Origin of the sequence: Burkholderia ubonensis subsp. mesacidophila, assembly GCF_002097715.1 — a bacterium.
Lineage (GTDB): Bacteria > Pseudomonadota > Gammaproteobacteria > Burkholderiales > Burkholderiaceae > Burkholderia > Burkholderia mesacidophila.
In genome coordinates this window covers 1,299,142-1,356,812 of the sequence record NZ_CP020737.1, presented here as the reverse complement: position 1 = coordinate 1,356,812, position 57,671 = coordinate 1,299,142, and the positions used below count along the sequence as shown (strand labels likewise).

Genomic DNA, 57,671 nt, shown 5'->3' with positions numbered 1-57,671 from the left:
GGCGTGCCGCGCGAAAACCTCGACGTAAAGGTGCATGACAACACGTTGTCGATCGACGCGCAGGTGCACATCGACCTGCCCGCCGAGCTGCGGGTCCGGCACGCCGAACTGCGTGCACCGCGTTTCGCGCGCGCGTTCACGCTGAGCCCGGATCTCGATACGTCGAACATCGTCGCGAACCTGCGCGACGGCGTGCTGACGCTGACGATCCCGCTGCGCGAAGCGGCGCAGCCGCGCCGCATCGAGGTCGCGGCCGGCAACGCGTGACGCCGTAGCGGCCCGCACGTGACATGCCCCGTCAGGCACACAGCCGGACGGGGCATTTTTCATTGTGCGGCTGGCACGCGCTCAATCGAAATCGAAGATGTCGAACACCGATTTCTTGCGGCGGTGCGGCTCGTGGCGGCGGTCGCGGCCCCACGCGTCGTCGTGGTCGCGATGCGCGTGTGCGTCGCGCCGGCCGGACGTGCCGTCGACGCCACGCGCGATCAGCTTGTCGAGCTCGCCGCGATCGAGCCACACGCCGCGGCATGCGGGGCAATAGTCGATCTCGATCGACTGACGTTCGGCAAGCAGCAGGTCGGGTGTCTTGCAGACCGGGCATTTCATCGTGAAGCTCCTTTTGGTGCGAATCGTGCAGGTGGGAAATCGCGGCGACATGCCGCGCGTTCAGCGGCCGGACGCGTGCGCCGCACGCTTCGCCTTCGCGCGCCGCGCCAGCATGTTCATGCCCTCGACGAACGCCGAGAACGCCATCGCAGCGTAGATGTAGCCCTTCGGCACGTGCGAACCGAAGCCTTCGGCGATCAGCGTCATGCCGATCACGACGAGGAACGACAGCGCGAGCATCACGACCGTCGGGTTGCGGTCGATGAAGCGTGCGAGCGGCTGCGCGGCGAACAGCATCACGGTCACGGCGGCGATCACCGCGACGAACATGATCGGGATGTGCTCGGTCATGCCGATCGCGGTCACGATGCTGTCGATCGAGAACACGATGTCGAGCATCAGGATCTGGCCGACCGCCGCCCACATCGTCAGGCCGACCGCGCCGTTCGATGCTTCGCCGCCGCTGCCGTCGTGCGACACGTGATGATGGATCTCGGTGGTCGCCTTCCAGACGAGGAACAGGCCGCCCGCGAGCAGGATCATGTCGCGCCACGAGAACGCATGGTCGAACAGCGAGAACACCGGCTCGGTGAGACGCGCGATCCACGCGACGGTGCCGAGCAGCGCGAGCCGCATCACCAGCGCAAGGCCGATGCCGAGCCGCTGCGCGCGGGCGCGCTGCGCCTCGGGCAGCTTGTTGCTGAGGATCGAGATGAAGATCAGGTTGTCGATGCCGAGCACGACTTCCATCACGACGAGCGTCAGGAGCGCGGCCCAGACGGCGGGATCGGCGGCAAGCGTCAGCAGAGTGTCCATGAGGTTCGGGGAACGAAGGTGGAAAACCCGATTATCGGCATCCGCAGGCTTCGAAAAAATCAGCGACAATCTGATCTTTGGTTCGGTTTTTCCGATATATCGATCCGATGCTGAATTTTCGACATCTGTACTACTTCTGGGTCGTCGTGAAGGAAGGCGGCTTCGCGCGCGCGGCCGAACGGCTCGACATGGCGGTGCAGACGATCAGCGCGCAGGTGCGCGAGCTGGAGAAGTCGCTCGGCCATCAGCTGCTCGGGCCGGCGGGACGCGGCGTCGCGATGACCGACGCCGGCCGCGCGGCGTTCGCGCGCGCGGAGGCGATCTTCGAGCTCGGACGGCGGATTCCCGACGAGGTGCGCGCCGCCGCGAGCCAGCCGACGGTGCGGCTCGCGGTCGGCCTGTCGGACGGCATCTCGAAGCTGGCCGCGCATGCGACACTCGCGCCGGTGCTCGGCACGCCCGCGCTGCGGCTGCTGTGCCATGAAGGCGAACACGACGCGCTGCTCGCGGAGCTCGCGCTGCACCATCTCGACCTGGTGCTCGCGGGCCAGGGCGCGCCGCCCAATGCGAACCTGCGGGTGACGAGCGAGCGGCTCGTCGCGTCGCCGGTCGACTGGTATGGCCCCGCCGCGCTCGTCACGCAGGCCGCGCGCCAGCGCTTTCCGCAGTGCCTCGCCGAGCTGCCGCTGCTGCTGCCGACCACGCATTCCGCGCTGCGCGAGCGGCTCGACCGCTGGCTGGAAGCGGAACGCATCGTGCCGCGCATCGCCGGCGAATTCGAGGACAGCGCGCTGATGGCGGTGTTCGCGGCGCGCGGCCTCGGCGTGTTTCCGTTGAGCGAACTGGGCGCGAACGATGCGTCGCTGCTGAGGGGATTGCGGCGGCTGGGGCGCGCCGGCGACGTGACCGAGGAAATCCACGCGATCCGCTCGCGGCGCGGCGAGCATCATCCGCTGACGTCGCAAGTGCTCGCCGTCGCGCGCGGTGCGCGAGGCCGCTGACGCGAGCATGACGTCAAACGAAACTATAATAGCGCCCCGGCCACACGAGATTGCCTCGCGCCCGTCGTGTACCTTCTTGCCGGCCGCGCGCTTGCGCGGCGGCATCCATCCGACCTTCGCGCAACATGCGCGCAGTCCCGGCGAGGCAACCGGCCGAGCCTTTTGAAAGACGCCATGCACAACCGAATTCGCCTGTTCTCCGTTTCGTGCGCGCTCGCGGCTGCGACCGTGCTGGCGGCGTGCTCGTCGCCGCCCAAGCCGATCTATCAGCAGGAGCAGTTCGACGTGACGAGCAGCCCGTACTCGCACACGTTTCACGCGAAATCCGACGCGACCTGCGAAGCCGCGCGCCGCGCGCTGCTGAGCCAGGGCTATGTCGCGTCGTCGTCCCGTTCCGACGCGATCGACGGCAGCAAGAATTTCCAGCCGAACAACGACATGCACGTCGTGATCGAATTTCACGTCGTGTGCGCGGACGCGAACGCGGACGGCACGTCGAGCATCGCGTACGTGAACGCGGTGCAGGACCGCTACACGCTCAAGAAGTCCAACACGTCGGCGAGCGTCGGCCTCAGCGTGTTCGGCTCGCTGTCGCTGCCGATCGGCTCGAGCGACGACGCGCTCGTGAAGACCGCGAGCGAGACGATTCCGGCCGGCGTGTTCTACGAGCGCTTCTTCAACCTCGTCGACCATTTCCTGAAAGTCGATCCGACCCGCCGCGACCGCGCGACCGTCAAGGCCGCGGAGAAGGAACACGTCGCGCCGCTGCCCGAGCCCGCACCGACGCCGCAGGGCGAACCGATCAAGATGACGACGCCGGCCGTGCCGACGCCGGCCGCGCCGCCGGTGCCGGCCTCCGCTGCCGCGCCGGCGGCCGGCGCGCCGGGTTCCGCGGTGGCGGTTCCGGCTGCGCGGGCTGCCGCTCCGGTGCAGGCATCCGGTGCGGCGGCCGCAGCAGCCTCGGCAGTCGCGCCGGCCGCTGCCGGCTTGCCCGCGTCGGCCCCGGTTTCCGCGTCGGCGGCAGTGCCTGCGTCGGCCCCCGCTCCCGCATCGGCGGCCGCGTCCAAGCCGGCTTCTGCATCGGCGGCCGCACCTGCGTCCGCTGCGGCTCCCGCATCCGCGCCTGCACCAGCGTCCACGCCGGCTCCCGCATCGGCTGCCGCCCCTGCTTCCGCTCCCGTTCATGCGCCCGCTCAGGCCCCGGTCTCGACCACGCCAGCCGACAAGACGCCCGCACCCTCGCCCGTCACGACCATCGAGGCCGCTGCGCCGATGTCGCCGGACGCGCGCCGCGCAGGCTGAGTCACGTCCGGTCGACGCCCGCGCCGCCGCTCGCGCGGCGCGGCGTCACGCAAACGCCCTTCACTTCCCCTTTTCCGTTTCACACGTTCGCGTCATCGCCCGCGGCTGTTCAACGCGTGCAGGTGCTCGACCGTCGCCGTCACTCCGCCGCAGACGATCACCGCGATGCGCGACGCGGTGGCCAGCGCGGGCGTTGCCGCGTCGAGCGCGGCCAGTGCGGCCCCGCACGCCGGCTCGACCACGATCCGGTGTTCGTCGAGAAACCGCAGCGACGCGGCAACCGCCGCCGCGTCGGACACGACGACGGTGTCGGTCGTGTGGCGCGTCGCCCACTCGAGCGCCGCGTCGCAGGGCCGCTTCGCGCCGAGCGACGTCGCGACGCTGGTGATTTCCGGCAATTCGACGGGCCGCCCCAGTGCGACCGAGCGCGCATAGCAGTCCGCGCCTTCGGTCTCCGCCGCGACGACCGGCACGTCGCGCCAGCCGTTGCGCGCGAGCCCCTCGAGCACGCCGCACAGTAGCCCGCCGCCGCCGACCGCCAGCACGACCACGTCGGGCTTCGGCCCGGCCGCCGCCATCTCGTCGATCATCGTCGCGTGGCCCTGCCACAGCACCGGATCGTCGAACGGGTGCACGAACGCGTCGTGCGGGCCGAGCACGGACTGCGCGAACGCATTCGCTTCCGCCCAGGACGCGCCGTGCACGACCAGCTCCGCGCCTTCGATGCGGATCAGCTCGCGTGCGCGCGCGGACGTACTTTCCGGCACCACCACGAGCACGGGCACGCCGAGTTCGCGACCCGCATACGCGACCGCGATGCCCGCGTTGCCGCCCGACGACGACACGAAACGGCGCGCGCCGGCGGCGCGCCGCGCTTCGCAAATCGCGCCGATGCCGCGCAGCTTGAACGAGCCGGACGGCTGCATGGCCTCGATCTTGAGCAGCACGTCCTTGCCGAGCCGGCGGGACGCGGCCTGCGAACGAACATAGGGGGTCTGGATATGGAGCGGCATGGGATTGAGGCGCGAACAGGTGAAATGACGCCGTCCATCCTACGTCGCGCGCACCATGCTTTCCAATACCATCGAATGCCGGCTGCTATGCTTGTCAGGCATATCTGATCGACGAACGGGAGCCGCATGCGACAGGTCGAATTACGCCATCTCCGCTACTTCGTCGCGGTCGCGGAGGCCGGCAGCGTGATGGCGGGCGCCCGCGCGGTCGGGATCGTGCAGCCCGCGCTGTCCCGGCAGATCCGCGAGCTCGAGGACGCGATCGGCACCCCGCTGCTGGTCCGCCGCGCGACCGGCGTCACGCTGACGGCGGCCGGCGCGAGCTTCCTGCGGGATGCGCAACGCCTGCTCGCCGACCTGCGCGAGAGCCGCGAGCGCGCGCTGCGCAGCGCGGCCGGCGAGCTCGGCGAGCTGCGGCTCGGCGTGCTGCCGAACTATTTCCCGCTGCCGGTGGTGTCGAACGTGCTCAAGGCGTTCCGGGACGCGTGCCCGCACGTGAAGCTGTCGATCGCGCCGATGCTGTCGGCCGACCAGGCGGCCGCGATCGCGCGCGGCGAGCTCGACGGCGGGATCATGGCGTGGCGCCGAGACGAGGCGCCGCACCTGGCGGGCGTGCGGCTGCTGAGCGACCGGTTCGTGCTCGCGATGCCGTCCACGCCGGGCCGCCGCGTGCGCGCGCCGAGCCGGCCGGCCGAACTCGCCGACGCGCCGTTCGTCTGGTTCGATCCGCAACGGTCCGCCGCGCATCACCGGTTCCTGATCGAGCAGTGCCGGCGGGCGGGCTTCACGCCGCGGATCGCGCAGGTCGGCAGCGACATCCCGACGCTGATCGGGCTCGTTGCGGCCGGGATGGGCTGCGCGTTCGTGCCGGAAAGCGCGGCGCCGTCGTGCCCGGACACCGTGCGGCTGGTCGCGCTCGACACGTTCGCCGACCGCTTCGACGTCGAATTCGTGTACGACGGCCACGCGGTCTCGCCGGTCGTGCGGCAGTTCCTCGCGGCGCTGCACGCGACGGCCGACGCGTGAACGCGACGGTGCCGATCCGTCGCCGGCCTTCGTCAGCTGAAGAACATCGCCACCAGATGCCGCAGGTAGTCCGGGATCTGCGTCACGACCTGCCGGATGTCGACGTCGGACAGGTAAAGCAGCACCGACAGCGGGCCGAGCCACAGCACTGCGACCACGAAATCCCTCATTGCCTTTCTCCCAGCGGCCGCACGTCGCGCTGCCCGACAGCACGTCGCCGCCGCACCCGCCCCGAGCGCTGGAAATGCGCGTTGATCGATCGCACGCCGCCGCACGACCTCGCCTCTCGCGGGCAGATGGCCATTCCGGCGGCTCCTCGTTGATGCTCGCGCCCGTCGTTCGCCTGCCTCCGCGTTCGCGTCGCCGGAAGCCTGTCATCGTCGGGATGTCGCTCCGTTGCGGTCCTCCGTCCAAACCTTCTCGTCACGTTCGGTAAGACAGCACGTTCCATGCCACCGGATCGGCAACCGCATCCCCATGTGCCGAAGACGCGCAACGGCGCCGCCGTGCGCAGGCGGGCCAATACGATCGGTTGCGGGGATGAAACAGGCAGCGCGGCGTGCGCCGCCGCACGCTCGAAAGTGGCGAGAATCAGCGCGCTGCCGTCAGCGTCGCGCGTTCGCCCATCCCGGCCGAACACCGCGCCAATCTGACAAAGCCGACATTTTTCTTACGATTCGGCGTGCTGCGGCCAGCCCGTCGCCGCGCCGCCGGAATGTTTCAAAAACGACACGCGCGGGAGCGACGGGCGCGTCGTGCGCAGTGTTGGCGGCATCCGGCCCGGTCATCCGGGAAGCGCCCGACGCGAATCGGTCCGGTCAGCCGGCGGCCGGCGCGATTTCGTTCGATTTGCAGTTTCACGACGCCGGCAACCCTGTTGTCAGACATTTGAAATATCCGTCGAAAATCGGTCATCGAGCACTATTTCCAATTGTTACAACTCGAAATATACTGCGCGCGCATCCAACCCTCGTGCCTATGAGAGGATGCCTTCACGCCTCGGTCACGGTCCGCCCGTGTCCGAGGCTTTTTTCTGGCGCGCGCCCGGCATCGCGGCAACCGCGCTCGCCCCGTCGCGGCGGGGTTCCCGAGCGCCAGGCATTCGCCGGCCCCGACCTTCATTGTTGATTCAAAATCAAAATAGTTTCGATCCAAGGCCGCTTTTTCCGCAAAAGTAAAGCGGGCACACTCCGTCCTGCCATCAACGGCCGGCCGAACCGGGCGATGCCCGCACCCCGCTGCCGCCCGCACCCAGGAGCCCTTACGTGAACCCCTCGACCTCCCCCACTTCGCGCCCTGCCGGCAGCGCCGCGCTGCCGCTCCTGGCACTCGCCGCCGGCGCGTTCGGCATCGGCACCACCGAGTTTTCGCCGATGGGCCTGCTGCCCGTGATCGCCGACGGCGTCCACGTGTCGATCCCGACCGCCGGCATGCTGATCAGCGCGTATGCGATCGGCGTGATGGCCGGCGCGCCGCTGATGACGCTGTTGCTCGCGCGCTGGCCGCGGCGCGCCGCGCTGATCGCGCTGATGACCATCTTCACGATCGGCAACCTGCTGTCGGCGATCGCGCCGAACTACACGACGCTGCTGCTCGCGCGGCTCGTCACGAGCCTGAATCACGGCGCGTTCTTCGGGCTCGGCTCGGTGGTCGCCGCGAGCCTCGTGCCGCGCGACAAGCAGGCGAGCGCGGTCGCGACGATGTTCATGGGCCTCACGATCGCGAACGTCGGCGGCGTGCCGGCCGCGACGTGGCTCGGCCAGGTGATCGGCTGGCGGATGTCGTTCGCGGCGACCGCGGGCCTCGGCCTGATCGCGATCGCGGGCCTGTTCGCCGCGCTGCCCAAGGGCGAGGCCGGCAAGATGCCGAACCTGCGCGCGGAACTCGCGGTGCTCACGCGCCCGGTCGTGCTCGGCGCGCTCGCGACGACGGTGCTCGGCGCCGGCGCGATGTTCACGCTGTACACGTACGTCGCACCGACGCTCGCGAACCTGACGGGCGCGACGCCCGGTTTCGTGACCGCGATGCTGGTGCTGATCGGCATCGGCTTCTCGATCGGCAACATCGCGGGCGGCCGGCTCGCGGACCGCTCGCTCGACGGCAGCCTGATCGGCTTCCTGCTGCTGCTGATCGCCGTGATGCTCGCGTTCCCGGCGCTCGCCGCGACGCATGCGGGCGCGGCGGTCGCGCTGCTCGTGTGGGGCGTCGCGACGTTCGCGGTCGTGCCGCCGCTGCAGATGCGCGTGATGCGCGCCGCGTCCGAAGCGCCGGGCCTCGCATCGTCGGTCAACGTCGGCGCGTTCAACCTCGGCAACGCGCTCGGCGCGGCGGCCGGCGGCGCGGCGATCTCGGGCGGGTTCGGCTATGCGGCGGTGCCGGTGGCCGGCGCGCTGATCGCGCTCGCCGGGCTCGCGCTCGTCGTGCTGCAGGTCGTGCAACGTCGGCGCGCGTCGCTCGCGACGAACGCGTAACGCGTAATACGCATCGCGGCGTCCGGCCTCGTCCCGGCCGGCCGCCCTTCCCCCTCCCCGACGCGCGGGCCGCCTGACGAAGGCGGCCCGCCGTTCGTTTACCTGCTGTCCCGGTGCGCGGCGCGCTTGTATGTTCAAGCCTGACCGGTACGGTAAAGTCTGGGAGCAACCAGACTGAACCGTGTAGTTTGATTCGCGCTTGGGCCAATGAGCCCGTTTCTGAGTACAGAACGCACGGTTGCCGTGCTGGTCTTCCCGAAACCCGAACGGTTACCCGCCCCGATCTGATCGAGGGCGCATGCACAAGCAAGGGATCTGAAGATCATGTCTGCTTCCTCAGTAATGGTGGGTATCGACGTAGCCAAGGAGCACGTCGATATTGCGGTATTGGGCGCCGAACGCATTGCGCAGCGATGGGCTAACGATGCCGAGGCACATTCGGCCCTGGCAGCGGCCCTGCAACCCCTGAACGTGGCTCTGGTCGTCATGGAAGCCACGGGCGGCTACGAAGCGGCGCTTGCGTGTGCGTTGCAGGCGGCAGGCTTGCCGGTCGCCGTGATCAACCCGCGTCAGGCGCGCGACTTTGCCAAGTCGATGGGGCGTCTGGCCAAGACCGATACGATCGATGCTCACATGCTGGCGGAGTTCGCATCGGTACTGGTTCGTCGCAAGGATCTGGCCAACTTCATTCGACCGCTGGCCGACACCCAGCAACAAGCGCTGGCCGCCATGGTCACACGCCGTCGTCAGTTGCTCGGCATGTTGCTGTCCGAGCGGCAGCGTTTGCAGCTGGCCATTCCGGTCGTACGCCCGAGCATAGAAGCCATGATCGACGCCATCCGCAAGCAGCTTGATGATGTCGACGCCCAGATGGTTACCCACGTCCGCGCGCACTACAGCGCACTCGACGAACTGCTGCGCTCGGCAAGCGGTATCGGCCCAGTGGCCAGTGCTACCTTGATCGCAGAACTGCCCGAACTTGGCCGGCTCAATCGCCGCCAGATCGCTGCGTTGGTTGGCGTCGCTCCGATGGCATGGGACTCGGGAACTACCCGGGGGCACAGGCGCATTCAAGGCGGACGGTTCGATATCCGTCGCGTCCTGTACATGGCAGCGCTCACCGCTTCGCGACGCAACCCCGCTATTGCCGCTTTTTATCAACGACTGATCGCCGCAGGCAAACCGCCCAAGGTCGCGCTGGTTGCCTGCATGCGCAAGCTCCTGACCGTGCTCAACGCCATGGTCAAAACCAGCACACCTTGGGACAGTTCGCTTCATTCCGCTTGACTCGCTAGACGGTTACTCAGAACCGATGCACGATGCCGAGCTGCACGCCGCGCGCATTCGCGCCCGGATACGCGAGCGGCAAGCCCGGGTTCGCCGCGCCGGCGAGCGTGTAGCCCGCCTGGTTGCGGTTGCGCAGGTATGACAGCGCACCGTAGAAACTGGTGCGCTTCGACAGGTCGTACTCGTACATCAGCCCGACCTGGTCGGCATGGTTGCGTTGCGACGACTGGTCGTGCGAGTACGCATAGCCGAGCGCCACATAGTTCGCCGGGTTCAGCTGATACTTGACCGACAGCCCGTAGACGCGCGAATCGATGCCGATGTCGTCCCACCTCACAGCCGAGAATCCGCCGTAGACGGTCGCCTTGCCGATCGCGTACGACGCGCCGGCCATGATCGTGCGATCCGTCGTCGCCGCCGTCGCGCTCTTGAGCCATTGGCCCGCGACGAACGCCGCGAACGGCCCATGCTCGTAGGTCACGTCGAACTGCTGGCTCGATCCGGCCGAGCGCACGCCGCCCGCGTCGCCGAAGCCGAAGTACACGCCCGCCTGAAAGCCGGCGATCTCCGGGCTCTGGTACGACACGGTATTGCTCGTGCGGAACGCGAAGATCGTCAGGTTGTCCATGCCGGACGCCTGGGTCACGCCGCCGAACGCGTCCTGGCCGCCCTGGTCGTTGAAGAGCGGCGAATTCTGGCGGCCCGCGCGCAGCTTGCCCCACTGCCCCGCGACGCCGACCCACGCCTGCCGGTTGAACATGCGGCCCGAATCCGCGAACGTGCCGTCATTCGGATTGAAGCCGTTTTCCAGATCGAACTCGATCTTCTGCCCGCCGCCGATGTCCTCGGCGCCCTTCACGCCGAACCGGCTGCCCCACTGGCCGCCCGAACCGATCGCCGCCGTGTAGCCGTTCCCGGTGTTCACGTATTGCGCGAACTCGTCGATCACGCCGTACAGCGTGACGCCGTCCCGGGCCAGCGCCGCGCCCGAGCACGCGAGGGTGGCGGCCGCGCACGCGGCATGAAGGCCGGCGCGCGCCGGCGGCAGGCGCAGCGAGGCCGCGCGATGTTTCATCAATTTAGTCATGCTATCTATTCGACGGAATGCGCGCCGACGCGGAACGCGTTCGGCGCACCGTGCCGTCATCGAGTGAACAGGGAGATTCGGCCGGCGGATTGCCGCATCGCGTGGCGCGGCCGGACCGGGGAACGCGGGCGTCCGGCCGGAACCGGACGCCGGATCGTCAGTGCTGGATCTCGCCGCGTTCGAGCGGGAGGATCAGCCGTTCGGGAATCTGGCGGCGCGACGCGCGCGCACCGATGTAGTACAGCACGGCAGGCACGAGCAGACCGAGGATCCACGAGATGTCGGTGCCGCCCAGCGCATCGACCAGCGGGCCCGTGTAGACGTGCGTCGACATGAACGGCAGCTGCACGAGCACGCCGACCACGTAGATCGTGATCGCCATCGCGTTCCAGCGCCCGTAGCGGCCGTCCGGATCGGACAGCGCGGGCACGTCGTAGCGCGACCGCGTGAAGCAGTAGTAGTCGACGAGGTTGATCGCGCTCCACGGCGTGAAGAACGCGAGCAGGAACAGGATGAACGCGGTGAATTCCTTCAGGAACGAGTGGCGGCCGGCGAGCGCGAGCATCGTCGACACGCAGATCATCCCGAAGATGTACGCGAGGCGGCTCTTCGACGACACCGCGCCCTTGCCGCGAAAGCCGCTGACGATCGTCGCCATCGACATGAAGCTGCCGTACGCATTGAGCGCCGTCACGGTCACCTTGCCGAATGCGATGCTGAAGTACAGCAGCGCCGCAACGGCGCCCGTCGAGCCGAGCCCGACGATATAGGCGACCTCGTGATGCGCGAACCGGCTGCCGGCCAGCGCCGCGGCGAACACGCCGAACACCATCGCTGCCTGCGCGCCGAGCACCGACCCGAGGCCCACCGCGAGGAACGTGCGGACCGACGACGTCGAGCGCGGCAGATAGCGCGAGTAGTCGGCGACGTACGGCCCGAACGCGATCTGCCACGACGCGGACAGCGACATCGACAGCAGGAAGCTCGCGAGCGAGAAATGCCGGTTCGCGAGCAGCGCGCCGATGTCGTGATTCGCGAACAGCTGCGCGAACATGTACACGAACGCGGCGATGCCGATCACGCTCGCGATGCGGCCCACCGCATGGATCGCGCGATAGCCGCACACGGTCAGGCACACGATCACGGCGGCGAACAGCAGGATGCCGGTCGCGTCGTCGACGTGCAGCAGCTGCGCGACCGCCTGCCCCGCCAGCACCGAGCCGCTCGCGGAAAAGCCGACGTACATCAGGCACACCAGCACGATCGGGATCATCGCGCCGTACACGCCGAACTGCACGCGGCTCGAGATCATCTGCGGCAGGCCGAGCTGCGGCCCCTGCGCGCCGTGCAGCGCCATCACCGCGCCGCCGATCAGCTGCCCGAGCAGCAGCGCGACCAGGGACCAGAACACGTCGCCGCCGAGCACGACCGCCAGTGCGCCCGTCACGATCGCCGTGATCTGCATGTTGGCCGACAGCCAAAGCGTGAACTGGCTGAGCAGCCCGCCGTGACGCTCGGCGTCGGGGATGAAATCGATCGAACGGACCTCGATCAGGCTGCCGCCGGCTTTCCCGCTGGAATTGGTTGACACGGAGTTATCTCCAAATTGCTTAGGATCACAAACACATCCATCGATGCTGCGCACCTGCCGAACCGTCTTTAACGACTCGTCGCGGTGGAACTTGGTCGAACGCCGTGGATCGCCGGCCTGCGCCAGGCGCGCATGGTCAGCACGCCGGCGCGCATCGACACGCACGCGTGCCGACATTGCCAGCGGATCATCTTGTATATACAACTTGCGGGAAATCGGGAATTACCCGAAATCGGTCAAATTTCAAAATCGTCCGAACGGACCTTCGGGATGCCGCCGCTATTTCGGATTCGGCTCCGCCGCCATCTCGCCGGCCGGCAGCAAGTGCAGCATCAGGCGCGCGGCCTCGGCGTTCGTCGTGTGCAGCCATTCGTCGTAGTCGCCGCCGCGCAGGATCACGACGCCCCGCTTCTCGTCGCCGGGCCGGTGCATGCGCGCGAACACCGGGTGACCGTCGGCGTTGACCGTCAGCATCGTCATGCCGATCACCGGCGAGCCGTCGTCGCGCGCGTAGCGCCGCCAGATGCCGGCGACGCAGCAGGTCTGCCAGCCGGCGAGGCCGATCCGGTGCCAGACGTTGCGGCCCGATTCGTAGCACGGCTCGCAGACCCAGCGCGCCGGGATCAGGCAGCGCTGGCCGTCGCGCCATGCCTTGCCGTACAGGCGCGACGTCCCGACCGTCTCGGCGCGCGCGTTCATCGTGTCGAGCTTCTTCTGTTTCCGGCCGTCGTCGTCGACGCGCTCCGGCTGCATGAACTTCGGCCAGAAGCCGAACACCGCCTTCACGGCCGCGGCGCCGTCGCCGTCAGCGCACACGATCGGCGCCGCGTAGTCGGGATAGACGTCGGGCTCCCACGGATCATCGCGAAACAGGTCGCCGATGCCGATCTTCAGCTCGCTGATGCCCGGATCTTCGTCCGGCGCGCGGTAGTTGGTGCACACGGAAGAGGCCTGTCGCGAAGGGGGATGCATTCATCTTAGGACACCGCGCACCGGCCGTCGTGCGTCGTCTTTCGTCTTACGTGGCATGCTTCAGGAAGCGCGGCCCGGGACATCCCGGGCCGCCTGTTCAGATTGCCTCAGCCCTCAACCTTGCGGTCGCGCTTGCCGGCGCCGCCACGCATAGAGGCACACCATCTCCATCGCGATCGTCGCGCCCGCGAGCGACGTGATCTCGGCGTGATCGTACGGCGGCGACACTTCGACCACGTCCATGCCGACCAGGTTGATGCCGCGCAGGTGGCGCAGGATCTCGAGCGCCTGATGGCTCGACAGGCCGCCCGACACCGGCGTACCCGTGCCCGGCGCGAAGGCCGGATCGAGGCAGTCGATGTCGAACGTCAGGTAGACGGGATGATCGCCGACGCGTTCGCGAATCCGCGCGGCAACCGCCTCGGGCGTCGCGCGATGCACCTGCCGCGCGTCGAGGATGTCGAACCCCATCGGCTCGTCGTTGGTCGTGCGGATGCCGACCTGCACGGATCGCCCGGGCACCACCAGGCCTTCGTTGGCCGCGTGGAAGAACATCGTCCCGTGATCGATCCGTTTTCCGTCCGGATCGGGCCAGGTGTCGGTATGCGCGTCGAAATGCACGAGCGACAGCGGCCCGTGGATCTTCGCATGCGCCTTCAGCAGCGGATAGGTGATGAAGTGGTCGCCGCCGAGCGTGAGCATCCCGCAGCCGTGCTTCAGGATCTCGTCCGCGTGCCGCTCGATCGCGTCCGGCACCGATTCGGGCCGCCCGGCGTCGAACGCGCAGTCGCCGTAGTCGACCGCCGCCAGCACGTCGAACGGGTCGAACTCCCACGGCCACGGACGCTCCCACGCGATCCCCGTCGACGCGACGCGCAGCCCGCGCGGGCCGAAGCGCGTACCGGGCCGGTGCGTGACGGCCGAATCGAACGGCACGCCGGTGAAGGCCAGGTCGACGCCCGCGAGATCGCGGCTGTAGCGGCGGCGCATGAAGCTCGTCGCGCCGGCGTAATTGGCTTCGACCTGGGTGCCGTACAGGCTCGAACGGGTAAAGGCGAGATCGTTGCTGCTCATCGGGCGGGTTCCTTTCACCAGCGGGAAGTGGGTCGCTCATGCGACGTCAACCCGGATTCTGCGGCGCCGCCATCCAACGAAAAACATGAACTATCATAAGTTGACTTCAACGAATTTCGATGTATCACCATGCTCACCCAATTGAGAGACATGGACCTGCAGTTGCTCCGGCTGTTCGTGACGATCGTCGAGAGCGGCGGGTTCAGCGCGGCGCAAGGCCGGCTCGGCATGGCGCAGTCCACGATCAGCACGCAAATGGCCAAGCTCGAGACGCGCGTCGGGTTTCGGCTGTGCGAACGGGGCAAGAGCGGCTTCCGGCTGACGCCCAAGGGCGAGCGCGTGCTGCAGTCCACGCGCCGGCTGCTGCAGGCGCTCGATACCTTCACGCGCGATACGCAGGACGTGTCCGACACGCTACTCGGCGAACTGCGCATCGGGATGTCCGAGCGGCTCGCGCCGGACGTCGTCGAGTCGATCGCGCGGGCCGTCGGCCGCTTCCGCGCGCGCGCGCCCGACGTGCTGATCGAAATGGTCGCGCTGCCGCCCGACGAACTCGAACGCAAGCTGGTCAAGGACGAGCTCCAGCTCGCGATCGGCTATTTCTCCGGGCGCCACGCCGGGCTGAACTACGCGCCGCTGTTCGTCGAGCAGCAGGCGCTGTTCTGCGGCGCCGCGCATCCGCTCTTCGCGAAGCCGGCGGTGGGGGTCGACGACGTCGCGCAGGCGAGCACCGTCGCGCGCCTGTACCGGATGAGCACGCCGGCGTCGCGGCTGCGCGGCCTGCCGCCCACCGCGTTCTCGGAGAACGTCGACGCCGACGTCGTCTTCATCCTGTCCGGCGCGCACCTCGGCTTTCTTCCCGACCATATCGCGGCGCCGTGGGAGTCGGCCGGGAAGCTGCGCAGGCTCCTCGCGAACAGGATGAGCTACGCGATCGAGTTCCAGCTCGCGACGTCGAAGAACGCCGACGACAACGAGGTGCTCGACGTCTTCCGGCGCGAGCTGGGCGATCAGTTCGGGGCGCCGGCGAGGCGGGCGTCGAAATAGCGCGCGAGCGTGCGCGCCGGTACTCGTCGAGTCGATCAGCCTGTCCCGTTTCTCAACGACGGTCGCCGTCAGCCGGCGTGCGCCGCATCGTCGACGCGGAACAGCGACACAGCCGCGTACAGGCTCTCGCTCTGCGTTTCGAGCGAGGCGGCCGCCGTCGACGCCGACTCGACGAGCGCGACATTGTGCTGGGTCGTCGCCTCCATCTGCGTGACGCTCGCGTTCACCAGCTCGATGCCGGTCGTCTGCTCGCGCGACGCGAGACTGATGTCGGCCATGATCGCGTTCACGCTGCCGACCGCTTTCAGGATCTCGTCCATCGTCGTGCCGGCGCGCACGACCAGTTCGCTGCCGTCGTGGACGTTGCGGGTCGACGCGGCGATCAGCTCCTTGATTTCCTTCGCCGCGGCGGCCGAGCGCTGCGCGAGCTGCTGCACCTCGCTCGCGACGACCGCGAAACCCCTGCCCTGCTCGCCCGCGCGGGCCGCTTCCACCGCCGCGTTCAGCGCCAGGATGTTGGTCTGGAACGCGATGCTCTCGATCACGCCGACGATGCCGACGACGCGCGTCGAGCTGTCGGCGATCGCATCCATCGTCCGGATCACCTGACGCACGACGTCGCCGCCGCGCGTGGCGATCTCCGACGCGTGCGTCGCCAGCGTGCTCGCATCGTGGGCGTTGTCCGCGTTCTGACGCACGTTCGCCGTCAGCTGCTCGATGCTCGCGGCGGCCTGCTGCAACGACTCGGCCTGATCGCCGGCGCGCATCGACAGGTCGCGGTTGCCGAGCGCGATCGCGCGCGCGTCCAGCCGGATCGCGTCGGTTCCGGTCCTGACCCGATGCACCACCGCGACGAGGCCCTGCCGCATCCCGTTCAGCGCATCGAGCAGGCGGTCCATCTCGTTGCCGCGTCCGGCCTCGACCCGCCCGGTGAGATCCCCCGCCGCGATCCGCGCGAACGACTCGACGGCCGAATCGATCGGCGTCACGATCGCCCGCGTCAGCGCGCGATGCGCGAAGATGCCCGCGACCAGCGCGATCAGCCCGGCCGCGCCGAACGCCCACAGCGTCATGCGAAAGCGATCGGCCGCGTGCTCGAAACGCGCGCGCTGGCGCTGCACCTGAAACTCTTCCAGCGCGGTGAGGGCCTGCTGATACTCGTCGAACCACGCGGCCGGCATCTCGCGCAGGGTGCTCAGGAAATCGACGACGTTCTCGTCGTCGAGTTGCCTGAGTCCTTTCGCAAATGCCTGCGACAACAACCTGTCGCGCTTGCCGACCAGCGCATCGAGCAACTGGCGCTCCGGCGTGTCCGGCTCATGAAGCGACCGGTATGCGGCCAGCTCGCGGTTGCTCGCGGCGAGCAGCGCGTGGAGCCGCTTGATCTCGGTGACGGCCGGCTTGCCCGCGCTGATCAGCTGCTCGACGTCGGCCATGCCCACCCGGAACATCAGCAATCGCTCCGAGCTCGTCTTCAAGTGGACGACGGACGCCGTGTCGTCGCGGTACATCGCGTCGATCGCCGTGTTGCTCGTGGCGAGCGCCAGCACGGCGGCCGCAATGACCGACATCAGCAGGAACGTGCAGCCGGCGATGGTGGCGGCGAGTCCGCCGCGAATCGTGACGTTTCTGAACATGTTCGCCAATCAGGCTCGCGCGCGGCATCGGCACGCGCGAAGCGTCTCAGGAGGAATCGGAACAGACTCGATGGCCGGTCGTGCCACGGCACGCCGTCAATAGGGCTATCGGTCGCGCAGTCGCTTGTCTGCAATGCAGATGCGACGCCGTTCTGCTCGATTGCGACTTTTGCCTATCGCGTCCTTAACGAGATTCAATTGGCGAATCGTCTGATGAACCTTTTACATTGGCGGCGTTGCTTCGCAACCCACCTCAGTCAAGGAACATCAACGACATGTCACACTCCGCGAACCGACTTCTGCAAGGCGTGATCGCCGCGACCTGCGTCGCGCTGAGCGCCTCTCCGCATGCCGCCGAACTCACGCGCGACAACGGCTCGCCCGTCGGCGACAACCAGAACTCGCAAACGGCCGGACCGAACGGTCCCGCGCTGCTGCAGGACTCGCACCTCATCGAGAAACTCCAGCGCTTCGATCGCGAGCGCATCCCCGAGCGCGTCGTGCACGCGCGCGGCACCGGCGCATTCGGCGAATTCGTGCCGAGCGCCGACCTCAGCGACCTGACGACGGCCAAGGTCTTCACGCCCGGCACGAAGACGCCCGTGTTCGTGCGCTTCTCGACCGTGATGGGCTATCGCGGCTCGCCCGAGCAGGCGCGCGATCCGCGCGGCTTCGCGGTGAAGTTCTATACCGAGCAGGGCAACTGGGATCTCGTCGGCATCAACCTGCCGATCTTCTTCATCCGCGACGCGATCAAGTTCCCGGACTTCGTCCATGCGAACAAGCCGAGCGCGGTGACCGGCGTGCAGGACCCGAACCTCGCGTTCGACTTCTTCGCGCACGCGCCCGAAGCGACCAGCATGCTGACCCGGCTGTATACGGACGAAGGCATGCCCGACTCGTACCGGCACATGGACGGCTTCGGCGTGCACGCGTTCAAGCTCGTCAATGCCGACGGCAAGACGACCTACGTGAAGTTCCACTGGAAGAGCCAGCAGGGCATGCACGGGCTCCGTCCGCAGGACATTCCGGGCTCGATCGGCGCGGACTGGAACCTGATGACGAACGACCTGTACGGCGCGCTGAAGGCCGGCAAGTATCCGAAGTGGGATCTCACGATCCAGGTGCTGAATCCGTCCGACCTCGACAAGTTCGACTACAACCCGCTCGACGACACGAAGGTCTGGGCCGGCATTCCGGAACGCACGATCGGCACGCTGACGCTGAACCGCGTGCCGGACAACTACTTCGAAGCGACCGAGGAATCGGCGTTCGCGCCGTCGCGGATGGTGCCCGGCATCGAGCCGTCGGAAGACCGGATGCTGCAGGGCCGGATGTTCTCGTATGCCGACACGCAGATGTACCGTCTCGGCGCGAACTTCAATCAGTTGCCGGTCAACCGTCCGCGCGTGCCCGTCACGAACAACAACCAGGACGGCGCGATGAACTTCGGCGACCGCAAGGGTGAAGTGAACTACGAGCCGTCGACGCTGAACGAGCTCGCGCAGAACCCGCGCTACAAGTCCGCCGCGACGCCGCTGTCGGGCACGACGCAGCAGGCCGCGATCCACAAGACGCTGAACTTCCGGCAGGCAGGCGAGTACTACCGCGCGCTGTCCGCGCAGAGCCGGCAGGATCTCGTGACCGCGCTGTCGGGCGACCTGAATCACGTGACGAACGATGCGAACAAGTACGCGATGCTGTCGTACTTCTACAAGGCCGATGCGGACTACGGCACGCGCCTCGCGCGCGCGACGCACGCGGACGTCTCTCGCGTGAAGTCGCTCGCCGACAAGCTCGTCGAGAACTGATCGACTGATCGACGCGACGCAGCGAAGGCCGCGATGCGGCCTTCGTTTTCCCATCCGTCTGATCGCGCCGCGTGGCGACACGCGGCGCGCCTTGCCGATGAACAACCGATTCCGAACCGCCCTCTTTCGCACGCTCGCGATCGCGTGCACCGCCGTGCTCGCCGCGTGCGCGCAGACCGCGCCGCCCGCGGCCGTTCCGCATCCGGATGCGCACGCCGACCTGCGCCGCTACGACGACGCCTGGTTCGCCGCCGCGCGCCTCGGCCGCATCGACATCCTGCAGGCGCTCGTCGCCGCACACTATCCGATCGATGCGACGACGCGCGAAGGCTACACCGCGGTGATCCTCGCGGCCTACCGCGACCAGCCGCAAACGCTCGACTACCTGCTGCGAGCCGGCGCGGACCCGTGCGTCGGCGACCGCCACGGCAACACCGCGCTGATGGGTGCGCTGTTCAAGGGCGAGACCGCGATCGCGAAACGGCTGCTCGATACCCGCTGCCCGATCGACCAGACCAACCATGCCGGCGAAACCGCGCTGTCGTTCGCGGCGCTGTTCGGCAGGCTCGACCTGCTGCCGGTACTCGTCGCGCACGGCGCGAATCCGGATCACGTCGATGCGCTCGGCCGCACCGCGCTGCAGAACGCGATCCTGCAGGGTAACGATGCGGCCGTCGCGGCACTGGAAGCGGTCGGCGCGACGCCGAACGCCGACGTGACGCTGCGGATGCGGCCTTGACTGCGCGTCAGCCCGAGCAGGCCTTGCCGCCCGCCGCGCGATAGCCGTCCGCCTTCGCCTGACCTTCGGACATGTAGACGCCGCTCCTCGTGTTGCCGTAGTACGGCGAACCGGGACAGTGATACACGCCGGAACTCGTGTTCACCCACACCTGCACCCCGCCGCCGCCATCCGACGAGCCCGGCGCCTGCAGGTTGGCCGCGTTCAGCACCATCGCGAGCCGCACGCCGGCGCGGCTCAACTGCAGCGCGACGTCCTGCTGAGCGGTCGCGACGTAGTCGGCGGACAATGCATAGGCACCCGAACTATCTGGCGCAGGCAGCTTGCCGTACGCATCCCGCTTCGCGATGTCGAATGCCTCGAGCGACCAGTCGCGCGGCGTCTGCGACTGCCAGGTCGCGAGCTGGCTCGCCGTGATGTTGCCGGCCAGCTGCGTCGCGATCGTGCCGGCGTCGCTGCCCAGACCCTTGAGGAACGCCGTGTCCCAGTAGCTATGCAGCTTCCCTGACGCGATGCCCGGCGCCGACACCATCTTGTCGTTGCCGCCGCGATCGTTGTCGTCGCTCGAATGCAGCGGCTGGTGCAGGTCGCCGACGAAATGCAGCAGGAACTGCAGCGCGAGGAGACGCTCGGCGTCGCTCGTCTGTGGTGACGCGAGTTCCTTCGTGAACTGGTCGATCTTGTCGACCACGCACGCGTTCGCGGGCCCGGCCGACGCCGGCGTGTTGACCGGCAGCGGCGGATGCCCGTTGCACGCGGCGTCGATGTCGCCGTTGCTGATCTCGGTGTCGACGAAGTGCCAGTTGGCGGTGGCGGAATGCGTGGTGCGATAGCGGTCGGCCCAGGTCGCCTCGTTGGCGATGTCCGTCGCGGTCAGGCCGCTCGCGTCGTTCGCGAGCATCGCGTTGACCGCGGCGCGGGTCGTGCTGGTCAGATACTGATCGGCGATCTTCGCGACGATCTGATGCCCTTCGTCGCCCCACGCGAACGCGCGCGGCGCGATCGTCAGGAGCAGCGCGCCGCACGCCAGGTAACGGCGCGCGCGGTCGAGACGGCGACGGCGCGGCTGGCGGTTCGGTTGCTCGGCAGGTTCTGCCTGGGCCCTCGGTTGATGCATTGTCATTGTGCGTTTCTCCGGAGTTCCTGGATTGAGAAACGGCGCCCGATGCGGGCAACCGTCATCGTCATGACGACCAGAACGCGGGTCGGGGTGGGTCCTTCCTGTCTGCCAGTATCAATGGCATGACCGACACGCAGCAGCGCAACGCAGCCTCGACCGACGCGCACTGTCCGTCCCTACGCACCGGCAACGGCTGGCCGGTGTACAACAGAGGCAGGACTATACGCCGGGAATGTGACGGTGGTTGTCTGCATGCTTCGCGGCGGCTGAGGCATGCGTTGTGGTGACAAATGCGCGAGGACGCACGCCTGGAATGCGACGCCACCGAGTAAAACGAATTGTTCAAGAAAGTCAAATCAATGGCGCGCAACGTCAACCAAATTGGAATATAAATTTTCCGGAGCGCGCCACCCCATCCCTTCTTCAACTATAAAAAATGCTAGTTCAACCCAGTTGGCGTGGGGCCTAAAATCCAATCTACCTTAGCCGACGCACACCTTTGCAATTTAGGGCCAGGCCGCCGATTTATTTTCAAAATAGCTGACAAACATTTCATCGAAGAGTCAATGGCGCTCATCGCCAGAGGTTGCCACTAGATGGGGTGTTGATTCGCAAACCCGTCGACTGCAAGGCGCGCTGACGCATGCGCGCAACAGCGTCCAAATAAGGAACCGTATCGATCACACGTTTTAAAAAATGTTTGCAGCTCGACTTTTCCGCAATCAGCCCATATCGGGCGAAATATTCTGTCATGCGCCACGAAAACAAGGGGTCGAACATGTCAAAAATCTCGGTATTACGCATTCATCCCGCCATTGGAATGGCACGCGTCGGCAACAGTGAAGAATACTATATTGCACCGGAAACCTCGGCTGGCTTATCGACGGAAGCCTCGACATCCATTACGGGCGGACTCCCAATCAAGCCGGACACGGAAAATACGACGATTACCAGCAGTGACCTGCGTGATGCCGAAGGACGCCTTAAGCGGCAAGCGGCACGCTTCAGAATCGTTCTATCCGAGCAGGATACGGACCCCTATAATCAGTACCCCATGTATTCCGGGACGGAAATAAAAATTGGCTCAATTGTCGCCGGGAAAACCGTGATAGATATTGTATGGACAGTTCATCTCGCCAACAAGAAAGCCAATTGCTGGAGACTGGAGCCGCTTAAGAATGATGGACTGGCGGGACTTCCCGCTTACGAGGGCGGCAAACGTCCTGAGTTGCGCAATCTGGATTTTGGGTCCGATCCCAACAGCAAGGACAGGTTGCGAAAGCTGGTTATCGACGCGGGACCACGCGCCATCAAGGCGTCTCAAACGACGACCATCAAATTCGATAAATTCGGGACAGCAAGCTATGGCAGCACCAATGAATTCAAAAAAATCAAATCCCTGCCCAATTATCCAAAATCCTTTCCCGCCTCTGATGCGGTGAATCCGCTCCTGAACAATTCAACTGTCGCGCCTCCATCGGGCAGCAACCCGATCACGACGCTAGGCGAAATGACCACAGATCGCTACGGGCGCTTGCTCGTCATGGGTGGCTATGGCCGCGCATGCGGCTTCGACGCCCAAGGCAATGCGAATCCTGATGAGCCATTGAATCATGACGTCGATAATGACAATTGGCTTGACGATACTTCAGACGGTCCGGTTTCCGCGTTTCTCGTTTTCAATGATGGCAGCACGCGTGTCGTGGATAGCGATGCATGGGTAGTTTCGACCGATCCTTCATATGCTCCACAGATTAGAAATGTCGTTACGTTGTGGGACGATATTTTTACCACATGGACCGAGAAATTCCAATTGAACCCAACCCTCTACAGGCTCAAAAATTATCAACAAAGTTACCTTCCTAAATTCGATGACGAGATCCTTCCCATTCTTCAAGCAGCAGAACTGCAGAGATGGAGCACTAATTTGCCATGGAATACCCCCGGAGGGTCCGACTTTCACCGAGTCGATTCACTCAAGGAAAGTCCAAGCGCTACATTTAGCCAAATTCGAAACCCAAACGACCCCAATCAAGCATTGGAAAATAATTATTTGATGCCGCTTTCGCTCGGCGACAGTCAAAAAAGCTTCTTGACGCTGACCACGTTGCAGTATTTTCTTGTTGAGCAATGGGCAAATAAGCGATATTCCAATGACAAACCCAAGATGCTCGGCCTGGGCGAGGCGCTTGACAAGACAGTCCTGACGAATTGCCTGGGCGGGCGTCTTGGCCCTGGAATCGATATGACTTTTATCGTCCGCGATCCGAATCTATACAAGGCAGATTGGACGAATGACCCCAATACGCCCCCCAAAATGGCCCCGAAGATCGGGCCTTTTCGAATCAATGCACGCAAATTCGATTACAGCGCCGCAACCAAAGCCGAGCCATTCCTTAGCGTAGGCTATATACCGCTTGATCCCGATCACAAGGAAATAGAGCCAGGTGATCTGGGCAAATTCATGGCGATTCCCTGGCATACCGACTACAACTCATGCGCGACGCATTTGCCCGACCCTAACCCGGACGGAAACACGAACTTATATTGGTCGTGGCCTGCGCAACGGCCAGTGGCGGTGTACACCTACGATGACTTGGCCGCTGTTAAAGGTCAATCCAACCCACCTGCCACATTGCCGGATTATCAACGCTATTCTGTACGAGGAGAAGGCACGTGGGCCGGGACGGCGGACATGGTTGGGCGTTACCAGCAACGCAAAGGCATCCTGGTTAATTGGGACAAAATCGGCTTTGTCATACAAGGTCCCGCGATAAGAGGATACGACAGCAAGATTTGCCGGGAAAATTGGTACGTCGAAGTGGAGAGTCGTTTCGAAAAGGACTATAGCAACAAGGTCTATCCTTGGCCCAGCCAAGAAATTGATCCCCCTCCGACGTCAAACACGTGAGTCTCGAAGATCCATTCTTGCCTAATCGGTCGCGTACATGCTAACCGTTGAAAAATTGGCAGTGGCAAACCCAAGCAAGGTGCGCTATCAGGTAGCGGTGGTCGGTGGCGGGCCGGCGGGCGCCAGTTGTGCATTGGCATTGGCAAGGGCCGGCGTCGCCGACATCTTGATCGTCGAAGCGGGCTCGTACGGCAGCGTCAGGATTGGGGAGAGCATTCCGCCGGAAGGCCGGATGCTCTTCCGGAGTTTGGGTATCGACGCGGCATTCCTGGCGCAAGCGCATGAGCCGTGCTACGGAAGCTGCTCGTATTGGGGGAGTGACAAGCGCGGATACAACGATTTCCTGCTCAGCCCCCATGGACATGGCTGGCATCTCGATCGACGCAAATTCGACGAACTCCTGGCATCGCAGGCGCGTACCGCAGGCGTGGAATTGCTGACCGAGTGTTCGCTGTTGGCGTCCGAGCCGTCCAGCGGCGCCGGATACACGCTGAGCATAGGACGCGCCGGACAGGCTGTCTCGCGCGTACAAGCGGACTTCGTCGTCGACGCAAGCGGTGCGCACGCTGCGTTCGCCAGGCAGCGCGGCGCCAAACGCGTGAATTCGAATCCGCTTGTCTGCATTGCCGCAAGACTTCCACGATTCGATGCCGATGCGCCCTTTTCCAGGTTGACTCAACTTGAAGCCGTCGAGCAAGGCTGGTGGTACGTTGCATCGGTACCGGGCAACACGGTCGTCGTCATGCTCGCAACGCATGCGCAAGCGGTCCGAACGATGCGCCTGTATCAACCGGAACACTGGTACAGCCTGCTTGGCGCCACTTCCCATACATCGCGGCTGGTGCGTGGACTCAGTCCGAATCCACACGATCTCCATTTGAAGTCCTGCCCGGCGCCGTCCTACTGTTTGGACAAACTGTGCGGAGATCAGTGGCTTGCGATCGGCGATGCTGCATCGGCCTACGATCCCATCACGGCTCAAGGGATCGTCAAATCACTGATGAACGGTATTTCCGCGGCGAAGGCGATTCAGAATCGAATGGGCGGGAATCCTCGTGCGATCGAGGAATTCAAGCAGGCGCTGCGGATACAGTATCGTCAATATCTGAAGATGCGACACTACTTTTATTGTCTCGAGCGGCGTTGGCCGCAATCGGAATTTTGGCGAACCGTACAGCGTGAAGTTGAGATGCCGCACACGGCGCCTGGCCAGTGAGCGAACCGCTGATTCAGATCTGAACGAGGCACTATCAAATTTGCTAGCTGGTAGATCACCTTCGATTCTCATAATATCGGATACCTAAAAGTAAAATTTTCCCCGCACCACCAAGAAACGACGATGGCCGCCGAGGCCGACATAGTGTGATTTCCCTCTAGAATTAAAATGAGCAAGGAGTCCGCAATGAAACGATACGCTCTGCAGAGTCTACTGGCTCTGTCAGTAAGTCTCGCCATTGGTGCAATTATTGCAGTTAATCCGACTCATGTCTCACAGGCGCAATCCAACAAGACAGCGGCCGCCATACAGATCTCGTCATCGGTCCCAAGCGAATTGAACCCGCCGTTCAACGACAAAGGTGGCGGCGCACCGACGGCGACGCCAGAGCAGGCCGCGGCATTTGCATGGCAGGAGTTCATCGCGCTGAACTGGCCGGCGGGTCCGCAGGAGGGCAAAATCGGGCAGCGGGATGCGCCGTCATCGAAATACAGGTTCGGTGATCCCAGCTATACCGGTCCTCTGGTATGGGAAACGTTTCGGAGCAAAGTCGAGATCTTTCCTGGCAACTTCCAATTCAAATCCGGCATGCCTACGTACGGTCCGCCGCCGGGCTATCCCGGCGTAAAAGATCCGTCGCTCGGATATGATGCGCTGCCCGCCTACAACTACGGCACGTCCATTCAGGCATGCCGACCCTCGCAGCAGCGCAACAGTACGCCCTGGATCAATCTAGACGAAACTGATCAGATCACGCTTGCCAACATGTTCGCGGGCGTCGTCGACAGTACTCAGGCAAGCGGTAACAGTGCGCCGCAGCTTATCCGCTTTCTTGCAAAGGCCAATCGCTCGGAATACGTCTATGTCGCGGGCAATAGCGATCCGAATGATTCATCGAAGCAGTGGTGGGCCAGCATTCCGTCAAACGTCGTCACGGATACGAAGAACTATCTGGCGAAATACAAGACGAGTCCGCCTAATAACGGAACCAAAGGAAGCAAAACTTATGTCAGCCTGCCGGACGGAACGATCGAGATCAAGGCAGGATGGCGTCAGCTCAGCGCCGACGAAATCAAATCCGGCCGGTTTCACATGCAATTGGTTCGTTTTTACGAGAAGGTCGGGACCACCGGCACCAAGTGCTTTCGCGATGCGATGTGGGGGTTGGTCGCCCTGCACATCATCCAGAAAACACCCTCCGCGCCGTATTTCATCTATGCGACGTTCGAGCAAGCAGACAACCTTCTGACGTCGGACGGCAAGCCCGTCGAAGACGCCGACGGCCAGGTCATCGGCTCACCCGCTGCAACCGCCACGACACCACAAGTTTGCCTCGTCGATCCGCAACCGGCCTCGCAGCCACAAGGTCAGGAAATTCCCAGCAACCTCGGCTCGGTCATCCTGACCTCCGATCCTGATCGTTGTCGGCCGCTAACCAACGCAAGCTACTGCAAAGCGCCCGGGAAACAGCTCTATTACCGCAATGAACAAAGCATGAATCCGAGCGGTGGATACATTTGCGTGAACAAACGCGACAACGCCATTCCTGACTACGTCGTCAAAGCCAACATGCAAGCCCACGCTGCTATTGCGGACCATCTCAAGCAAGCGGGCATCCCCACCTCGCCGTGGATGGCGTACAAGCTGATCAACGTCCAGTATTTTCCGTACGACAAGAATCCCGATCGCAACAAGCCTAACGGTTCCCCCTACACTCCTGCGAGCGCTCCGTATAGTGCTTCGAATCCGGCTGCGTCGAGCTATTACATGGCGAACATCGTCGTGGAAACGAACCGCTCGTTGCAAATGTTCAGTGGCGGTCTGTCGCCCAACGTCAGCACCGACTGGAACCAGGACGGCTCGAAGCACAAGAACACTTATTACGGCGGGGTGTTCCACAACATGGGAGGGTGCATGGGCTGTCACGGCAGCCAGGGCCAGAATCCTGCAGGTCAGGCCGGCGACTTCAGCGTGATCCTGGCACGCGGCACGGTAAGCTCACCCGAAGCTCCGGCGGCCGAAACGGCCGGCGGACTTGCGTCTGCCTTGCGTAATCGAAGCTTGAAGTAGCCCATACCACAACATTTCTCCACGAAAGAGGATGCAAATGACAAACGACCATGCACATGAAGCACAGAGCGGCCAAACCCAGGTCACATGGAACAATGGCATTAAGCAGATGTTCACGCAAAAGGACATTGATTGCATGAAAAAAAGAGGGCTCGATTTGAGCAGTTATACCGCCGTCAGGAGCAATGCGTCCAATATCTACACGCGAGTCAAGAGCGGATCGATGCCCGAGCCCAGCTCGGGCGAGAGTCCCTGGTCTCAAGACATGGTGAACCAGTTCCTCAGTTGGTGGCAAAATGGCTGCCCGGAGAATTAATCCGCATTCGAAGTCGCGCGGCGCCGTACTCGGCGACCATTTTGCCGATATATATAGACTTATATTTGATGCTTCCTCGGAGTGTCGCACGATCGTGCGACACTCCGATTTTGTGTTGAAATAATTTCCCCAATGTGCCTTGTCATTGCCAGGCTCGACGGTAGACGAAAATACTCCCGCCAGTGGCCTCATTAATTTATTCGCGCCTTTTGCTCAAGCCGCAGCGATACTGAGCGGGATCGCCTTCGCCCCCGCTTCAGCTCAATCATGAAATCCGCCCACGACTGCATCATCAAGCGACGTTCCTTGACGAATTGATGAATTTCGCGCGGTTGCATGCCGAGCCAAGCGCATCCGGTACGGCGTGCGCCAACTGGTGTTCAATGACCTCCGGCTTCTGCTCAAGCGCTTCGTGCAGGATGGTGCGGGCTATCGCGCGAAAATCGTGGCCGGTAATTGCCGTGCGTTCGTCGCAGCCCAAACGGCGCAGCGCTGCGTTGATCGCGGCTTCGCACTTCGGCCGTGCAGCCGAACGAGCGCCGGGAAAAGCTCGAGCTCGCACCGACTTCATTCGGCTTGACGAAGCTCGCCGGCACGAACGAACGGCATCGGCGCAAGCGCGTCCCCCTCGAACGTATTGTCGGCGTTCAGCTTGGCGGTGCGTTTCGCGATTGTCGTCGCTCCGTTCGGACGACGCCTACGGCAAGCTTTGCGCGGGCTTCGTCGCGCCTTTTGCGGGCCGTCGCCAGCGTTACGGCAAGGTTCTTGCGACCGGGAAGGAATTCGGAGGAAGCGATCCTGGTGCCGGGGACCGGACTCGAACCGGCAAGCCAGTTAAGGCGGCGGATTTTCGTCACACTGCTTCTTTCAAAGCCGGCATCGTCTAAGCGATGCCGTTCGTGCGCTGGACTATGCCTTCGCCATCGCGCGCGGGCTCGTGTGGTTGCCCGTGCGCCTTAGGCGCCCCCCGTCTAGTCTCTACACCTTCCTCGCGTGCGCCGCGAGGCTTGGCTCGGCGTTGCCTCGATGCCGCGCATCAGGGGTTTCGCCGAATTTGAAGGGTTCTGCACCGGCCGTTTCCGGCCGGGCACTCAATCTTTTAAGTCCGCTATGTTTACCAATTTCATCACCCCGGCAAGGGCGGACGGGATTCTACCACTGCTCGCGCGCGCGGTCCGCATTTGACCCTGCCGAACGCATCCGCTCCCGCGACTTCCACACCTTCCGCCGATACAATACGTGCGCTGCCCCGCCGCCACATCCTTCACACGATTGTGCGCACCCGCCTGCCGATTTGCCCCCGATTGCGCGTCATCGGACGGTCATAAACGTTCTCGATAATTCCCTCGCCGAAAACGTTTACATCGTGCTTTCTCCATGACCCCGACCATCAAGGATGTCGCCGCGCTCGCCGGCTTCTCGATCGCCACCGTGTCGCGCGCGCTCAACGCGCCGCACACCGTCAGCCCCGCGACGCTCGTCGCGATCCGCACGGCCATCGACACGCTGAAATTCCGCCCGAGCCCGCTCGGCCGCCAGCTGCGCGGCGAGCGCACGCGCCTGATCGGCGTCGTGCTGCCGACGCTCGCGAACCCGGTGTTCGCCGACTGCCTGCAAGGCATCGACGAGCTCGCGACCGCGGCCGGCTTCAAGCTGATCCTGATGACGACCGAATACGACGCGGCGCGCGAGCGCCACGCGATCGAAACGCTGCGCGAGCAGCGCGTCGAAGGGCTGATCCTGACCGTCGCCGATGCCGACACGCATCCGCTCCTCGACATGCTCGACCACGACGGCCCGCATTACGTGCTGATGCACAACGACACGCAGCGCCGTCCGTCGGTGTCGGTCGACAACCGCCTTGCCGCCTACGACGGCGTGCGCATGCTGACGGCCCGCGGCCATCGCCGCGTGCTGATGCTCGCCGGCTCGCTCGCCGCGTCGGATCGCGCGCGGCAGCGGCATCTCGGCTACGCGCAGGCGCTCGACGAAAGCGGCGTCGCGCCGCTGCCGCCCGTCGAGATCGACTTCAACGCGCCCGAGCTGCCCGATGCGGTGCTCGCGCACCTGACCGCGCGCGCGACACGCCCCACCGCGCTGTTCTGCAGCAACGACCTGCTCGCGATGGTGGTGATGCGTGGCCTCCGGCGCGCCGGCTTCTCGGTGCCCGACGACATCTCGGTGCTCGGTTTCGACGGCATTGCGATCGGCGAGCTGCTCGCGCCGCCGCTCGCGAGCGTCGCGACGCCGAACCGCGACATCGGCCGCCATGCGTGGCTGCGCCTCGTCGAAAGCATCGGCGGCGCGGCCATCGAACGCACGTCGCTGATCCTGCCGCACGCGGTGCGCGACGGCGCGACGGTCGCGAAGATCACGCCGGCCGACCTGCGCGTGCGCGAAGCCTGATCGCAAGATCAGCACCCCCGCCGCTCCCCACCCGCTCCCCCGGAGACCACCACGTGACACTTCGACTGAAGTCCCTGCTGCGCGCGCTCGCCGCGCCGCTCGCCTGCGCCGCGCTCCTCGCAGGCGCGCCCGTCGCGCACGCGGAAGACACCGCGATCTGCTACAACTGCCCGCCCGAATGGGCCGACTGGGCCGCGCAGATCGCGGCGATCAAGCAGAAGACCGGCATCCGCGTGCCGTTCGACAACAAGAACTCGGGCCAAGCGATCGCGCAGCTGATCGCCGAACAGAAGAGCCCGGTCGCGGACGTCGTCTATCTCGGCGTGTCGTCGGCATTCCAGGCGAAGGACAAGGGCGTGATCGCACCGTACAAGCCCGCGCACTGGAACGACGTCCCGGCGAACCTGAAGGACCCGCAGGGCTACTGGTTCGCGATCCACTCGGGCACGCTCGGCTTCTTCGTCAACAAGGACGCGCTCGAAGGCAAGCCGGTGCCGCGCTCGTGGGCGGACCTGCTGAAGCCCGAATACAAGGGGATGGTCGGCTATCTCGATCCGTCGAGCGCGTTCGTCGGCTACGCGGGCGCGGTCGCCGTCAACCAGGCGCTCGGCGGCAGTCTCGACAACTTCAAGCCGGGCCTCGACTGGTTCCGCAAGCTCAAGGCCAACGCGCCGATCGTGCCGAAGCAGACCGCATACGCGCGCGTGCTGTCGGGCGAGATTCCGATCCTGCTCGACTACGACTTCGACGCATACCGCGCGAAGTACAAGGATCACGCGAACGTCGAGTTCGTGATTCCGCAGGAAGGCACGATCGCGGTGCCGTACGTGATGAGCCTCGTGAAGGGTGCGCCGCATGACGGGAACGGCAAGAAGGTGCTGGATTTCGTGCTGTCCGACGAAGGCCAGAAGCTGTGGGCGAACGCGTATCTGCGCCCGGTGCGCGCACAGGCGATGAGCGCCGACGTCGCGTCGAAGTTCCTGCCGGCGAGCGACTATGCGCGCGCGAAGGCCGTCGACTTCGGCAAGATGGCCGCGGGTCAGCAGGCGTTCGGCCAGCAATACCTGCAGATCATGCAGTGACGGTGGAACGCGACCGATGCTCGACCTGACTTTCCCGCTGCGCTGGCGCATCGCGCTCGTCGCGCCCGCGCTCGCGGTGTTCACCGCGTTCTGGCTGCTGCCGATGGCGTCGCTCGCGCAGGTGTCGGCCAACGGCGCGTTCTTCACGCAATACGCGGCGCTGCTCGGCAACGCGCGCTACATGAAGAGCCTCGGCGAGACGGTCGCGCTGTCGGCGGCCGTCACGCTCGCGACGCTCGCGCTGTCGACGATCGCAGGCCTCTTGCTCGCGCGCCGCGAGTTCGCCGGCAAGCGCGTGCTGCTCGCGCTGCTCACCTTCCCGCTCGCGTTTCCGGGCGTGGTCGTCGGCTTCATGGTGATCATGCTCGCGGGCCGGCAAGGGCTGATCGGCATGCTGTCCGCGAAGCTCACCGGCGACAAGTGGGTGTTCGCGTATTCGGTCGCGGGCCTGTTCGCGGGCTACCTGTACTTCTCGATTCCGCGCGTGATCGTCACCGTGATCGCGGCGGCGTCGAAGCTCGATCCATCGCTCGAGGAAGCGGCGCGCTCGCTCGGCGCGTCGCCGTGGCGGATCCTGTGCGACATCGTGCTGCCGGCGCTCGCGCCGGGCCTGATCGCGGCCGGCGCGATCTGCTTCGCGACCGCGATGGGCGCCTTCGGCACCGCGTTCACGCTCGCGACCGACCTGAACGTGCTGCCGATGACGATCTACACCGAGTTCACGCTGAACGCGAACATCGCGACGGCCGCCGGCCTGTCGATCGTGCTCGGCGTCGTCACGTGGGCCGCGCTCGCGCTCGCGCGCCAGTTCACCGGCCACACCGCGGCCGCGGCCGCCTGAGGTGCATCCGATGCATTCGCTTTCCGATTCCTCCGCGCCGTCGCCCGCCCCGGTCCGCGCGAACGGCGCGGCGCGGCGCGCGCCGCGCGTGACCGGCGCACGCGCGATCGCCGCGCTGCAATGGCTCGTCACGCTGCTGCTGTGCGCGTTCCTGATCATCCCCGTCGTGATGTCGGTGCTCGCGGGGCTGACCGTCAACTACTTCCGCGGCGTGTCGAGCGGCCTTACGCTGCGCTGGCTCGAACAGGTGTGGCAGCAGTATCACGGCTCGGTCGTGCTGTCGCTCGCCGTCGCGTTCGCGACGCTCGCGATCGTGCTCGCCGTCGGCGTGCCGGCCGGCTACGCGCTCGCGCGCAGCAAGGGCCGCTTCGCGCGCGTGATCGAGGAAGCGCTGGTGCTGCCGGTCGCGCTGCCGGGGCTCGCGTCCGCGCTCGCGCTGCTCGTCGTCTACGGCGGCTTCACCGCGTTCCGGATGAGCCTGTGGTTCATCGTCGCCGGCCACGTCGTGTTCACGCTGCCGTTTATGGTGCGCGCGGTCGCGGCCGTCGCGGCGGGCGCCGACCTGCGCACGCTCGAGGAAGGCGCGGCGAGTCTCGGCGCGTCGTTCGTCACGCGCTTCGTCACGATCGTGCTGCCGAACCTGCGGCCCGGCATCGTCGCGGGCGCGCTCGCGGTGCTCACGCTGTCGATCGGCGAGTTCAACCTCACGTGGATGCTGCACACGCCCGACACGAAGACGCTGCCCGTCGGGCTTGCCGACACCTACGCGTCGCTGCGCCTCGAAGTCGGCAGCGCGTACACGATCCTGTTCCTGCTGATGACGCTGCCGCTCCTCGTCGCGATGCAGTGGCTCGGCGTCGATCCGTCCGGCACGCGCGCGGTCAAGCGCGCCAAACGTTGAATCGGCTAAACCCGTTGCCCTTATGAAACTCGATTCGATCCCGATCACCCTGACCCGCTGCGCGAAGACCTTCCGCGGCACCCGCGTGCTCGAGCCGCTCGACCTGTCGATCGGCGCGGGCGAGACACTCGTGCTGCTCGGGCCGTCCGGCTGCGGCAAGACCACGACGCTGCGCCTGATCGCCGGCCTCGATACGCCGGACGCGGGCGGCGCGATCCTGTTCGGCGGCGACGACGTCACCGCGCTGCCGATCGAACGCCGCCAGGTCGGCATGGTGTTCCAGAACTACGCGCTGTTTCCGAACCTGACGGTGCGCGGCAACGTCGGCTACGGACTGAAGATCCGCAAGACCGAGCCGCGCGTGCTGCGCGAGCGCGTCGACGACCTGCTCGCGATGATGCGGCTCGACGCGCACGCGGAGAAACCGATCGACCAGCTCTCCGGCGGCCAGCGCCAGCGGGTCGCGCTGGCGCGCGCGCTGGCGGTGCGCCCGCGCGTGCTGCTGCTCGACGAGCCGCTGACCGCGCTCGACGCGAAGCTGCGCGACGCGCTGCGCCGCGAGATGAACGCGCTGCTGCGCGAGCTGGGCGTGACGACCGTGTACGTGACGCACGACCAGGCCGAGGCGATGGAACTCGGCGACCGCATCGTCGTGATGAGCGCGGGCCGCATCGAGCAGATCGGCACGCCGCGCGACATCTACTACCGGCCCGCGAACCGCGCGGTCGCGCAGTTCATCGGCACGCTGAACCGCATTGCGGGAGAATGGCGGGACGGTGCGCTCGTGACGACGGGCGGCAGGCTCGTCACGCCGCACGCCGCCGACGAATGGTTCTTCCGGCCGGAAGACGCGCAGCTCGCCGATCCCGCGCATGCGCCGCTGCGCGGCGCGGTCAGCGGCTGCGCGTTCCTCGGCGAGCGCACCCGGCTCACGATCGAGCACGCGGCGCCGGACGCGCTCGTGATCGACGTGCCGGGCCGCATCGAGCTCGCGCGCGGCACGGCCGTCGGCATCGCGATCGCGGCCGACGGGCTGATCGCGCTCGGCGCGTGACGCACCCCACTTACGACAAAAACACGATCCGAGGAACGACGATGTTGCTTGCCCAAATCAGCGATCTCCACATCAAGCGGCCCGGTCAGCTCGCATACCAGCGCGTCGACACGGCCGCCGCGCTCGCGCGCTGCATCGCGCGCCTGAACGCGCTCGAACCGCGCCCCGACGCGGTGCTCGTCACCGGCGACCTGGTCGATTTCGGCCGCGACGACGAATACGCGCAATTGCGCGACCTGCTCGCACCGCTCGAGATTCCCTATTACCTGATGGTCGGCAACCACGACGACCGCGCGGCGTTGCGCCGCGCGTTCGCCGATCGCCCCGAGTGGCAGGACGGCGAGTTCGTGCAGTACGCGCTCGACGTCGGCGCGGTGCGCGTGCTCGCGCTCGATTCGCAGGTGCCCGGCGCGAGCGCCGGCGACCTGTGCGACGCGCGCCTCGCGTGGCTCGCCGACCAGCTCGACGCCGCGCGCGACCGGCCCGTGATCGTCGCGCTGCATCACCCGCCGTTTGCATCGGGGATCGGCCACATGGATGCGCTGCGGCTCGCGCCCGCTGCCGCCGCGAAGCTCGACGCGCTGCTGCGCGGCCATCCGAACGTCGAGCGCGTGCTGTGCGGCCACGTGCACCGGACGATGTTCGCGCGCTTCGGCGGCACGATCGCGTCGGCCGTGCCGGCGCCCGCGCACCAGGTCGCGTTCGACCTGCGCGACGGCGCGCCGTCGGCGTTCCGGCTCGAGCCGCCCGCGTTCGCCGTGCATCGCTATACGCCGGATGCCGGCGTGATCACGCATCACGTATACGTCGACGAAGGTGACGGCCCGTATCCGTTCTACGAACCGACGGGCGAGCTCGTCGACTGAGCGCGGCCGCGGCAGCCTGTCCGGCGCCGCGGCAACCCTGAGCGCAGCGCGCACCCCAACTGCTCCGCCGGGCCGGCGCGCGCGCTCGGCCCGGCGAAGCCATGACCGGCACGTTTCGCACGGCTCCGGTATCATCGGCTCCCCCGACCGCCGCCCGGCGCGCGCCGGCGCCAGCCGCCGCGGCCGAGCGGGTCACGCCACACCCGAGCGCCCCGTATCGCCATGTCATCCGAAGCCCCCGGCCGTCCGACCGACGGCGCCGCCTCGCCCCACTATTCGCGCAGCCTGCTGTTGCTGCTCGCGACGATCGCGGGCGTGTCGGTCGCGAACATCTACTACAACCAGCCGCTGCTCGACAGCTTCCGCGCGGCGTTTCCGGATCGCGCGTCGTGGATCGGCGCGATACCGACCGCGACGCAGCTCGGCTACGCAGCCGGGATGTTCCTGCTCGCGCCGCTCGGCGACCGCTTCGACCGCCGCCTGCTGATCCTGCTGCAGATCGCCGGCCTGTCGGTCGCGCTGATCGCGGCCGCCGCCGCGCCGTCGCTCACGGTGCTCGCCGCGGCGAGCCTCGCGATCGGCGTGCTCGCGACCATTGCGCAGCAGGCGGTGCCGTTCGCCGCGGAAATCGCGCCGCCCGCCGCGCGCGGGCAAGCGGTCGGCACCGTGATGAGCGGCCTGCTGATCGGGATCCTGCTCGCGCGCACGGCCGCCGGCTTCGTCGCCGAGTATTTCGGCTGGCGCGCGGTGTTCGGCGCGTCGGTCGCCGCGCTCGTCGCGCTCGCCGCGGTGATCGTGCTGCGCCTGCCGAAGAGCTCGCCGACGTCGACGCTGCCGTACGGCAAGCTGCTCGGTTCGATGTGGCATCTCGCGGCCGAGTTGCGCGGGCTGCGCGAAGCGTCGCTGACGGGCGCCGCGATCTTCGCGGCGTTCAGCGCGTTCTGGCCGGTGCTGACGCTGCTGCTCGCCGGCGCGCCGTTCCATCTCGGGCCGCAGGCGGCGGGCCTGTTCGGCATCGTCGGCGCGGCGGGCGCGCTCGCCGCGCCCTATGCGGGACGCTTCGCCGACAAGCGCGGGCCGCGCGCGATCATCTCGCTCGCGATCGCGCTGATCGCGCTGTCGTACGTGATCTTCGCGCTGTCCGGCGCGAGCATCGCCGGGCTCGTGATCGGCGTGATCGTGCTCGACGTCGGCGTGCAGGCCGCGCAGATCTCGAACCAGTCGCGCATCTATGCGCTGAAGCCTGACGCGCGCAGCCGCGTCAACACGGTGTACATGGTGTGCTATTTCATCGGCGGCGCGCTCGGCTCGTCGGTCGGCGTCGCCGCGTGGCGCGCGTTCGGCTGGACCGGCACGTGCGCAGTGGGGCTGGTGTTCGCCGCGCTCGCGGGCACGTGCCACTACCGGGGCGGCAAGCGCGGCGGCTAAACGCCGGCCGCGCCGCGCGCCGCCGTCAAGCGTCGACTGCCGGGGCGCCGGGTACCGGCTTGGCGGTCGACGCCGACGCATAGGTCGTTACCGGCGTCGGTTCGGGTGCGGAAGCAGACGTCGTTGTCTGCGTCGGTGCAGGTGCTGCCGCAGGCGCCTGCACCGACGCGGGTGCGGTCACCGGCGTCGAGACGCTCGGCGAAGCCGTCTGCGACACACGCCGGCGCGCCGGGTCGAACACGAACGACAGCCCGACGCTGCCGAGGATCGCGACCGTCGCGATCACGGTCGCCATCGTCACGGGCTCGCCGAGCATCAGCGCACCGATCGCGACCGCGACGATCGGGTTCACGTACATGCAGCTGCTCGCGATGATCGGGCTCGTATGACGAATCAGGTAGCCGTACGCGACATACGCGGCCATCGTGCAGAACACCATCAGATACAGGAACGCGAACGCCGGCCCCACCGCGAGGTGCTCGATGCGCTCGCCGAGCAGCCAGGCGGCAACGGTCGACATCAGGCCGCCGAGGCCGATCTGCAGCGACGTGGACAGGAACAGGTCGGACGGCAGCTTGAGCCGCGTCGACAGATGCGCGCCGCCCGCCCAGAACAGCGCGCCGGCCAGCACGCAGATCGTGCCGAGCGCCGAATTCGCGGCCGCCGCGCCGCCTGAATTCAGCACGAGGATGCCGACCATCCCGAGCGCGACGGCCACCCATTCGCCCTTCGTCACGCGCCGCCCCGCGACGGCCGCGATCACGGTCGCGAACAGCGGCACCGTGGCGACCATCACCGCGGCCGAGCCGCTGCTGACGGTCCGCATCCCGAGCGCGATCGTGCCGGACGACAGCGCGACGAGCATCGTGCCGACGATCGCCGTGTTGCGGATCTCGACGAGCGTCGGCCATTCCGGCTTGCGCCGCAGCGCGAAGATGAACAGGCCGATGCCGCCGAGCAGGTTGCGCAGCCCCGACAGCAGCAGCGGCGGGAACGACTGCAGCGCGAAGTGCAGGCCGCTGTAGGTCGAGCCCCACACGAAGTAGATGAACACGAGCGCGAGCGCGACGCGTCCGCCGCGGCTTTGCGGCAGGCGAATCGGGTGGCGGGCGAAGAAATCGAGGAGTCGGTCGAGCGGCGTCATCGTTCAGCCTGCCCGCACGGCGCGCCGCGTGCTCCGCTGAAAGACGCCGGAAGAACCGGCAAACGGCCCGGACAAGACCGGGACGGCGGGAGCGAACGTGCGGAACGACATGACAATGCGAACGGCGACGAAGTAAGCCGGCGGGGCCGGCGGCAGAGGGACAGAAAATGTGCGCCGCCGCTGCGGCGGCGCATGCCCGGCATTATGGCATCAAGGATTCGAAAGGAAGCGGGGGTCCTGCCTGAAAGGTTGCAGACTGACGTTTCGGCGCGACACCCCGGGGCCGGTACGACCCGCGTTTAGCGGACCGTCTCGACCTGCACCACCGCGCCGCCGTCATCGGCTGACAGCACGGTGATGCGCCACCCGGACACCGTGTCGACGAGCGACTTGCCGGGCATCAACGGCGCATCCTTCGTGCCGTCCTTGCTGTCCGGAGTCGCATCGACGAGCGTGTTCTGAATGCCGCTGCCCGGATAGCGGACGATCCGCACGGCCACGCCATTGACGAACGGCGACGTGTCTGGCCAGTCTTCATACGTGCCCTTCGCTCCCTGCGGACGACGAAATTCGAGCAGCAGGTAGGAGCCGTCGCCGCGCGACAGGCGATAGCCCTGCTTGCCGGGCAGCGCGCTCCAGAGCGGGGCCAGGCGGTACGTACCCGGCGTCATGAGCAGCGGTACGTCGGTGTCGTCGAGCCACCCCGCAAACAGCTGGTAATCGACGGGATACATACGCCGGCCGCCACCGCCCAACGTATCGGCCGGATCGTCGATGCCGCCCGTCACGCAGCCGGCGCCGAGCATGACGGCGCCGCCCTCGATCGGGCAATTCCGCAGCGAATCCGGATGCCCCGCGCCCAGCCCGTGACCGAATTCGTGCGCCCACATCCAGTACGCGTGACCGGAGCCGTTCGACAGAACCCATTGCCCCGGCCGCGCCGCCAGTCCGGCGAATTTGCATTCGCTGGAGCGCGGGAAGTCGACGAACAGGTAGTCGAACGCGCCGGGATCGACGCCTCGCACCCGCGCGGCGGCCCTCGCCTGATCGAGGATGGCGCGCGAATTGCAGCCGGCCGGGAATGCGCCGAGATCGACGTCCGCGAGCATCGTGCCGCCGAGCGTCAGTTTGCCGCGCGACGCCAATCCGACATAGTGCGCGAGCGAACCGAAATTCGCGCCGTCGCCAAAGACAGCCTTGCGGATCGGCTCGGCAGGATTCGCCGTCTGGCCCGTGAAATGCGCCGACATCAACAGCACCCGGCGATCGCCCGTCACGATTCGTGCCGGCGACGGCAACTCGCCATCGTAGGTCCAGCGTGCGGCCGGCTGCTCGGCGGCCGGCCGCATGGCGAGCGTGCGGTCCGTCGATTGCAGCGAAGCGCCCCTGCCGAGATCCGACCAGTGCTTGTTCAGCATCGTGAACGAGCCGTTCACGTCGACGTCCGCGCGCCACAGCCGCGTCGTCGGATAATCCGTGCCGTCGCACGGCCACATGTTGACCGTGCCCGGGTTCGACGGGGCCGCGCGCAGACAGACGTCCCTGCCCTGCGATTCGGCGAACACGTTCTTCACCTTGAAATGGCCATTCCCGGCCCGCACCATCCGCCAGCGCTGCGCGTCCGCTCCCGAACACGACTGGAATCCTACATACGAGCCGTTGCTCGTCGAAACCGCCAGGCAAAGATGCTCTCCGGTGGCCAGGTTCCTGATAGAGAGACTCATGTCGACCGGCGCGGGCGGATCGGGCGGTGACGATGGCTCGAGCGGCGCGGGCGGATTCGGCGCCGGTGGCGGCTCGGGCGACTGAGGATGCACCGGATCCGGAGGCGCCCCCGGCTCGTCGGACACCGCGACGGTATCCGCAACGACCTCTTGCTCCTGCGGCACCGCCTTTTCCTGCTCGACGACGGTGGGCACGTCGGAACCCTCCCCCCCGCAGGCCGACAACGCCACACCCGCGACCGCGCAAAGCAAACTGAACGACCAAACACGCCGGAATACGACAAGACTCATATTCGATGATCAACCATGTAACAACTTGACAGGGAAACCGCGCGCGACCCAACCAGCCGGGCACCTGCGCCCGGTCTTCCGATTCGCAGTGCGGAAAAACGAGATGGACTTCACTGCACCTCAATGCGGATTGATCGACGCGTGCTACGGCAACGGGTGCGGCACAAGCGGCACAAGCGGCACAAGCGGCACAAGCGGCACAAGCGGCCCGTGCGAACGCGTCGCGACCGCGGAGAGCCAATGCTAGATTCCGGACGATCCGCGAGCAATCAGACATGTCCGAAATTCGTCAGCATCCGTCACGCCGGAAACGGCAACCGGCAAACGAGAACATGCGGAACGACGTGAGACTGCGAACGGCGACGAAGTGAACCGGCATGGCCGGCGGCAGGGGCGCGCCTATCCGCGTGAAATAAATTGGAAAGCTGTTTAGGCATTATTTGAAAGGCTGTTGACTGACGTTTTCTCACGACATTGAATATTTGATCCTGTTGGTTCATTTTTCCTAATGAACCGATTCGCGTTGCCGTATACCCGGCCATCAACCCCGCCCACATGATGGGTTTTCAGCTTAATAAGCTGACGAATGCGTCGATGCGGGCCCGGGAAGCAACAGGTTTTTCTCACATGGGTAGCTGGGTATGAACAAGTTGACAGGCACCATCAAGCTCAAGATCGCGGTCGCATTCGGCGCTTGCGTGATCGTGATGATCGCGATCGGGCTGGAAGGAATACGGGGGCTCGCGACGCTGAGTTCCGACATGAGCGCGATGTACACCGACAGCACGGTGCCGATCGAGGACCTGGCGAACACCCAGGCGGGTGCGCTGCAGATGCGCCTGAACCTGGAGCGGCTGGCCGCGACGCATGACGCGGCCGAGGTGAAGACCATCGCCGAGCGCACGCGCGAGCGCGAGAAGAAGGTGCTGGCCGCGTGGAACGACTACTACCCGGCGAAGGTGACGGCCGCCGACGAGCGCAAGATCGCGGACCGGATCGCCGGCCAGCTCGGCGATTTCCGCGCTCTCGCATCGACCGCGCTCGGCGCGGCCGAATCGGGCAACGCCGACGCGACGGCCGCGGCGGTCGACAAGCTCCGCCCGCTCGGCACCGCGCTCGCCGACAGCATCGACGAGGACATCACGATCAACGCGAAGCAGGTCAAGGAAGCGGCCGACCAGGGCAACGACACGTCCCATATGCTGATGTGGGCGTCGCTCGGCACCCTCGCGATCGGCGTGGCTGCGGCGATCGGCGCATGGCTGTATCTGCAGCGCGCGATCACGCAGCCGCTCGGCGCCGCGATGAACACCGCGCAGCGCATCGCCGAAGGCCACCTCGAGAACGCGATCGAGATCCGCTCGAACGACGAATTCGGCCGCCTGCTGCTCGCGCTGCGCCAGATGGACACGCATCTCGCGGACATCGTGCGCGGGATCAAGGCGTCGAGCGAATCGATCTCGGTCGCGTCGAGCGAGATCGCGGCCGGCAACATGGACCTGTCGTCGCGCACCGAGGAGCAGGCCGCGTCGCTCGAGGAAACCGCCGCGAGCATGGAGGAGCTGACCGCGACGGTCAAGCAGAACTCGGAAAACGCGCGCCAGGCGACGACGCTCGCGACCAATGCGTCGGAGGTCGCCGACAACGGCAGCGAGGTCGTGCAGCGCATGCTCGTGACGATGACCGAAATCAGCGCGAGCTCGTCGAAGATCGCGGACATCACGGGGCTGATCGAAAGCATCGCATTCCAGACCAACATCCTCGCGCTGAACGCCGCGGTCGAGGCCGCGCGCGCCGGCGAACAGGGCCGCGGCTTCGCGGTCGTCGCGGGCGAGGTGCGCAGCCTCGCGCAGCGCGCGTCGAGCGCCGCGAAGGAAATCAAGGAGCTGATCCAGCGCTCGGTCGAGACGGTCCGTGACGGCTCTGAACAGGCGGAAGCGGTCGGCCGCACGATGGGCAACGTGCAGCAGGCGATCCGCCGCGTCGCCGACATCAACGCGGAGATTTCGGCCGCGTCCGAAGAGCAGAGCCGCGGGATCGAGCAGGTCAACATCGCGGTCGGCCAGATGGACGAGGTCACGCAGCAGAACGCGGCGCTCGTCGAACAGGCGTCCGCCGCCGCGCAGTCGCTCGAACAGCAGGCCGGGCAGCAGAAGCGCGCGGTGGCGGTGTTCAAGCTCGCCGACAGCGGCGCGGCCGCGCCGGCCGCGGCAACCAAGGCGCCCGCTCCCGCGCCGCGCGCGCCGGCTCCGCGTCCGGTCGCGCGTCGCGTCGCCGCCCACCCGGCGCCTGCCGCCACGGCACACGCACCGGCGCCCGCGACGGCAGGCGGCGCGGACGACTGGGAAACCTTCTGAGCGGCTCACGCCGCGCGCCGCCCGGCGCGCGGCGCCTGGCTCATGACCCGCCGTACCAGTTGTACCCCTGGTCTTCCCAGTACCCGCCCGGATACGTATCGGTCACGAAGATCTCCATGATGTGCTTCGGATTCTTGTAGCCGAGCTTGGTCGGCATCCGCAGCTTCATCGGAAAGCCGAATTCCGCCGGCAACCGATGCCCGTCGTATTCGAACGTCAGCAGCGTCTGCGGATGCAGCGCGGTCGGCATGTCGATGCTCTCGTAGTAATCGTCTGCGCATTTGAAGCCGACGTACTTCGCGCTCGTATCCGCGCCGACGCGTCGCAGGAACGCGCCGAACGGCGTGCCGCCCCAGCGCCCGATCGCGCTCCACCCTTCGACGCAGATGTGCCGCGTGATCTGCTCCGCATGCGGCAGCGCGTACAGCTCGTCGAGCGTCCATACGCGCTTGCCGCTCACGCGGCCGGACAGCGCGAGCCGGTACGTCGCCGCATCGACGTGCGGCACCTCGTCGATCCCGTAGTACGCGTTGAACGGGAACGGCCGCGTCAGGTCCGCTTCGGTGTAGGTCGGCGCGAGCCGGTCAGGGTTGAACAGCCACGCCTGCACGCGGTCGTTCATCCGCGACACTTTCTCGAGAAACGCGTTGACCGACGCATCGTCCTGCAGCGTGCAGCCGGTCAGCATCGCGAGGCCGCCGAGCGTCAGGATGCGGCGATTGAACAGGCGCCGCGACGGCATCGCGAGCTCGCGCCGCACGTCGAGCGCGAGCGCGCTCCGGTCGAGCATCCAGCGCGCGCGAACGCGCGGGTCTTCGGGTTCGGACATGATGATCTCCTTGGACGCGCGGGTCGCTCAACGGCCGCGCAGCATCGCGAGCAGCGAACGCGGCACCAGCAGCGCCATCGCGACGTGCACGACGACGAACCCGACCAGCACCGACATCGCCCAGAAATGCACGACGCGCGCGTTGTCGTAGCCGCCGAGCAGCGTGCGCAGCAGCGGAAACTGCACCGACTTCCAGATCACGAGACCGGACAGCACCAGCACCACGAGATCGACGATCGCGGCCAGATAGGCCGTGCGCTGCACCGCGTTGTAGACGCTCAGGTCGTCGTGCGACAGCTTGCCGTGCAGCGCGGCGCGCAAGTCGCGCCATACGGCGCCCGGCGTGACCGGCCAGAACTTGCGCGCGATGCGCCCGGTCGCGACCGCCATCGTCAGGTAAAACAGCCCGTTGCCCGCGAGCAGCCACATCGCCGCGAAATGCCATTGCAGCGCGCCGCCGAGCCAGCCGCCCAGCGTGATGCCGTGCGGGAACACGAACGGCGGATAGATCGGCGACGCATCGTAGATGCGCCAGCCGGACAGCACCATCACGATCGCGGCGAGCGCGTTGAGCCAGTGGCTCACCCGCACCCACCGCGGATGGATCGGGCGCGCGGGCGGCGGCGCGGCCGCGGGCCCGGTGGCGCGAACGGTTTGCATGATGAAAGCTCCTCCAGGGGCGCGGCTGCCGTGCCGACCGTGCAGCGGCCGCCGCGCGCCAACCATCCCGTCAGTAGCCCGGGCTCATCTTGTCGTCCTGCTTCGGCTTGCCCATCTCGTCGTGCGACATGGCACCCTTCTTCATCGCGTCTTTCTTCATCGCATGTTTCTTCATGCCGTCCTTCTGCATCCCTTCGTCCTTCGACATCGCGTCGTGGCCCATCGCGTCCTTCGACATCGGCGCCTGATCCTTCGACATCGCATCGTTCTGCGCATAAGCGCCCGTCACCGCGAACGCAAGGCCGGCGACGCAGGCTGCCATCAGTGCTTTTTTCATGACATCACTCCAGTACATGGGTTTAAGGAGCCGAATAGACGGACGACGCGGCGCCATATGACAGGCCGTCGCAAAATTTTTTTTCGCGACGCCCGCACCCGTGCAATGCCGCGCTGCGCCGTCGTGTCCGCGCGGCCGCCGCCCCGTGCGCGGCGCGCGCCGTGCCGCCGGTGCGCGCCGCACGATGCTGCGGCCGCACATCCGGCACGAATCTGTCCCCGGTTGAAACCGCCGCGAAGCCGGTGTATCGTGTGCGCTTGCTAACGCGGGGGTCCTGCAATGCGCCCGGTCAAGAAACCGGCAATTGCGGGTGAGAAATACCCTTTGAACCTGATCTGGATAATGCCAGCGCAGGGAAGCGTACGGGTTTCGCCGCCATCCCTCTGACGAATCCCGCCGCCTCACGAATCTCGTCTCCTGCTTAGCTAGCGCCCCACATCAGGAGATCGCATGAACGCCAATCCGAAGTTTCTGTCCGCCGACGCCCATGTCGACGCTGCTGCCGTCGCGCCGCTGCCGAATTCGCGGAAAATCTACGTGACGGGCTCGCAGCCCGACATCCGCGTGCCGATGCGCGAGATCACGCAGTCCGACACGCCGACCGGCTTCGGCGGCGAAAAGAATCCGCCGATCTACGTCTACGATACGTCGGGCCCGTACACAGATCCAGAAGCGAAGATCGACATCCGCGCGGGCCTGCCCGCGCTGCGCCAGCGTTGGATCGAAGCGCGCGGCGACACCGAGACGCTGTCGGGCCTCACGAGCGACTACGGCCGCGAACGCGCGGCCGACCCGGCCACGGCCGACCTGCGCTTCCCGGGCCTGCACCGCCAGCCGCGCCGCGCGCAAGCCGGCAAGAACGTCACGCAGATGCACTATGCGCGTCAGGGCATCATCACGCCGGAAATGGAATACATCGCGATCCGCGAGAACCAGCGCCGCGCCGAGTACCTGGAAAGCCTGAAGGCCAGCGGCCCGAACGGCGCGAAGCTCGCCGCGATGATGGGCCGCCAGCATCCGGGTCAGGCGTTCGGCGCGGCAGCATTCGGCCCCAATGCGCTCACCGAGATCACGCCGGAATTCGTGCGCTCGGAAGTGGCATGCGGCCGCGCGATCATCCCCGCGAACATCAACCACCCGGAATCCGAGCCGATGATCATCGGCCGCAACTTCCTCGTGAAGATCAACGCGAATATCGGCAACTCGGCCGTCACGTCGTCGATCGGCGAGGAAGTCGACAAGATGACGTGGGCGATCCGCTGGGGCGGCGACACGGTGATGGACCTGTCGACCGGCAAGCACATCCACGAAACGCGCGAGTGGATCATCCGCAACAGCCCGGTGCCGATCGGCACGGTGCCGATCTATCAGGCGCTGGAAAAGGTCAACGGCAAGGCCGAGGACCTGACCTGGGAAATCTTCCGCGACACGCTGATCGAGCAGGCCGAGCAAGGCGTCGACTACTTCACGATCCACGCGGGCGTGCGCCTGCAGTACGTGCCGCTCACCGCGAACCGGATGACGGGCATCGTGTCGCGCGGCGGCTCGATCATGGCGAAGTGGTGCCTCGCGCATCACAAGGAAAGCTTCCTGTACGAGCACTTCGAAGAGATCTGCGAAATCATGAAGGCGTACGACGTGAGCTTCTCGCTCGGCGACGGCCTGCGCCCCGGCTCGATCTACGACGCGAACGACGAAGCGCAGCTCGGCGAGCTGAAGACGCTCGGCGAGCTCACGCAGATCGCGTGGAAGCATGACGTGCAGGTGATGATCGAAGGTCCGGGCCACGTGCCGATGCAGCTGATCAAGGAGAACATGGATCTGCAGCTCGACTGGTGCAAGGAAGCGCCGTTCTACACGCTCGGGCCGCTCACGACCGACATCGCGCCGGGCTACGACCACATCACGTCGGGCATCGGCGCCGCGATGATCGGCTGGTTCGGCACCGCGATGCTGTGCTACGTGACGCCGAAGGAGCACCTCGGCCTGCCGAACAAGGACGACGTGAAGGAAGGCATCATCACGTACAAGCTCGCCGCGCACGCCGCCGACCTCGCGAAGGGCCACCCCGGCGCGCAGGTGCGCGACAACGCGCTGTCGAAGGCGCGCTTCGAGTTCCGCTGGGAAGACCAGTTCAACCTCGGCCTCGATCCGGACAAGGCGCGCGAATTCCACGACGAAACGCTGCCGAAGGATTCGGCGAAGGTCGCGCACTTCTGCTCGATGTGCGGCCCGCACTTCTGCTCGATGAAGATCACGCAGGACGTGCGCGAATTTGCGGCGCAGCAAGGCGTGTCCGAAACCGAAGCGCTGAAAAAAGGGATGGAGGTCAAGGCCGTCGAATTCGTCAAGACCGGCGCCGAGATTTATCACCGGCAATAAGCGTCCCAAAGGCGCCCAATAAGCGCCCAATAAGCGCCGGATCGCCTCGCGATGCACGAAGCCCGCTTTCGAGCGGGCTTTTTTGCGCCTGCCGCATGCGGGCCGGAAACCGGGGAAACAAATCATTACGAAAGCGCGAACGCTCTAACAAGTCCTTACAGCAGCCGGACAGGCCAGCGCGTAGATTGGGTTCATGCGTGGCCACCGATCGGTCGCGCGTCCTCCGTTCACAACATCAAGGACAACGATCATGAACTCGATCCGGCGTATTGGGGTGTGCGCGCTGCTCGTCGCGACGATGGCCAGCCTGTCGGCGTGCGACTCGATGACCACCCGTCAGCGCAACACGGCGATCGGCGCAGGCGTCGGCGGCGTCGCCGGTGCGGCGATCGGCGGCAATGCGCTGTCGACCCTCGGCGGCGCGGCGGTCGGCGGCATCATCGGCAACCAGGTCGGCAAGTAATCCGTGTGCGTCCTCACGGGACGCAGGCTGAACCAGAAAGACGGCGCTATCCGTATGCGGAAAGCGCCGTTTTCGCATGCGCGCGCCGGCGACGTGCGCCGTGTGTGACACGGTGCGGTGTGGAGTACGTAGCATCTTGTGCATTGCGCGACGCGATGGCCGCGGCGGTTCCCGTAGCGGTACCCGAAATGATCCGTTACCGTTTTGCACACCGTGTCACGGACGCGCAGCCTAAGCTAAAGCATCGGCGCTTCGCCCGCCTCGCCGGGGAGACATCATGACCAGGACCTTCGTCGCAGCAGCGCTCGCGTGCGCCTCTCTCGCCGGTTGCTACTACCCGTACGGCTACTATCCGTCCGGCTATTACGCGGCGGCGCCCGTCCAGACCGCGCCGGTGTATGTCGAGCCCGCGCCCGCCTACTACTATCCGGCGCCCGCCTATGCGCCGGCCTGGGGCGGCTGGTGGGGGCCGGCGGTATCGCTCAACTTCGGCTTCGGCGGGCGCGGCGGCTGGCGTCACCGCTGACGGCCGCATGACGCCGCCGATCTACCGTTTCTTGTCATTTCATTCGATCGTGAAACGTCGGCCGGGATGCGCGGTGTAAGATTCAGCGCATCCCCCCTGCCCTCCGCGTAACAACCGATGTCACCCAAAAATGCCTGCCTGCTGACCGTGCTCGCCGCCCTGTGGGGCGCGTCGTTCCTTTTCATCCGGATCGGCGTCGCCGAGTTCGGCGTCGCGCCGCTGATGGTGCTGCGTGTCGGCATCGGCGCGCTGTTCCTGCTCGGGCTCGCGCTGACGCGTATTGCGCCCGCCACGCTCGTCGCGCAACTGCGCCGCCATGCATGGCCGCTGTTCGTCGTCGGCGCGCTCAACTCCGGCGCGCCGTTCTGCCTGTTCGCGTTCGCCGAGCTCACGCTGTCGGCCGGCGTGACGTCGGTGATCAACGCGACGACGCCGCTGTGGGGCGCGCTCGTCGCGTACTTGTGGCTGAAGGAAAAGCTGTCGCTGCCGCGCGCGCTCGGCCTCGTGATCGGCTTCGCCGGCGTGCTCACGCTCGTCTGGGACCAGGTGGCGAGCGCGCACGGCGGCGCCGGCGCGACCGCGCTCGCCGCGGCTGCGGCGCTCGGCGCGACGCTGCTGTACGGCATCGCGGCCAACTACACGAAGCGCAAGCTGAGCGGCGTCGACCCGCTCGTCAACGCGACCGGCAGCATGATCGGCTCGACGGTGCTGCTGCTGCCGTTCGCGATCGCGACGTGGCCCACCGCGCCGGTCGGCGCGCACGCGTGGGGCTCGGTCCTCGGCCTCGGCATCGCGTGCACGGGCATCGCGTATTTCATCTTCTTCTACCTGATCGCGCACGTCGGGCCGGCCCGCGCGATCACCGTGACGTTCGTGATCCCGGTGTTCGGCCTGTTGTGGGGCGCACTGTTCCTCGGCGAACACGTGTCGGCCGTGATGCTCGAAGGCTGCGCGATCGTGCTCGCCGGCACGGCGCTCGCGACCGGCGTGATCAAGCGGCTGCCGGGCATGCGCCCGGCGACCTGACGGACGCGCGGGCGTCGGCCTGGCGCGATACCCGCCAGGAAGCGAATCGAACGCGCCCGCACGGGCGCGTTTTTTTGCGTTTGCGCCATTCGCCGCTTTCTCCCCCCTCCGACCCGCGGCCGGCGTTCACGCCGCGTCTCCCGCATCACGCACTCTCGTTGATCCAGGTCGACGCCCCTGCGCGCAACCCCGCCGGAGCGGGTTGTCCGCGGCGAGCGTGTGGAGTTACCCTGATACGCCAAGCGGGCGTATCCCGCTACACTCAGAAGACTTATCCGCAGGAGGCGGCCAAGATGGACCTCGTTCTACCGCGCCTGCCTGCGCGCGCGGCCGCTTCGGCGGCGCGCCACGACGCTGCGTTGCCATTCGTCCCCGGGCGCCGCTGACATGCCGCAGCCCCGTGACCTTTCACTCGAATCCCTGCTCGAACACCTCACGCCGACGCCCAGCGGCTGGGTGACCGACTATCGCGGCGTGACGCTGCGCAGCGTGTTCCAGCCGGTGCTGTCGATCACGCACAAGCGCGTCGTCGGCTATGAAGCGCTACTGCGCGCCGCCGATGCGAACGGCGAGACGCTGTCGCCCGGCGACCTGTTCGACAAGGCGCGCGGCGACGCCGACGCGCTGCTGCTCGACCGGCTCGCCCGCTGCCTGCATACCGCCAATTTCGTCGCACAAGGCATCGGCGACGGCTGGCTGTTCCTGAACGTGACGCCGCGCGTGCTCGATTCGGGCCTCGTGCAGCGCGAGTTCGTCGAGTTGCTGTGCAAGCATTTCGCGTTGCCGCCGAACCGCGTCGTGCTCGAGGTCGTCGAGCAGCCGTCGCGCGACGAAGCCGCGCTCGCCCGCACGATCGACATGATCCAGCACCGCGACTTCCTGATCGCGATCGACGATTTCGGCACCGGCTTCTCGAATTTCGACCGGGTGTGGCGCGCGAAGCCCGACATCGTCAAGCTCGACCGCTCGCTCGTCGAGCGCGCGACGTGGTCCGCCGAGGACCGCCGCATCATGCATCACCTCGTGTCGATGCTGCACCAGGCCGGCGCGATGGTGCTCGCGGAAGGCGTCGAGAGCGACGACGCGCTGCAGGCGCTGATGGAAGCCGACATCGATTTCGTGCAGGGCTTCCAGTTCGGCCAGCCCGATCCGTCGATCGCCCGCGCGAGCGCGGCGGCGCCCGCGCTGCTCGACGCCGCATGGAAGCGCTTTATCGCCCGCCGCCGCGCGCAGACGAGCGCCGCGCAACCGGGCTTCGATGCGATCGAGCGGCTCGTGCTCGCCGGCGCGGCCGCGTTCGCCGCGAGCGGCGACCTGCACAACGCCGCGCAGCGCGTGCTCGTGATGCCGTCGGCGCGCCGCGTGTTCGTCACGAACGAGATCGGCGAACAGTTCCTGCCGTCGATCAGCGCGCAACCCGACGACCGCAATCCGGCCACGACGCGCCTGGCGCCGCTCTTCCCGGAAACGCACAGCAACTGGTCGCGGCGCCCGTACTTCCAGCGCGCGATCGCCGCTCCGGGCCGTGTCGCGCTGATGGGGCCGCACTTCTCGCTGACGGAAGGCCGCGATTGCTATACGGCCGCCGTCGCAACCCGCGTGCATGATCGGCTCGTCGTGTTCTGCGTCGATTTCGTGCTCGACAGCGCGGGCACGGTGATGCGCTGACGGCACGCGTCAATCCACGATCTTCCCCCGTCCGGACTTCACGACGCCGCGGCGCGCCTTGTGCTCCAGCCGCCGTTCTTTCGACGCGCGCGTCGGCCGGGTCGCGACGCGCGCGCGCGGTGTGACGGCGACGCCGCGAATCAACGCATCGAGCCGCGCCAGCGCGGCTTCCCGGTTCCGGTCCTGGGTCCGGTGCTCCTGCGACTTGATCACGACGACGCCGTCGCGCGTGATGCGCTGGTCCGACAGCGCGAGCAGCCGCTCCTTGAGCAGCGGCGGCAGCGACGACGTGCGGATGTCGAAGCGCAGGTGAATCGCGCTCGACACCTTGTTGACGTTCTGTCCGCCCGCGCCTTGCGCACGCACCGCGGTCCATTCGATCTCGGCCGGATCGAGCGTATAGCGGATCATCATCGCGATGCCTCCCGGGCTCGGCGCGCAAGCGCCTCGGCGATGCGCGCCGACAGGCCCGAATCGCGCTGCGTGCGCGTCGCGATCGCTTGCGCGAGCACGCGGCGCGCGCCGATCACCTGCACGCGCGTGCGCGCCCGCGTCACCGCCGTGTAGACCAGCTCGCGCGTCAGCACGCGGCCGAACGCCGCCGGCAGCACGAGCGCGGCTTCGTCGAATTCCGAGCCCTGCGATTTGTGAACGGTCAGCGCGAACGCGGTCTCGTGCGGCGGCAGCGCGGCCGGCGATACGGCGCGCGCGGTGCCGTCCGCCCGCTTGAACCACACGCGCAGCACGCCCTGCGCGTCGGGCAGCGCGATGCCGATATCGCCGTTGAACAGCCCGAGCGCGTAGTCGTTGCGCGTCACCATGATCGGCCGCCCGGTGAACCAGTGCGCGCCGACCGCGAGCGGCACGCGCGCGGCGCGGCGCACGTGCGACGCGACGAGCGCATTCACGTGTTCGGCGCCGCGCGCCCCGCCACGCGTCGCGCACAGGATCCGGAAACGGTTGAGCGCGTCGAACAGCGGCAATGGGTCCGGCGCGGCGGCGGCGAGCGCATCCTGCAACGCGTCCAGATAGGCGGAAAAGCGCCGCGCGAGCCGTTCGACGGTCGTCGCGGCGAGCGCGTCGCCGGCATCCTCGTGGAACGACGCGGCGGCCGCGTCGCTCGCCGGCAGCGCGTCGAGCGCCTCCTGCACGGCGCCGCGGCGGATCGCCAGCGACAGGCGGCCGATCGGCGAATCGAGCCCGAAACGGTAATTGCGCTCGAGCCACACGACGCAATCCGCGAGCGGTGCCGGCGCCGCCGCTTCAACCGCCCCGGCGTCCTCCGGAGCAACGGGGATCATCGCCGCGACGCGCTGCGCGGCGCCGGCATCGAGCGGCGGCAACGCGGCCGCGTCAAGCCACACAAGCTCGTCGGCCTCGATCCACGCGGGCGCATCGTCAGTGTCGCCTACGGCTTCGTCGGCCGGAGCCGGAGCCACAGCCGCAGGCGGCTCGTCATCGAACAGCGACGCTTGCCGGGGGGCGGCCGAGGGCGGCGCGACGGGCGTGCGCGCGACGGCAACCGCCGCCATGGCTGCGTCCGGCTCGGCCTCGTCCGGCGTCGGCAGCGCCGCGACGAACGCCGCTTCGTCGATGCCGAGCGCCTGCGCGATGCGCGCGCGAGCTGCCGCGCTGAACGACGGCCGCGCGCTCAGTTCGGCGAACACGGCGCCCGCCTCGACCGCGGCAAGCTGGTCCTTGTCGCCGAGCAGCACGAGCCGCGCGCCCGGCGCGAGCGCGTCGAGCAGATGCGCGGCCAGCGCGACGTCGATCATCGACGCCTCGTCGACGACGATCAGATCGTAGGGCAGCGGGTTGTCGCGATGATGGCGGAACCCCGCCGCCCCGCCGCCGCCCAGCAGGCGGTGCAGCGTGTACGACGTGTTCGGCAGGCGCGCGGCGAGTTCGGGCGGCAGGTCGCCGGCCCGTGCGTGCAGCGCTTCCTGCATCCGCTGCGCAGCCTTGCCGGTCGGCGCGGCCAGCGCGATGCGCAGGCCCGGATGCGCGTCGAGCAGGCACGCGAGCACGCCGACGACGGTGGTCGTCTTGCCGGTGCCGGGACCGCCGCTGACGATCGTCACGCGGCCCGTCAGCGCAACGATCGCCGCGACGCGCTGCCAGTCGGTTTCGCCGCTCGCCGGCCCGAAGTAGCGGGCGAGGCGCTCACGCAGCACGTCGGGCGCCGGCGCATCATCGGCCGCCACCGCGCCCGCCTGCGCGACGAGCGCTTCGGCGAGCCGCCGTTCGTACGCGAAATAGCGCGCGAGGTAGAGACGGTCGTGCCGGTCGACGATCAGCGGCCGCTCGTCGCCGCGCTCGAGCACGCCGAACGCGGCGACGCCGCTCGCCGCGAGCGCGGCGCGCACGTCGGCAAGCGGTTCGTCGTAGCGCTGCGCGAGCGCGCCGAGCGACACGCACACGTGTCCGCCCGCGGTTGCGCGGCTGGCCGCGAACGCAGCGCGCGCGGCCCAGCGCGCCGCCGCGGCCGGCGCACCCGCGCGGCGCGCGAGATCGCCGATCCGGCGCGCGAACCCTTCCGCGAGCGCGATGCCGAAATCCGCGGGCTCGGGCAGGCGCGCGACGAGGCCGCCGGTGAACTCGAGCGTATCGTCGGGCGTGCTCATGCGCGGCCTCCTTCCATCATCCGGTCGAGCGCGTCGACGAGCTCGCGCGCGGGCCGCCGCGCATGCACGCCGGCCGGCCCGCCGCCGCTGCGCCAGCCGGGCCGCACGCCGCGCACGAACAGGTACAGGTAGCCCGCGATATGCGTGTCGTAGTCGTAGTCGCGCAGCCGGCCGCGCAGGTAGCGATGCAGCGCGACCGTATAGAGCAGCGCCTGCAGGTGATACGCGTGATCGGCCATCGCCGCTTCGAGCGCGCGCGGGCCGTAGGCATCCGGCGTAGTGCCGAGATGGTTCGACTTCCAGTCGACGATCCAGAAGCGGCCGTCATGTTCGACGATCATATCGATGAAACCCTTGATGTAGCCGGCGAGCACGCTCGCCTCCAGCGCGACGTCCGGATACCCGTGCGCGACCAGCAGCCGGCGCAGCGCGGTCAGGTCCAGCGACGGCGCCGCGAACAGGAAGCCCATTTCGTTGAGCCGCCTGGCCGGATCGAGATCGGCCAGCCGCATGCCCGGCACGAGCTCCGTGCGCACGACGTCGTCGACGAGCCGCGCCATCATCGCCGGCAGCCGCTCGCCGAGCTCGGGCTCGGCCTCGACGGGCCGGTCGTGCAGCGCGCCGAGCGCGGCCGCGTGCCACGATCCCGCGTCGGTGAAATCACTCAGTTCGAACAGGCGGTGCAGGCACTCGCCGGCCGCCGCGCCGCGCGGGAACACGAGGATGTCGTCGTCGGGCGGCGCGGCCTCCAGCCCCGCGTCGCCCGGATCGTCGTCCGGCGTGAGCGCCGCGAGCGCATCGTGATCGGGCCGCAGGTCGTCTTCCGGCACGGCCGCGACGCCCGCCTCCTCGCGCGCCATCGACGCCGTCAGCGAACTGAAGCTCGCCATCCGCCACGCATCCCGCAGCAAGCGCGACGCCAGGCGCGCCGCCAGCGCTTCGTTCGCGTCGTGTCCGGCCGCAAGCCGCTCGCGGCGCGCAGGCACCGGCAGCGGCGCGACGCTCAGGGAGCCGTCCGCGAGCGCGCGCCACGCCTGTTCGAGCGCCGCATCGTCGGGCGGCTCGTCGAGCCACGCGTCGAACGACCAGCCACTGCCGGCCACCAGCCAGTTGAGCACGCTGCGCCGCGATTCGCGCGTCGAGCGCGACGACAGGTACGGCCCCGCGACGAGATAACAGCGGTAGACCGCGCGCGTGAGCGCCACGTAGACGAGCCGCGCGCGCTCCGCCGCCTGCTCGCGCAGCGCCTGTCGCGCCGCATGCTCGGCGGCCTCGTCGTCGCAGCCGTAGTGCAGCACCGCGTCGCCCGCTTCGTCGTGATATTCGCGCGCGTCCGGCAACCCGGACGCGAACGGTTCGCGCAGCGCGCCGTCGTTCAGGAACGGGCAGAACACGATCGCGTATTCGAGCCCTTTCGATTTGTGCACGGTCACGATCTGCACGAGGTTGCGATCGGATTCGAGACGCAGCTGCGCGTCCTCGCCGCCGCCGTCGAGCCGTTGCGCGGCCAGCCAGCGCAGCGTCGGCGCGATGCCCGGCTGCGCCGACGCGCGCGCCTGGGTCAGCTCGGCCAGGTGGTTCACGTCCGTCACGCGGCGCTCGCCGTCGGCGCCCGCCATCAGCCGCTCGGCGATCCGCAACTCGCGCGTGAACGTGCGCCACATCACCGCGAAGCCGCGCTCGCGCCACACCAGCCGGTAGCGAGAAAAGCGCTCGACCCAGCTCATCGCATCGGCGCCGTTGGCGGCGGCATCCGTGCCGGGGGCATCGTCGCCGCCCTGCTCCATCCGCCACAGCGCGTCCGCGTCGAGACCGAACCAATCCGACGCCAGCGCCGCGCGCAAACGCCGCAGGTCGCCCGGCGCATCGATCGCCGCGAGCACGCGCTCGAGCTGCTCGGCGTCGCCGGTCGAGAACACCGATGCCTGCGCAAGCTCGACGCTGCCGATCCCCCATCGCGCGAGCTCGCGCTTCACTAGGCTGCCCTGCTTGTGCGTCTGCACGAGCACCGCGATGTCGCCCGGCGACAGCGGCGTGTCGCCGAGCCGCACGCGGCCGTCGCGCGCGCCGCGCATCAACCGGGCGATCTCGGCCGCGCACGCCTGCGCGGCGTACGCCTGCGCGTCGCGCTTGAGCCACACGTCGTCGCCGTCCGGCAGCGTCCAGATCCGGAAGTCGCCCGCCGGCCCCGCATCCGTCTCGTCGGCCAGCGGCGCGCGCACGCGCGTGCCAGCGCGCACCGGGTAGTAGTCGAGCCCGTCGAGCACGAACGCGCGCGGGTTCGACAGGAAGAAGCGGTTGCACGCATCGACGATCGCCGGCGTCGAGCGCTGGTTGACCGCGAGCGTGTAGCACGCGCTCGCCCGCGCGCGCGCGGCCAGGTACGTATGCAGGTCCGCCGCGCGGAAACTGTAGATCGCCTGCTTCGGATCGCCGACCAGGAACAGCGGCCCGCCGGGCGCGAAGATCCGGTCGAAGATCGCGAACTGCAGCGGATCGGTATCCTGGAACTCGTCGATCAGCGCGGCCGGATAGCGCGCGCGCAGCGTGTCGGCGAGCCACGGATGCTCGTGCAGCGCGTGATACAGGTTCGCGAGCAGATCGTCGAACGACACGATGCGCCGCGTGCGCTTGCGTTCGGCCAGCTCGCGCGGCGCCTCGTCGAGCCAGGCGGCGATGAGCGCGAGCCAGCGCGCGCGCTGCACGGCCTCGGCCGCGGCCACCGCCGCGTCGAGCGCGTCGGCGATCTCGAAGAACGGATGCTCGGGCGTCGCGCCGCCCTTCTTCGTCGCCTTGGCGAGCGCCGTGCGCGTCAGCTTCAGCGCGGCCTTCGGCAACGCGGCCGTCGCATCGGCTTGCGCGAAATGCGCGGCCCATGCGTCGAGCGCATCGGCGATCGCCTCCGGCTTGTGCGAACGCTGGTTGAGCGCCGGCTGCGCGGCGCGCAGCAACGTGTCGAGCGCGTCGCGCTCGGCCGCCCACATCCGGGCCGCCTCCGCGAAACACGCCGCCGCGGCTGCTTCCGCCGTTTCGTCCGGCTCCACGACGCCGTCCCAGCGCAACGCGGCGAGCGGCTTCTTCAGCCGGCGCGCGAGCTGCGCGTCGAGCGCGGCCGGCCCCGCGCCCGATTCGACGAGCCACGCGGCGAAGCCCGGCCAGCGCGCCGCCATCGGTTCGACGCGGGTGCGCCAGAAATCCGCCGCGAGCTCGAAGCGCAGCGCCGCATCATCGGCCTGCATCTCGAACGCGAACGGCATCGCGGCCGCGAACGGCGCTTCCTGCAGCGCGCGCTGGCAGAACGCGTGGATCGTGTGAATCGCCGCCTGGTCGAAGGCGCGCAGCGCGCGCCGGATCCGCTTCGCCGCCGTCTCGGCGTCGAGCACGCCGCCGTCGCCGAGCGTCGTGTCGACGAGACGCGTGATGAACGGATCGCCACCGTCGTCGCCGGTGTCGAGCGCATGCGCGAGCTGAGCGAGCCGGCCGCGAATGCGCTCGTGCAGTTCCGCGGTCGCGGCCTTCGTGAAGGTCACGACGAGAATCTGGTCGGCGCCGAGATCCTTCTCGAGCAGCAGGCGCACGTAAAGCGCGCAGATGTTCCAGGTCTTGCCGGTGCCCGCCGACGCCTCGATCTGGTTGACGCCGTCCAGCGGACACGCGAACACGTCGAGCTCGAGCGACGCGTGCGGATGCGATGCGCCGCTCATGCCGCCTCCCTCAGGTGTTCGACGAGCGGCTCGAACACGAGCCGCGCAAGCGTGCCGAACGGCTCGTCGAGCGACGGATTGGCGCCGCGCCACGCGATCGCGAGCGCGGGATCGTCGGCTTCACTCACGACCCGGTCGTTGATCCAGACGCTTGCCGCCTTCGCTTCGCTATCGGTCACCCGGGCCCACGCGCTGCGCGGAAAGAAGCGCAGCGGCATGCGCCGGCCGGCCCTGAACAGCGCGGCGAGCGGCGCGAGGCGCGCGAGCGGCGCCGCGACGGGCGTCAGCTCGAACGCACCGCCGCTGCCGAACCACAGCGTGCGGCGCGGCCCGTCCGGCACGGCCGCGCAGTAGACGAGATGCGCGAGCCATGCGGACAGATAATCGCGCGCGCTCGGCCGCGCATAGCGGAAGATGACCTGCCCCGCGGCCGTCACGCGATTCAGCGTGCCGTGCAGCGCGAGCGGCGCGGCCGCCGCGTCGCGCGACAGCGCCGCGTCGAACGGGCCGAACAGCGCCTGCTCCGTTGCGGGCCACGCCGGCGCGACCTCGATCGAGAACGGCAGGCGCTCGGCGCCGTCGGCGAGCGCCTGCCGCACGTTCGTCGCCAGTTGCGACAGCGAGCCGAGCGCCTGGTCGCGCCACACCGCCCCGGTCGCGCCGCCCGGCAGCTCCGGGCTCGCGTCCGCGATCCGCAGCGCATGGTCGCGCGCGCGCGCGTCGCCCGATTCGATCAGGAGCGGCAGCACGCGCTCGGCCAGCGCGTCGCTGCCCGCGTAGTCGAGCGCGAACGGCTCAGTGTCGAGCAGTTCGGCCTGCGCGTCCGCGAGCACGATGCCGAGGCGCTCGCGCAGCAGCGCGCGCGCCGGATGACGCCAGAAGCGCTCGAAGTCCGCGAACGCGACCGGCTCGACGGGCTCGGCCGGCAGCGGCTGCGCAAAGAACGCCGTGGCGCGCGCGCCGTCGCGCGACGGCTCGGCGGCCAGCAGCGCGGCCAGCGACGCCCGTTCCGCGTCATAGGAAAACAGCGGCCCTTCCGGCCGGAAATACGCGGCGGCGAACGGCTGCAGCGGATGCTCGACGAGGAACGCGCGGCGCGCGGCGTCGACTTCGTCCGGCGCCGCGTCGGGACCGGCAGCGACGAGCGCGAGATGGTCGAGCAGCTCGTCGACGAGCGCAGCCGGCGGCAACGGCGCGTTGTCGCGGATGCTGCGCCCCGTGTAGGCGATCATCAGCCGGTCGCGCGCGCCGAGCACCAGGTCGAGGAACAGGTTGCGTTCGTCGTCGCGCCGCTGCCGGTCGCCGAGCTTCGGCAGCACGCCCATCAGGTCGAACTCGTCGGGGCGCGCGAGGCTCGGCAATACTCCGTCGTCCATCCCGAGCAGGCACACGATCCGGTACGGCAGCCCGCGCAGGCTCGTCAACGACGAAAACGTCACGCCGCCCCACGGCACCCCGCCGCGGGCGGGATCGTCGAGCGCCGCGGCCAGCCCCGCGCGCACGACGGCGGCGGGCAGCAACTGCCCGGGCGCGCCCTCCGCCATCGCCGCGAGCATCGCGTCGAGCGCGTCGCGCACGCCCGCGAGCGCATCGGCATAAGCGGCGCCGGAATCGAAGAAGCGCGCGAGCGTGTCGGCGAACAGTTCGCTCCACGCGCGCGGCGCGTGCGGCTCCGACACTCGCCGCGCGAACCCGTCGAGATCGTCGGTGAAGCGCGCGAGACGGCCGAGCAGCTCGGCCTCGCTGCCGGTCGCCGCCTCGATCGGCAGCCACCCGCCGACCGGCGCCGCGCCGTCCGGCATCGCGTAGCCGAGAAACAGGCGCGCGAGCGCGTCCGAGAACGTATGGCGTGGCGACGGCACCAGCGCGTCGTCGCTGGCTTGCGGCGCGAGCCCGCGCCGCGCGCCGGCGGCCGCGAGCCAGGTCTGCACGGTTTCGAGCGCGGCCGCGTCGATGCCGTAGCGCGCGGCCACCGCATCGACGCGCAGCCATTCGACCAGCTCCGGCGCGCCGACCTGCCGATCCGGCAGCGCGAGCCAGTCGAGCAGCACGCGCGCGACCGGGTTCGCCTGCGACGGCGGCAGGCCGGAGATCCGGTACGGGATGCGCGCGCTGCCGGCGCCGGCCGTGCCGAACACCGCGTCGATCAGCGGCCCCGCCGCGGCGAGGTCGGCCACCGCGACCAGCACGTCGGACGGCCGCAGACTGTCGTCCGCGTCGAACCACGCGAGCAGACGGTCGT

Annotated in this window: 46 protein-coding genes, 1 pseudogene and 1 riboswitch (2 of these 48 only partly in view); of the genes and pseudogenes, 26 read left to right on the top strand and 21 right to left on the bottom strand. The window is 67.5% G+C overall.

Annotated elements, in window-relative coordinates; all coding sequences use genetic code 11:
• On the top strand, positions 1–267 hold the 3' portion of the coding sequence (locus B7P44_RS06485) for an Hsp20/alpha crystallin family protein (RefSeq protein ID WP_084901955.1). 147 nt of this gene lie to the left of the window's left edge; 267 of the gene's 414 nt are visible here — the last part of the coding sequence; its start codon lies off the left edge, out of view; the stop codon is at positions 265–267.
• An 81-nt stretch (positions 268–348) separates the two neighbouring features.
• Here B7P44_RS06485 and B7P44_RS06480 read toward each other — a convergent pair whose 3' ends face one another.
• Together B7P44_RS06480 and B7P44_RS06475 are read right to left on the bottom strand one after the other, a co-directional pair.
• The gene (locus tag B7P44_RS06480) at positions 349–609 is read right to left on the bottom strand and encodes a TFIIB-type zinc ribbon-containing protein (protein ID WP_084901952.1); all 261 of its coding nucleotides are present in this window, start codon (positions 607–609) and stop codon (positions 349–351) included.
• A gap of 60 nt (positions 610–669) precedes the next feature.
• Positions 670–1,425, bottom strand: a complete 756-nt coding sequence (locus B7P44_RS06475) for a TerC family protein (protein WP_084901950.1) — start codon at positions 1,423–1,425, stop codon at positions 670–672.
• 107 nt (positions 1,426–1,532) lie between these two features.
• Between B7P44_RS06475 and B7P44_RS06470 the strand changes: the two genes are divergently transcribed.
• Positions 1,533–2,426 (top strand): LysR family transcriptional regulator, encoded by an 894-nt coding sequence (locus tag B7P44_RS06470; RefSeq protein WP_084901947.1) that lies wholly within the window; start codon positions 1,533–1,535, stop codon positions 2,424–2,426.
• 174 nt (positions 2,427–2,600) lie between these two features.
• On the top strand, positions 2,601–3,728 hold the full coding sequence (locus B7P44_RS06465; protein ID WP_084901945.1) for a DUF2242 domain-containing protein: 1,128 nt from the start codon (positions 2,601–2,603) through the stop codon (positions 3,726–3,728).
• A 92-nt stretch (positions 3,729–3,820) separates the two neighbouring features.
• Here the strand turns inward: B7P44_RS06465 and B7P44_RS06460 are convergent, their stop codons facing one another.
• On the bottom strand, positions 3,821–4,741 hold the full coding sequence (locus tag B7P44_RS06460) for a pyridoxal-phosphate dependent enzyme (RefSeq protein WP_084901942.1): 921 nt from the start codon (positions 4,739–4,741) through the stop codon (positions 3,821–3,823).
• Positions 4,742–4,867: 126 nt separating this feature from the next.
• On the opposite strand from B7P44_RS06460, the gene B7P44_RS06455 reads away from it, so the two are divergent.
• Positions 4,868–5,767: a LysR family transcriptional regulator gene (locus B7P44_RS06455; RefSeq protein WP_084901940.1), complete on the top strand. Its 900-nt coding sequence runs from the start codon at positions 4,868–4,870 to the stop codon at positions 5,765–5,767.
• A 32-nt stretch (positions 5,768–5,799) separates the two neighbouring features.
• Here B7P44_RS06455 and B7P44_RS37085 read toward each other — a convergent pair whose 3' ends face one another.
• A complete protein-coding gene (locus B7P44_RS37085) occupies positions 5,800–5,937 on the bottom strand; it encodes a hypothetical protein (RefSeq protein ID WP_167389797.1) in 138 nt (45 codons plus the stop codon).
• 1,095 nt (positions 5,938–7,032) lie between these two features.
• Between B7P44_RS37085 and B7P44_RS06450 the strand changes: the two genes are divergently transcribed.
• A complete protein-coding gene (locus B7P44_RS06450; RefSeq protein ID WP_084901937.1) occupies positions 7,033–8,238 on the top strand; it encodes an MFS transporter in 1,206 nt (401 codons plus the stop codon).
• 324 nt (positions 8,239–8,562) lie between these two features.
• Positions 8,563–9,525 carry an IS110 family RNA-guided transposase gene (locus B7P44_RS06445; RefSeq protein WP_084901415.1) on the top strand — a complete coding sequence of 321 codons (963 nt, stop codon included), beginning with the start codon at positions 8,563–8,565 and terminating at the stop codon, positions 9,523–9,525.
• Between the two features lie 16 nt (positions 9,526–9,541).
• Here B7P44_RS06445 and B7P44_RS06440 read toward each other — a convergent pair whose 3' ends face one another.
• The 4 genes from B7P44_RS06440 to speB all read right to left on the bottom strand — a co-directional run bounded on the left by B7P44_RS06440 (position 9,542) and on the right by speB (position 14,249).
• Entirely contained in the window at positions 9,542–10,612 is a 1,071-nt protein-coding gene (locus tag B7P44_RS06440) for a porin (RefSeq protein WP_084901935.1), read from the bottom strand.
• Between the two features lie 157 nt (positions 10,613–10,769).
• On the bottom strand, positions 10,770–12,203 hold the full coding sequence (locus B7P44_RS06435) for a purine-cytosine permease family protein (protein ID WP_084901932.1): 1,434 nt from the start codon (positions 12,201–12,203) through the stop codon (positions 10,770–10,772).
• Between the two features lie 279 nt (positions 12,204–12,482).
• Positions 12,483–13,145, bottom strand: coding sequence for an SOS response-associated peptidase family protein (locus B7P44_RS06430; RefSeq protein WP_084901930.1), 663 nt, complete (start codon positions 13,143–13,145; stop codon positions 12,483–12,485).
• Positions 13,146–13,289: 144 nt separating this feature from the next.
• Positions 13,290–14,249 (bottom strand): agmatinase, encoded by a 960-nt coding sequence (speB, locus tag B7P44_RS06425; RefSeq protein WP_084901927.1) that lies wholly within the window; start codon positions 14,247–14,249, stop codon positions 13,290–13,292.
• Positions 14,250–14,378: 129 nt separating this feature from the next.
• On the opposite strand from speB, the gene B7P44_RS06420 reads away from it, so the two are divergent.
• Positions 14,379–15,296, top strand: coding sequence for a LysR family transcriptional regulator (locus B7P44_RS06420; RefSeq protein ID WP_084901925.1), 918 nt, complete (start codon positions 14,379–14,381; stop codon positions 15,294–15,296).
• Positions 15,297–15,364: 68 nt separating this feature from the next.
• Here the strand turns inward: B7P44_RS06420 and B7P44_RS06415 are convergent, their stop codons facing one another.
• Positions 15,365–16,933 carry a methyl-accepting chemotaxis protein gene (locus B7P44_RS06415; protein WP_084906467.1) on the bottom strand — a complete coding sequence of 523 codons (1,569 nt, stop codon included), beginning with the start codon at positions 16,931–16,933 and terminating at the stop codon, positions 15,365–15,367.
• 275 nt (positions 16,934–17,208) lie between these two features.
• Between B7P44_RS06415 and B7P44_RS06410 the strand changes: the two genes are divergently transcribed.
• Positions 17,209–18,744 carry a catalase gene (locus B7P44_RS06410; RefSeq protein WP_084901922.1) on the top strand — a complete coding sequence of 512 codons (1,536 nt, stop codon included), beginning with the start codon at positions 17,209–17,211 and terminating at the stop codon, positions 18,742–18,744.
• A 97-nt stretch (positions 18,745–18,841) separates the two neighbouring features.
• On the top strand, positions 18,842–19,483 hold the full coding sequence (locus tag B7P44_RS06405) for an ankyrin repeat domain-containing protein (protein WP_084901919.1): 642 nt from the start codon (positions 18,842–18,844) through the stop codon (positions 19,481–19,483).
• 7 nt (positions 19,484–19,490) lie between these two features.
• Here the strand turns inward: B7P44_RS06405 and B7P44_RS06400 are convergent, their stop codons facing one another.
• Both B7P44_RS06400 and B7P44_RS36185 read right to left on the bottom strand, forming a co-directional pair.
• Positions 19,491–20,606: a S1/P1 nuclease gene (locus tag B7P44_RS06400; protein ID WP_084901917.1), complete on the bottom strand. Its 1,116-nt coding sequence runs from the start codon at positions 20,604–20,606 to the stop codon at positions 19,491–19,493.
• A 570-nt stretch (positions 20,607–21,176) separates the two neighbouring features.
• On the bottom strand, positions 21,177–21,383 hold the full coding sequence (locus B7P44_RS36185; protein WP_133118101.1) for a hypothetical protein: 207 nt from the start codon (positions 21,381–21,383) through the stop codon (positions 21,177–21,179).
• Here B7P44_RS36185 and B7P44_RS06395 point away from each other — a divergent pair.
• From B7P44_RS06395 to B7P44_RS06380, 4 genes are all read left to right on the top strand, one after another.
• Positions 21,382–23,514 (top strand): LodA/GoxA family CTQ-dependent oxidase, encoded by a 2,133-nt coding sequence (locus B7P44_RS06395; RefSeq protein WP_084906464.1) that lies wholly within the window; start codon positions 21,382–21,384, stop codon positions 23,512–23,514. The two genes, B7P44_RS36185 and B7P44_RS06395, sit on opposite strands and share 2 nt — an antisense overlap.
• Before the next feature lie 37 nt (positions 23,515–23,551).
• The gene (locus B7P44_RS06390; protein ID WP_084901914.1) at positions 23,552–24,730 is read left to right on the top strand and encodes an NAD(P)/FAD-dependent oxidoreductase; all 1,179 of its coding nucleotides are present in this window, start codon (positions 23,552–23,554) and stop codon (positions 24,728–24,730) included.
• Positions 24,731–24,916: 186 nt separating this feature from the next.
• The gene (locus tag B7P44_RS36180; RefSeq protein WP_133118100.1) at positions 24,917–26,800 is read left to right on the top strand and encodes a hypothetical protein; all 1,884 of its coding nucleotides are present in this window, start codon (positions 24,917–24,919) and stop codon (positions 26,798–26,800) included.
• A gap of 37 nt (positions 26,801–26,837) precedes the next feature.
• Positions 26,838–27,116, top strand: a complete 279-nt coding sequence (locus B7P44_RS06380) for a hypothetical protein (RefSeq protein WP_133118099.1) — start codon at positions 26,838–26,840, stop codon at positions 27,114–27,116.
• 213 nt (positions 27,117–27,329) lie between these two features.
• Here B7P44_RS06380 and B7P44_RS06375 read toward each other — a convergent pair.
• A pseudogene (locus tag B7P44_RS06375) lies at positions 27,330–27,663 on the bottom strand (tyrosine-type recombinase/integrase); the annotation flags it as partial.
• Positions 27,664–28,493: 830 nt separating this feature from the next.
• Between B7P44_RS06375 and B7P44_RS06365 the strand changes: the two are divergent.
• The 7 genes from B7P44_RS06365 to B7P44_RS06335 all read left to right on the top strand — a co-directional run bounded on the left by B7P44_RS06365 (position 28,494) and on the right by B7P44_RS06335 (position 35,694).
• Positions 28,494–29,522: a LacI family DNA-binding transcriptional regulator gene (locus tag B7P44_RS06365; RefSeq protein ID WP_084901906.1), complete on the top strand. Its 1,029-nt coding sequence runs from the start codon at positions 28,494–28,496 to the stop codon at positions 29,520–29,522.
• A gap of 53 nt (positions 29,523–29,575) precedes the next feature.
• On the top strand, positions 29,576–30,604 hold the full coding sequence (locus B7P44_RS06360) for an ABC transporter substrate-binding protein (protein ID WP_084901904.1): 1,029 nt from the start codon (positions 29,576–29,578) through the stop codon (positions 30,602–30,604).
• A gap of 16 nt (positions 30,605–30,620) precedes the next feature.
• Positions 30,621–31,445: an ABC transporter permease gene (locus B7P44_RS06355; RefSeq protein ID WP_084901901.1), complete on the top strand. Its 825-nt coding sequence runs from the start codon at positions 30,621–30,623 to the stop codon at positions 31,443–31,445.
• Positions 31,446–31,455: 10 nt separating this feature from the next.
• Positions 31,456–32,346, top strand: coding sequence for an ABC transporter permease (locus B7P44_RS06350; protein WP_084906462.1), 891 nt, complete (start codon positions 31,456–31,458; stop codon positions 32,344–32,346).
• A gap of 22 nt (positions 32,347–32,368) precedes the next feature.
• Positions 32,369–33,400 (top strand): ABC transporter ATP-binding protein, encoded by a 1,032-nt coding sequence (locus tag B7P44_RS06345; RefSeq protein WP_084901898.1) that lies wholly within the window; start codon positions 32,369–32,371, stop codon positions 33,398–33,400.
• A gap of 41 nt (positions 33,401–33,441) precedes the next feature.
• Positions 33,442–34,266, top strand: a complete 825-nt coding sequence (locus tag B7P44_RS06340) for a phosphodiesterase (RefSeq protein ID WP_084901895.1) — start codon at positions 33,442–33,444, stop codon at positions 34,264–34,266.
• A 222-nt stretch (positions 34,267–34,488) separates the two neighbouring features.
• Positions 34,489–35,694 (top strand): MFS transporter, encoded by a 1,206-nt coding sequence (locus tag B7P44_RS06335; protein ID WP_084901893.1) that lies wholly within the window; start codon positions 34,489–34,491, stop codon positions 35,692–35,694.
• Positions 35,695–35,719: 25 nt separating this feature from the next.
• Here the strand turns inward: B7P44_RS06335 and B7P44_RS06330 are convergent, their stop codons facing one another.
• Both B7P44_RS06330 and B7P44_RS06325 read right to left on the bottom strand, forming a co-directional pair.
• Positions 35,720–36,838, bottom strand: coding sequence for an EamA family transporter (locus B7P44_RS06330; RefSeq protein WP_084901891.1), 1,119 nt, complete (start codon positions 36,836–36,838; stop codon positions 35,720–35,722).
• Positions 36,839–37,137: 299 nt separating this feature from the next.
• Entirely contained in the window at positions 37,138–38,757 is a 1,620-nt protein-coding gene (locus tag B7P44_RS06325) for a ricin-type beta-trefoil lectin domain protein (RefSeq protein ID WP_231716659.1), read from the bottom strand.
• A 737-nt stretch (positions 38,758–39,494) separates the two neighbouring features.
• On the opposite strand from B7P44_RS06325, the gene B7P44_RS06320 reads away from it, so the two are divergent.
• Positions 39,495–41,210 carry a methyl-accepting chemotaxis protein gene (locus B7P44_RS06320; protein WP_084901886.1) on the top strand — a complete coding sequence of 572 codons (1,716 nt, stop codon included), beginning with the start codon at positions 39,495–39,497 and terminating at the stop codon, positions 41,208–41,210.
• Between the two features lie 40 nt (positions 41,211–41,250).
• On the opposite strand, the gene B7P44_RS06315 is transcribed toward B7P44_RS06320, so the two are convergent.
• From B7P44_RS06315 to B7P44_RS06305, 3 genes are all read right to left on the bottom strand, one after another.
• Positions 41,251–42,039 carry a molybdopterin-dependent oxidoreductase gene (locus B7P44_RS06315; RefSeq protein WP_084901884.1) on the bottom strand — a complete coding sequence of 263 codons (789 nt, stop codon included), beginning with the start codon at positions 42,037–42,039 and terminating at the stop codon, positions 41,251–41,253.
• Positions 42,040–42,066: 27 nt separating this feature from the next.
• On the bottom strand, positions 42,067–42,699 hold the full coding sequence (locus B7P44_RS06310; RefSeq protein WP_084901881.1) for a cytochrome b/b6 domain-containing protein: 633 nt from the start codon (positions 42,697–42,699) through the stop codon (positions 42,067–42,069).
• A gap of 70 nt (positions 42,700–42,769) precedes the next feature.
• A complete protein-coding gene (locus B7P44_RS06305; RefSeq protein ID WP_084901879.1) occupies positions 42,770–43,036 on the bottom strand; it encodes a pentapeptide MXKDX repeat protein in 267 nt (88 codons plus the stop codon).
• A gap of 257 nt (positions 43,037–43,293) precedes the next feature.
• Positions 43,294–43,411, top strand: a riboswitch (TPP riboswitch).
• Between the two features lie 75 nt (positions 43,412–43,486).
• Here B7P44_RS06305 and thiC point away from each other — a divergent pair.
• The 5 genes from thiC (at position 43,487) to B7P44_RS06280 (ending at position 49,101) form a co-directional block, all read left to right on the top strand.
• Entirely contained in the window at positions 43,487–45,418 is a 1,932-nt protein-coding gene (thiC, locus tag B7P44_RS06300; RefSeq protein WP_084901876.1) for a phosphomethylpyrimidine synthase ThiC, read from the top strand.
• 250 nt (positions 45,419–45,668) lie between these two features.
• Positions 45,669–45,881 (top strand): YMGG-like glycine zipper-containing protein, encoded by a 213-nt coding sequence (locus B7P44_RS06295; protein WP_084901875.1) that lies wholly within the window; start codon positions 45,669–45,671, stop codon positions 45,879–45,881.
• A gap of 277 nt (positions 45,882–46,158) precedes the next feature.
• Complete coding sequence (locus tag B7P44_RS06290; protein ID WP_084901872.1) at positions 46,159–46,407, top strand: hypothetical protein; 249 nt, start codon at positions 46,159–46,161, stop codon at positions 46,405–46,407.
• Positions 46,408–46,524: 117 nt separating this feature from the next.
• A complete protein-coding gene (locus B7P44_RS06285) occupies positions 46,525–47,433 on the top strand; it encodes a DMT family transporter (protein ID WP_084901870.1) in 909 nt (302 codons plus the stop codon).
• A gap of 387 nt (positions 47,434–47,820) precedes the next feature.
• Complete coding sequence (locus B7P44_RS06280; RefSeq protein ID WP_084901868.1) at positions 47,821–49,101, top strand: EAL domain-containing protein; 1,281 nt, start codon at positions 47,821–47,823, stop codon at positions 49,099–49,101.
• Positions 49,102–49,110: 9 nt separating this feature from the next.
• On the opposite strand, the gene arfB is transcribed toward B7P44_RS06280, so the two are convergent.
• The 4 genes in view from arfB to recC are tightly spaced (each overlapping or abutting the next) and all read right to left on the bottom strand, a layout consistent with a single transcriptional unit that may run on beyond the window.
• Positions 49,111–49,515 carry an alternative ribosome rescue aminoacyl-tRNA hydrolase ArfB gene (gene arfB, locus B7P44_RS06275; protein WP_084901866.1) on the bottom strand — a complete coding sequence of 135 codons (405 nt, stop codon included), beginning with the start codon at positions 49,513–49,515 and terminating at the stop codon, positions 49,111–49,113.
• Positions 49,512–51,725, bottom strand: a complete 2,214-nt coding sequence (locus B7P44_RS06270) for an AAA family ATPase (RefSeq protein WP_084901865.1) — start codon at positions 51,723–51,725, stop codon at positions 49,512–49,514. Before B7P44_RS06270 ends, arfB begins: the two co-directional genes overlap by 4 nt.
• The gene (gene recB, locus B7P44_RS06265; protein ID WP_084901863.1) at positions 51,722–55,429 is read right to left on the bottom strand and encodes an exodeoxyribonuclease V subunit beta; all 3,708 of its coding nucleotides are present in this window, start codon (positions 55,427–55,429) and stop codon (positions 51,722–51,724) included. The genes B7P44_RS06270 and recB overlap by 4 nt, the downstream gene beginning before the upstream one ends.
• Positions 55,426–57,671, bottom strand: the 3' portion of a protein-coding gene (recC, locus tag B7P44_RS06260) for an exodeoxyribonuclease V subunit gamma (RefSeq protein ID WP_084901860.1). It continues 1,093 nt past the right edge of the window; only the last 2,246 of its 3,339 coding nucleotides appear in the window; the start codon falls outside the window, past its right edge; it ends in the stop codon at positions 55,426–55,428. The genes recB and recC overlap by 4 nt, the downstream gene beginning before the upstream one ends.

What these genes read in the sequence shown, in the direction of transcription:
- B7P44_RS06480 (WP_084901952.1), bottom strand. Translation starts at nt 609, where the DNA reads ATGAAATGCCCGGTCTGCAAGACACCCGACCTGCTGCTTGCCGAACGT.
- B7P44_RS06475 (WP_084901950.1), bottom strand. Translation starts at nt 1,425, where the DNA reads ATGGACACTCTGCTGACGCTTGCCGCCGATCCCGCCGTCTGGGCCGCG.
- B7P44_RS06470 (WP_084901947.1), top strand. Translation starts at nt 1,533, where the DNA reads ATGCTGAATTTTCGACATCTGTACTACTTCTGGGTCGTCGTGAAGGAA.
- B7P44_RS06465 (WP_084901945.1), top strand. Translation starts at nt 2,601, where the DNA reads ATGCACAACCGAATTCGCCTGTTCTCCGTTTCGTGCGCGCTCGCGGCT.
- B7P44_RS06460 (WP_084901942.1), bottom strand. Translation starts at nt 4,741, where the DNA reads ATGCCGCTCCATATCCAGACCCCCTATGTTCGTTCGCAGGCCGCGTCC.
- B7P44_RS06455 (WP_084901940.1), top strand. Translation starts at nt 4,868, where the DNA reads ATGCGACAGGTCGAATTACGCCATCTCCGCTACTTCGTCGCGGTCGCG.
- B7P44_RS37085 (WP_167389797.1), bottom strand. Translation starts at nt 5,937, where the DNA reads ATGAGGGATTTCGTGGTCGCAGTGCTGTGGCTCGGCCCGCTGTCGGTG.
- B7P44_RS06445 (WP_084901415.1), top strand. Translation starts at nt 8,563, where the DNA reads ATGTCTGCTTCCTCAGTAATGGTGGGTATCGACGTAGCCAAGGAGCAC.
- B7P44_RS06440 (WP_084901935.1), bottom strand. Translation starts at nt 10,612, where the DNA reads ATGACTAAATTGATGAAACATCGCGCGGCCTCGCTGCGCCTGCCGCCG.
- speB (WP_084901927.1), bottom strand. Translation starts at nt 14,249, where the DNA reads ATGAGCAGCAACGATCTCGCCTTTACCCGTTCGAGCCTGTACGGCACC.
- B7P44_RS06420 (WP_084901925.1), top strand. Translation starts at nt 14,379, where the DNA reads ATGCTCACCCAATTGAGAGACATGGACCTGCAGTTGCTCCGGCTGTTC.
- B7P44_RS06415 (WP_084906467.1), bottom strand. Translation starts at nt 16,933, where the DNA reads ATGTTCAGAAACGTCACGATTCGCGGCGGACTCGCCGCCACCATCGCC.
- B7P44_RS06410 (WP_084901922.1), top strand. Translation starts at nt 17,209, where the DNA reads ATGTCACACTCCGCGAACCGACTTCTGCAAGGCGTGATCGCCGCGACC.
- B7P44_RS06405 (WP_084901919.1), top strand. Translation starts at nt 18,842, where the DNA reads ATGAACAACCGATTCCGAACCGCCCTCTTTCGCACGCTCGCGATCGCG.
- B7P44_RS06400 (WP_084901917.1), bottom strand. Translation starts at nt 20,606, where the DNA reads ATGACAATGCATCAACCGAGGGCCCAGGCAGAACCTGCCGAGCAACCG.
- B7P44_RS06395 (WP_084906464.1), top strand. Translation starts at nt 21,382, where the DNA reads ATGTCAAAAATCTCGGTATTACGCATTCATCCCGCCATTGGAATGGCA.
- B7P44_RS36185 (WP_133118101.1), bottom strand. Translation starts at nt 21,383, where the DNA reads ATGTTCGACCCCTTGTTTTCGTGGCGCATGACAGAATATTTCGCCCGA.
- B7P44_RS06390 (WP_084901914.1), top strand. Translation starts at nt 23,552, where the DNA reads ATGCTAACCGTTGAAAAATTGGCAGTGGCAAACCCAAGCAAGGTGCGC.
- B7P44_RS36180 (WP_133118100.1), top strand. Translation starts at nt 24,917, where the DNA reads ATGAAACGATACGCTCTGCAGAGTCTACTGGCTCTGTCAGTAAGTCTC.
- B7P44_RS06380 (WP_133118099.1), top strand. Translation starts at nt 26,838, where the DNA reads ATGACAAACGACCATGCACATGAAGCACAGAGCGGCCAAACCCAGGTC.
- B7P44_RS06365 (WP_084901906.1), top strand. Translation starts at nt 28,494, where the DNA reads ATGACCCCGACCATCAAGGATGTCGCCGCGCTCGCCGGCTTCTCGATC.
- B7P44_RS06355 (WP_084901901.1), top strand. Translation starts at nt 30,621, where the DNA reads ATGCTCGACCTGACTTTCCCGCTGCGCTGGCGCATCGCGCTCGTCGCG.
- B7P44_RS06350 (WP_084906462.1), top strand. Translation starts at nt 31,456, where the DNA reads ATGCATTCGCTTTCCGATTCCTCCGCGCCGTCGCCCGCCCCGGTCCGC.
- B7P44_RS06345 (WP_084901898.1), top strand. Translation starts at nt 32,369, where the DNA reads ATGAAACTCGATTCGATCCCGATCACCCTGACCCGCTGCGCGAAGACC.
- B7P44_RS06340 (WP_084901895.1), top strand. Translation starts at nt 33,442, where the DNA reads ATGTTGCTTGCCCAAATCAGCGATCTCCACATCAAGCGGCCCGGTCAG.
- B7P44_RS06335 (WP_084901893.1), top strand. Translation starts at nt 34,489, where the DNA reads ATGTCATCCGAAGCCCCCGGCCGTCCGACCGACGGCGCCGCCTCGCCC.
- B7P44_RS06330 (WP_084901891.1), bottom strand. Translation starts at nt 36,838, where the DNA reads ATGACGCCGCTCGACCGACTCCTCGATTTCTTCGCCCGCCACCCGATT.
- B7P44_RS06320 (WP_084901886.1), top strand. Translation starts at nt 39,495, where the DNA reads ATGAACAAGTTGACAGGCACCATCAAGCTCAAGATCGCGGTCGCATTC.
- B7P44_RS06315 (WP_084901884.1), bottom strand. Translation starts at nt 42,039, where the DNA reads ATGTCCGAACCCGAAGACCCGCGCGTTCGCGCGCGCTGGATGCTCGAC.
- B7P44_RS06310 (WP_084901881.1), bottom strand. Translation starts at nt 42,699, where the DNA reads ATGCAAACCGTTCGCGCCACCGGGCCCGCGGCCGCGCCGCCGCCCGCG.
- B7P44_RS06305 (WP_084901879.1), bottom strand. Translation starts at nt 43,036, where the DNA reads ATGAAAAAAGCACTGATGGCAGCCTGCGTCGCCGGCCTTGCGTTCGCG.
- thiC (WP_084901876.1), top strand. Translation starts at nt 43,487, where the DNA reads ATGAACGCCAATCCGAAGTTTCTGTCCGCCGACGCCCATGTCGACGCT.
- B7P44_RS06295 (WP_084901875.1), top strand. Translation starts at nt 45,669, where the DNA reads ATGAACTCGATCCGGCGTATTGGGGTGTGCGCGCTGCTCGTCGCGACG.
- B7P44_RS06290 (WP_084901872.1), top strand. Translation starts at nt 46,159, where the DNA reads ATGACCAGGACCTTCGTCGCAGCAGCGCTCGCGTGCGCCTCTCTCGCC.
- B7P44_RS06285 (WP_084901870.1), top strand. Translation starts at nt 46,525, where the DNA reads ATGTCACCCAAAAATGCCTGCCTGCTGACCGTGCTCGCCGCCCTGTGG.
- B7P44_RS06280 (WP_084901868.1), top strand. Translation starts at nt 47,821, where the DNA reads ATGCCGCAGCCCCGTGACCTTTCACTCGAATCCCTGCTCGAACACCTC.
- arfB (WP_084901866.1), bottom strand. Translation starts at nt 49,515, where the DNA reads ATGATGATCCGCTATACGCTCGATCCGGCCGAGATCGAATGGACCGCG.
- B7P44_RS06270 (WP_084901865.1), bottom strand. Translation starts at nt 51,725, where the DNA reads ATGAGCACGCCCGACGATACGCTCGAGTTCACCGGCGGCCTCGTCGCG.
- recB (WP_084901863.1), bottom strand. Translation starts at nt 55,429, where the DNA reads ATGAGCGGCGCATCGCATCCGCACGCGTCGCTCGAGCTCGACGTGTTC.